Here is a 57,015-nt window from a genome sequence, read left to right on the forward strand (position 1 = left end):
TTCTGCAGCATGAAGATCTCGCAGGACATCCGTCGCGAACACGGCGGCAGCCGGGCCGAGATCGAGGCGGGCATGGTCCAGAAGTCGCAGGAGTTCGCGGCTTCGGGCAACCGGGTCTATCTGCCGATCGCCGACTGAGGTGCGTGCGGTGAACGCACTGCGGGGTGCGGCTGACCGGGGGTGACACGCCGGTTGGCCGCGCGGTCCGCCCCGTTCGGCTTGCGCCCCGCAGCGGGGCGCAAGCCGCGGGCTATTCCGGCTGGTGCTCCGGGCCGCCGAAGTCGGGGCTCGTGTAGTCCGGGCTGGTGAAGCTCGGGCGGCCGGAGGCCGAGCCGTCGTCGGGGCTGCTGAAGCCCGGCCGGTCGTAGCCGAGGCGCGGCATGCGGCTGGTCGGGGCCGGCGGGGTCGTGCCGTGCAGGGCTGCCGTGCCGGGCTGGGCGAGCGCGTCCCGCAGGAACGGCAGGATGCCGCGCTCCAGCAGGGCGTCCCGCCAGGCCTCTCTGGCCCCGGCCACCTTCTTGCTCGCCGCGTCATGGGCTTCGGCGTCCGCCGAGGCGCTGTTGCGCAGCGCGGTGAGCAGCAGCCCGATCGCTGCGACGAGGATCGCGGCCGCAGCCACGGCGCCGAAGACCCAGCCCGCGGTGAGCATCGTCTGGGCAAAGCCCTGGCCCGGGTCCAGCATCTTCAGGATGTAGCCGACGAGCAGGAAGATCGCGGCGGCGGTTCCGGCGAGGACGGGGGCCAGGACCGCGATTACGGCGGCGGCGCCCGCTCCGGCGGTCTCCGCCGTCTCGGTGGCCTCGCCGAGGGTGGTGGCGAGTCCCACCGCGCCCGAAGCCGGTTCCGCGGAACCGGAGTCGTGGACAGCCGAGGGGGCGGACGGCGCCGGGTGACGCAGTTCCTCGCGGACTTTCACGTAGTGCTGGTACTCGGTCGCCGCGGCCGCCGTGATGAGCGCGGTGGCGTTGAGCGCCATGGTGCGCAGTTGTTCGGGGTTGAGCCGCTGTCCGACAGCGGCCAGTTCCGGTCGGTGTGGTGCGGAGCGCAGCGCCTCATCGAGGATCCGCTCGAATTCCTGGCGGTCCTCGCTCAGCAGGTGCTGCGGAACGCTGTTCATGTGCATCCCCCGATGCTCCGTAGGGCTTGGGGCTCGCACACCGGCGAGCCGTCGGGCAGAAACGGAGGGGAGCCTGCTACGGATAAGCCGATGGTAGAGCCGTGACGGCACACGGTGACAGGGGGTTGCCGAAATTGCGTGCCGCCCTGCGCGCATCCCGTCGAAGACGCGCCTGGCCGGCGCATGCCCCGTGAATGCTCAGATATCCAGAGGCAGTTGCTCGACCAGCAGTTTTCCGGCCATGGTCACTCCACCATCCATGGCGATGGCGAGCCCGTCGGCGTAGACATGAGGTCCCTCGACCACGGGGCCGCCGCTCTCTTCGCCTTCCTCGGAGCCGACTTCGCCGAGCAGATAGGGAATGGGGCTGTGGCCGTGAACGACGCGGGTGCCGCCGTACGTATCGAGGAGGGAGCGCACGGCGTCGGCGCCGCCCTCGTCGCGGAAGGAGAAGCGCTTGGTGAACTTGCGGAACAGATCCCAGACCTCGTCCGCGTCGTTGCGGGTCAGCGCCTCGCGGACGGTGTCGTTGACCGCCTCGATCGAGTCGCCGTAGTCGAGGTAGGCGGTGGTGTCGGAGTGGATGAGCAGATACCCGTCGACCGCCTCGATGGCGTCGAGGCGGGCCATCCACTGCAGGTGGTGGTCCTGGAGACGGTCCATGTCGGTCTTCTGCCCGCCGTTGAGCAGCCAGGCCGCCTGGAAGGTGGCGGTACCCGCACCGGAGTGCACGGGGGTGTCGCCGAACCGCTTGGCGCCGAGCAGCAGCAGCTCGTGGTTGCCCATGAGTGCCTTGCAGTATCCGCCGGCCGCAGCCGCTTCGGCGGAGAGCCGCATCACCAGGTCGATGACGCCGATGCCGTCCGGGCCGCGGTCGGTGAAGTCTCCGAGGAACCACAGCCGGGCGGTGCCCGCGCACCACTGGCCCGAGGTGTCGATCAGCCCCTTCTCCTGCAGTGCGGTCACCAGTTCGTCGAGGTAGCCGTGGACGTCGCCGACGACATACAGCGGGCCGGGGCCCGTCGCGGGCTGCGGTGCCGGGGCGGCGGGGGCCGGGTCGACGGAGACCTGGAGGGTATCGCCGCGGTTGATGACGGGCAGGTCGCGCTGGGTGGGCGTGTAGCCCTCGGGATAGGCCTCGGCCCTGGGCGGGGCGGCGTCGGCGGGGTGGGTGTGGACGTACGGACCGGTCTCGTGGACGTACGCGGGTACCCGGAAGTCGCGCAACGTCGCCGTCCGCTCCACCTCGGGTCCCTGACCGGCCCCCTGAGTCATCCGACCCCTCCACCATCGCGCCGCAGCTGCACCGCTTCGGACTGCCTGGTCGCAGCGGCCCGCGGTGTCGTGGGCCCATCATAGGAATGCCCGTCGCGCCGTGTGATGACCCAGGGGTGGTGAATCAGAGCAAGACTCCGGTTCATCGCGGCTTTCGCCCCGTTTGGGCAGGGCTTCGACCGGCTGCCGGTCACCCGCCGGCCGCCCGGCGAGGCGCTCGGCCGGCCACCGCAGCCTGCACCGAGCCGTGCGAACCGGGGCGGCCGACCCGTGGGAACCGGGTGACCGACCCCTGCGCATCGGGCGGCCGCCCCCGTGCGCACAGGGCCGCGAGCGCCCGTGCACCGGGCGGCCGGGCCGGGCTCGGAGGGCGGCCGGACCGGCCCCACCGAGCATCCCGGTCGCGCGTCGCCGCGCCCCTACCCTTCCTCCGGAGCCCGCGGTGGGCTGACGGTCGTCCGCGGGGGACGCCGCTGGGACGAGGTACGCACGATCAGTTCGGTCGGTATCACCTGTTCGACGGGCTGGTCCGACTCGACGCCCTCGATGGCGTCGATGAGGAGCTGGACCACGGCCGTGCCGATCCGGCGCGGTTTCAGGGAGAGCGTGGTGATGGGCGGCTCGGTGTTGGCGTACACCGTGGACTCGCTGCAGCACACGAGCAGCAGGTCGTCCGGGACACGCAGGCCGTAGCGCCGGGCGGCGGCGAGCAGGTCGGTGCCGTTGGGGTCGAAGAGTCCGTAGACGGCGTCCGGCCGGTCGGGCCGGGCGAGCAGTCGGTCGGCGGCGACGGCGCCCGCGCACGGGTCGTGCGCCGGGTAGGCCTCGTAGACGGGGTCCTGGCCCACCCGCTCGCACCAGCGCAGGTAGGCGGTGGTCGACAGGTGGGTGTACGTGTCCGTCGTCGTGCCCGTGAGCAGGCCGATCCGGCGGGCGCCCGCGTCGGCGAGGTGGTCGAGGATGCCCAGTACGGCGGCCTCGTGGTCGTTGTCGACCCACGCGGTGACCGGGAGCGAGCCGGCCGGGCGGCCGTCGGAGACGACCGGTAAACCCTGGCGGACCAGCTCGCTGACGACCGGGTCCTGGTCGGAGGGGTCGATGACGACCGTGCCGTCCAGGGCCACGTTCGACCACACGTCGTGGCGGGAGGTCGCGGGCAGGATGACGAGGGCATAGCCGCGCGCGAGCGCGGCTGAGGTGGCGGCCCGGGCCATCTCGGCGAAGTACGCGAACTCCGTGAAGGTGAAAGGTTCATCCCCGTACGTCGTCACGGTCAGGCCGATCAGTCCCGACTTGCCCGTACGGAGGGTGCGGGCGGCGGCCGAGGGGCGGTACCCCAGCCGGTCGGCGACCTCGCGGACATGGCGCCGGGTGGCATCCGGGAGCCGCCCTTTGCCGTTGAGGGCGTCGGAGACGGTCGTGATGGAGACTCCGGCGGCGGCGGCCACGTCTCTGATGCCCGCCCGGCCCGGCCGACTGCCTCGACGTGAGGTTTCCGCGCGGCTCACCTGGTGCTTCCCTGCTGCTGTCATGGCGAGCCGATAGTAGGGCTCATGCGGTGGGGTAGTGCGGACGCATATGCACGCGTTGACAGGCACGTTTCTGCATGGTCATAAAGGGATAACTGCTTTAGAAAGCAAGGCAGTTGAGCGCTCCCATGCCAAGACGTGACTTGTCGACGCGCATGGGCCTGCCAAGTGTCCGATGTCTCGAAGAGGTCTCAACTCACCTTCACGAGGGATGCGCGCTACGGCGTGAGCCACCGGCGCATAGATATATGTACGGCGCGCCCCCCGATACGTACGCCTTCGTGCATTGATGCCCCTGATGCCTCTGGGAGTGATGAGGTTCGCCTCTTGCTGTCCCGCACCTGTACGCAGGGGCGCCGAATCCTCATAAGGTGAGGAGTATTGGAAGCCGGCGGCGTTGACGGTCCGCCGGTGGTCGCGAGGAGGACTGCGGTGAGCGAGACGAGCCCCAAGCTGCGCGCCGAGCTGGAGGGTATCCCCACCTACAAGCCGGGCAAGCCTGCCGCTGCCGGCGGGCCGGTCGCCTACAAGCTGTCCTCCAACGAGAACCCGTATCCACCGCTGCCCGGCGTGATGGAGAGCGTGACCGCGGCGGCCTCCAACTTCAACCGCTACCCGGACATGGCCTGCGCCGGGCTGATGAACGAGCTGTCGGAGCGCTTCGGCGTCCCGCTCTCCCACCTGGCCACCGGCACCGGCTCCGTGGGCGTCGCCCAGCAGCTGATCCAGGCCACCAGCGGACCCGGCGACGAGGTGATCTACGCCTGGCGGTCCTTCGAGGCCTACCCGATCATCACGCAGATCAGCGGCGCCCGGGCGGTGCAGGTTCCGCTCACGCCGGGCGATGTGCACGACCTGGACGCGATGGCGGACGCGATCACCGACCGGACGCGTCTGATCTTCGTCTGCAACCCCAACAACCCGACCGGCACGGTGGTGCGGCGGGCCGAGCTGGAGCGGTTCCTCGACCGGGTGCCGGGCGATGTGCTGGTGGTGCTGGACGAGGCCTACCGGGAGTTCATCCGTGACCCCGAGGTGCCCGACGGGGTCGAGCTGTACCGGAAGCGGCCCAACGTCTGCGTTCTGCGCACGTTCTCCAAGGCCTATGGCCTGGCCGGGCTGCGCGTCGGTTTCGCGATCGGCCATGAGCCGGTGGCGGCGGCGCTGCGCAAGACGGCGGTGCCCTTCGGTGTCAGCCAGCTCGCACAGGAAGCGGCGATCGCCTCGCTGCGGGCCGAGGACGAGCTGATGGGCCGGGTCGGCTCGTTGGTGTGCGAGCGCAAGCGCGTGGTCGACGCGCTGCGTGCCCTGGGATGGACGGTGCCGGAGACCCAGGCCAACTTCGTGTGGCTGCGGCTGGGGGAGCGCACGGTCGCGTTCGCGGCGGCCTGCGAGGAGCACGGTGTGGTGGTCCGGCCGTTCCCGGGCGAGGGTGTGCGGGTGACGATCGGGGAGACCGAGGCGAACGACATCTTCCTGAAGGTGGCGGAAGGGTTCCGCAAGGAGCTGTAACTCCAGTCGGCGGGCAGGTAGCCCTACTCGTCGATCAGTTCCACGCGTACAGGGTTGCCGTCCCGAACGGTCGCCAGAACAGCGGCGTCCCCGTCCACGCTTCCGAGGACGTTGCACGGGCTCGCGAGGCGGCACTCGTCGCCTCGCGAGATCGGTGTGGGTCCGTAGGGGAGGGCGAGGGCGTCGCCGTCCGTCCAGAAGGCCACTGTGCCGGGCTCCACGACCTGACGGGCGTCCGTTTCACGTGAAACAGACACACCCGTGTCGAAATAGACTTCCTGGCCCCAGGTGTGGGCGGTGGAGACGAGTGGCAGCGCCTTGCCGAGGGCCTGTGTGGTCGGCGTGTTCTCGAGGGTCGCGATGAGGTGGCCGGCAGGCCACGAGATCCGTATCTGCATGGAGCGCAATTCAACAATATGTTGAAGTCGCTGCCAAGGTCTTGACTCGAAGGCGAAGGGGGGACCCCCCTTCTGTTGCCGAAAATCAGTGCGTCATAATGGCTTGTGAATGTGAACGCGTTCACAAGCGCGTCCGGTTGCTCCTGTGATGTGCGTGACAAAAGGGGTAAACCGCTCGCTAGCACGGCGAAGTTAGGAGCTGACGACGTGGATTTGGCTTTGGCGCCGGAGACGCTGGCGCGCTGGCAGTTCGGCATCACCACCGTCTATCACTTCCTGTTCGTTCCGCTGACGATCTCCCTGGCCGCCCTCACGGCCGGGCTGCAGACGGCCTGGGTACGCACGGAGAACGAGAAGTACCTCAGGGCGACGAAGTTCTGGGGCAAGCTTTTCCTGATCAACATTGCGATGGGTGTGGTCACCGGCATCGTGCAGGAGTTCCAGTTCGGCATGAACTGGTCGGACTACTCACGCTTCGTCGGTGACATCTTCGGCGCCCCGCTCGCCTTCGAGGCCCTGATCGCGTTCTTCTTCGAGTCCACCTTCATCGGCCTGTGGATCTTCGGCTGGGACAAGCTGCCCAAGAAGATCCATCTCGCCTGCATATGGATGGTCTCGATCGGCACGATCCTGTCGGCCTACTTCATCCTCGCGGCCAACTCCTGGATGCAGCACCCCGTCGGCTACAAGATCGACAAGGCGAGGGGGCGCGCCGAGCTGACCGACTTCTGGGCCGTGCTGACCCAGAACACCGCGCTCAGCCAGGCCTTCCACACCCTGTCGGCGGCCTTCCTGACCGGCGGCGCCTTCATGGTGGGCATCGCCGCCTACCACCTGGCCCGCAAGAAGCACATCCGCGAGATGAAGACCTCGCTGCGGCTCGGCCTGGTCACCGTGGTCATCGCCGGTCTGCTCACCGCGGTCAGCGGTGACGTGCTCGGCAAGGTCATGTTCAAACAGCAGCCGATGAAGATGGCGGCCGCCGAGGCGCTGTGGGACGGCCAGAAGCCGGCGCCGTTCTCGATCTTCGCCTACGGCGACGTGGACAAGGGCCACAACACCGTCGCGATAGAGATCCCGGGCCTGCTGTCCTTCCTCGCCAACGACGACTTCACCTCGTATGTCCCCGGCATCAACGACGTGAACAAGTCCGAGCAGCAGAAGTTCGGGCCCGGCGACTACCGGCCCAACATCCCGGTGGCCTTCTGGGGCTTCCGTTGGATGATCGGCTTCGGCATGGCCTCCTTCGCCATCGGTCTCGCCGGGCTCTGGCTGACCCGCAAGAAGTTCATGCTGCCCAAGCACCTGAGGGTCGGCGACGACGAGGTGCCGCACCTGGTCCTGTTCAAGTACAAGGCGCTCGGCCCGAAGCTGACCACCTGGTACTGGCGCATCGCGATCTGGACCCTGGCCTTCCCGCTGATCGCCAACTCCTGGGGCTGGATCTTCACCGAGATGGGCCGTCAGCCGTGGGTCGTCTACGGCGTCCTGCAGACCCGGGACGCGGTCTCCCCCGGTGTCTCCCAGGGCGAGATCCTCACCTCGATGATCGTCTTCACCACGCTGTACGCGATCCTCGCCGTGATCGAGGTCAAGCTGCTCGTGAAGTACGTCAAGGCCGGCCCGCCCGAGCTGACAGAGGCCGACCTCAACCCGCCCACGAAGATCGGCGGCGACACTCGTGACGCCGACAAGCCGATGGCCTTCTCGTACTAGGCCGAGGGGACAGTCATGGAACTTCACGACGTCTGGTTCGTCCTGATCGCCGTCCTGTGGACCGGCTACTTCTTCCTGGAGGGTTTCGACTTCGGAGTCGGCATCCTCACCAAGCTGCTGGCCCGGAACCGGCCCGAGCGCCGGGTGCTGATCAACACCATCGGGCCCGTCTGGGACGGCAACGAGGTGTGGCTGCTCACGGCGGGCGGTGCCACCTTCGCCGCTTTCCCCGAGTGGTACGCCACCCTCTTCTCCGGCTTCTACCTGCCCCTGCTGGTCATCCTGGTCTGCCTGATCGTCCGGGGCGTCGCCTTCGAGTACCGGGCGAAGCGGCCCGAGGAGAACTGGCAGCGCAACTGGGAGACGGCCATCTTCTGGACCTCGCTCATCCCGGCGTTCCTGTGGGGCGTGGCCTTCGGGAACATCGTGCGGGGCGTGAAGATCGACCAGCACTTCGAGTACGTCGGCAGCCTCGGGGACCTGTTCAACCCCTACGCCGTGCTCGGCGGTCTGGTGACGCTCACCCTGTTCACCTTCCACGGAGCGGTGTTCACCGCGCTCAAGACGGTGGGTGACATCCGGCTGCGGGCGCGCAGGCTGGCGTTGTGGGTCGGTCTCGTCACTGCTGTTCTGGCCCTCGGCTTCCTGCTCTGGACGCAGGCCCACAGCGGGGACGACAAGAGCCTGGTGGCCCTGATCGTCGCGGTTGTAGCCCTGGTGGCCGCTCTGGTGGCCAATCAGGCGGGGCGCGAGGGCTGGGCATTCGCGCTGTCCGGTCTGACCATCGTGGCGTCCGTGGCGATGTTGTTCCTGTCGCTCTTCCCGAACGTCATGCCGTCCACGCTCAACGGGGACTGGAGCCTCACCGTCACCAACGCCTCGTCGAGCCCGTACACCCTGAAGATCATGACGTGGTGCGCGGCCATCGCCACGCCGCTCGTCCTGCTGTACCAGAGCTGGACCTACTGGGTGTTCCGCAAGCGGATCGGTACGCAGCACATCGCTCCTGACGCTGCCGGCGCCGCACACTGAGTCCGCCGAGGGTGTGTTTCACGTGAAACACACCCTCTGGACCGAAGGGCATGTTTCACGTGAAACCGATCGATCCGCGCCTGCTGCGATACGCCCGCGCCACCCGCTTCTTTCTGGTGGCGGTCGTCGGTCTGGGGGCCCTCGGGGCCGGGCTGGTCATCGCCCAGGCGATGCTCATCGCCGAGGTGGTGGTCGGAGCGTTCCAGCATGGGCAGTCGGTCGCCGAACTGCGCACTCCCCTGTTGCTGTTGGCTGCCGTGGCCGTGGGCCGGTCGGCTGTCGCGTGGCTCACCGAACTCGCGGCACACCGCGCGAGCGCGGCCGTGAAATCGGAGCTGCGCGGGCGGCTGCTGGAGCGCGCCGCTCAGCTGGGCCCCGGGTGGCTGAGCGGTCAGCGGACCGGCTCACTGGTCACCCTGGCCACACGCGGGGTGGACGCACTGGACGACTACTTCTCGCGCTATCTCCCCCAGTTGGGACTCGCCGTGGTCGTCCCGGTCGCCGTGCTGGCGCGGGTCGTCACCGAGGACTGGGTGTCGGCGGCGATGATCGTCGGCACTCTGCCGCTGATCCCCCTCTTCATGGTGCTGATCGGGTGGGCCACGCAGTCCCGGATGGACCGTCAGTGGCGGCTGCTGTCCCGGCTCTCCGGCCACTTCCTGGACGTGGTCGCCGGGCTGCCCACGCTGAAGGTGTTCGGCCGGGCCAAGGCCCAGGCCGACTCCATTCGCCGGATCACCGGCGAGTACCGCCAGGCCACGATGCGCACCCTGCGGATCGCCTTCCTCTCGTCCTTCGCCCTGGAATTGCTGGCCACGCTGTCGGTGGCGCTGGTCGCCGTGACGATCGGCATGCGCCTCGTACACGGCGACATGGACCTGTACATCGGCCTGGTCATCCTGGTGCTGGCGCCCGAGGCGTATCTGCCGCTGCGCCAGGTGGGCGCGCAGTACCACGCGGCGGCGGAGGGGCTCGCCGCGGCCGAGGAGATCTTCGCCGTCCTGGAGACACCGGTCCCGGCGTCGGGGACCGCGGCGGTGCCTGCGGGACCGGTGGCCTTCGACGGGGTGACGGTCCGCTATCCGGGGCGGTCGGCGGATGCCGTGACCGACGTGTCCTTCGCTGTGGAGCCCGGCGAGACCGTGGCGCTCGTGGGGCCGAGCGGTGCGGGCAAGTCGACGTTGTTGAACGTGTTGCTGGGGTTCGTGCGGCCGGCCGAGGGCCGGGTGCGGGTCGGGGGAGCCGATCTCACGGACGTCGACCTGGAGCAGTGGCGGTCGCGGATCGCTTGGGTGCCGCAGCTGCCGCACCTGTACGCCGGGACCATCGCCGAGAACGTACGGCTGTCCCGGCCCGACGCGGATGACACCGCCGTGTACGGGGCCCTGCGGGACGCCGGGGCGCTGGAGTTCGTGGAGGCGCTGCCCGAGGGAATCGGCACGGTGCTCGGGGAGGACGGGGCCGGGCTGTCCGCCGGCCAGCGGCAACGGCTCGCGCTGGCCCGGGCCTTCCTCGCCGACCGGCCCGTGCTGCTGCTGGACGAGCCGACGGCCGCGCTGGACGGGGCGACGGAGGCCGAGGTCGTGGCAGCGGTGCGGCGCCTCGCGGTGGGCCGCACGGTGCTGCTGGTGGTGCACCGGCCGGCGCTGCTGGACGTGGCCGACCGGGTGGTGCGGCTGGACCTCCCCGAGTCGCCCATGGCCGAGTCGGCCGCCGCCGTGGCCGCCGTACACCACGGCTCCGGCACGCGCTCTTTCGAAGCGAGGAGCCCTGCCGAGGAGCCCGCAACCGGCGTCACCGCGCCTCGGCGGCGTGTCCTGGCCCGGGTCAGGGCCCTGGCCGGTCCCCGGCGCGGACGGCTGCTCCTCGCGCTGCTGCTCGGGAGCCTGGCGCTCGGCAGTGCTGTCGGGCTGATGGCCACCTCCGGCTGGCTCATCTCGCGGGGCTCGCAACAGCCGCCGGTGCTCTATCTGATGGTGGCCGTGACGGCGACGCGGGCCTTCGGGATCGGGCGGGCCGTTTTCCGGTACGCCGAGCGGCTGGTGTCGCACGACGCCGTGCTGCGGATGCTGGCCGACACCCGGGTCGCCGTCTATCGGCGCCTGGAGCGGCTGGCGCCCGCAGGGCTGCGGTCTGCCCGCCGCGGCGATCTGCTCACCCGGCTGGTCGCCGATGTGGACGCACTCCAGGACTACTGGCTGCGCTGGCTGTTGCCCGCCGGGGTCGCGGTGGCCGTCTCGACCGCCTCGGTCGCCTTCATGGCCTGGCTGCTGCCGGAGGCCGGGGCCGCGCTCGCTGCGGGCCTCCTGTTGGCCGGCGCCGGTGTCCCCGTGATCACCGCGGCCGCGGCCCGGCGTGCCGAGCGGCGGCTGGCGCCCGCCCGGGGCGTGCTCGCGACCCGCGTGACCGACCTGCTCACCGGCACCGCCGAGCTGACCGTCGCCGGGGCGTTGCCGGACCGTACGGCCGCGGCCGGGCAGGCCGACGGCACACTCACCCGGATCGCCTCGCGCGCCGCCACGGTCACCGCGCTCGGCGACGGCCTCACCGCCTTGATCTCCGGCCTGACCGTCACCGCCACCGCGCTGCTGGGCGCCCAGGCGGTGGCCGCGGGCAGGCTCGGCGGCGTGGCGATGGCCGTGGTGGTCCTCACCCCGCTGGCCGCCTTCGAGGCCGTACTGGGGCTGCCGCTCGCCGTGCGCTTCCGGCAGCGGGTGCGGCACAGCGCGGAGCGCGTGTACGAGGTGCTGGACGCCCCGGAGCCCGTACGGGAGCCGGAGCGGCCCCGGCAGGCGCCCGCCACGCCCTTCCCGGTCGTGGTCAAGGGCCTGGCCGCCCGGCACGCGGGGCAGCACCGGGACGCGCTCGCCGGGCTCGACCTCACGCTGGAACAGGGGCGCCGGATCGCCGTGGTCGGGCCGTCCGGCTCCGGCAAGACGACCCTCGCCCAGGTCCTGCTGCGCTTCCTCGACCCACAATCCGGCTCGTACACGCTCGCCGGTGTGGACGCGTACGCGCTGGCCGGTGACGACGTACGCCGGCTCGTCGGACTGTGCGCCCAGGACGCGCACCTCTTCGACAGCAGCGTGCGCGAGAACCTGCTGCTCGCCCGGAAGGACGCCACCGAGACCGACCTGCGCGACGCGCTGGCCCGGGCCCGGCTGCTGGACTGGGTGGACGGGCTGCCGGACGGCCTGGACACGCTCGTCGGCGAGCACGGGGCGCGGCTGTCCGGTGGGCAGCGGCAGCGCCTCGCGCTGGCCCGCGCACTACTCGCCGACTTCCCGGTTCTCGTCCTGGACGAGCCCGCCGAGCACCTGGACCTGCCGACGGCGGACGCGCTCACCGCGGATCTGCTGGCCGCCACCGAGGGCCGTACGACACTGCTGATCACCCACCGGCTGGCGGGGCTCGACGCGGTGGACGAGGTGGTCGTGCTCGATGCGGGTCGGGTGGTGCAGCGGGGACCGTACGCGGAGCTGGCCGCTGTGGACGGGCCGCTGCGCGCGATGGCGCGCCGGGAGGCGGCGGCGGAGTCGCCGGCGGGGGCGCGGTGACGGCCGCCCCCTCGCCGCCCGCCGCCTGCGGGTGCCGCAGCTGCTGGGGGCGATGCGGTCCGTGGGCAGCGGGCTGGAACTGAACTCCACGACGGACGGGCGCCAGGGGCTGCTCGGCGCGCTCATCCTCGTCGGCCGGCGCCGGGGGCGGGGTCAGACGCGTCCGGTGAGCATCCGCTCGATCACGACCGCCACCCCGTCCTCGTTGTTGGCGACCGTGCGACCCGAGGCCGCGGCGACGACGTCCGGGTGGGCGTTGCCCATCGCGTACGACCGGCCGGCCCAGGTCAGCATCTCGACGTCGTTGGGCATGTCCCCGAAGGCGACGACCTCCGCGGGCGAGATGCCGCGCTCGGCGCAGCACAGGGCCAGCGTGCTGGCCTTGGAGACGTCGGGGCCGCTGAGTTCCAGCAGGGCGCTGGGGCTGGAACGGGTGACGTTGGCGCGGTCGCCGATCGCGAGGCGGGCGAGGGCGAGGAAGGCGTCCGGGTCGAGGTCGGGGTGGTAGGCGAGGATCTTGAGGACGGGCTGGTCGGCGTCCGGGCCGTCGGCGGCGAGGAGAGCCTCGGCGGGCAGCAGGTTGTCCGGTATCTCCATGTGCAGCTTGGGATAGGCGGGTTCCTGGTGGAAGCCGTACGTCTGCTCGACCGCGAAGACCGTGCCGGGTACCGCGTCGCGCAACAGCCGTACGGCGTCCAGCGCGTTCTGCCGGGCCAGCTCGCGCACCTTCACGAACCGGTGGGCACCGGGGCCGCCGTGCAGGTCGACGACGGCGGCGCCGTTGCCGCAGATGGCCAGGCCGTGGCCGTGGACGTGGTCGCTGACGACGTCCATCCAGCGGGCCGGGCGGCCGGTGACGAAGAAGACCTCGACGCCCGCCTCCTCGGCGGCGGCCAGCGCGGCGACCGTCCTCGGGGAGACCGACTTGTCGTCGCGCAGCAGAGTGCCGTCGAGGTCGGTGGCGATCAGCCGCGGCCGTAGGGCGGCGGCCGGGGTCCCGGGCTGTCTGGTCGCTGAGGTCACCCGGCCATTCTCGCGCATATGCCCGCACGGCCGTGCGGGAGTCCGCACAGATGAGTCCATGGACACATCGCTCCCGGTCACGGCAGTTGGGCGAGTGCCTCCAGGGCGATCTGCTCGAAGACCTTCTCGTCCGCGGCGAAGTCGGAGTCGGGGATGGGCCAGTGGATCACGATCTCGGTGAAGCCCAACTCCTGGTGGCGGCCCGCGAAGTCCACGAAGGCGTCCAGGGACTGCAGCGGCCGGCCGCGGTCCGGGGTGAAACCGGTGAGCAGGACCTTGTCCAGCCCGGCCACGTCCCGGCCGGCCGCCGCGCACGCCTCGGACAGCTTCTCCGCCTGGCCGCGCAGCGCCTCGACCGACTGCTCCGGGGTGCCGTTCTCGTACAGCTTCGGGTCGCCGGTGGTCACCCACGCCTGTCCGTACCGAGCGGCGAGCTTCAGTCCGCGCGGGCCGGTGGCCGCCACCGCGAAGGGCAGCCGGGGCCGCTGGACGCAGCCGGGTATGTTGCGCGCCTCGTGCGCCGAGTAGAACCGGCCCTCGGACGACACGGCGTCCTCGGTGAGCAGCCGGTCGAGCAGCGGCACGAACTCGGCGAGCCGGTCGGCGCGTTCGCGCGGCGTCCAGGGCTCCTGGCCGAGGGCCGTGGCGTCGAAGCCCGTGCCGCCCGCGCCGATGCCCAGGGTGATGCGGCCGCCGGAGATGTCGTCCAGGGAGATCAGTTCCTTGGCGAGGGTCACCGGGTGCCGGAAGTTCGGCGAGGTGACCAGCGTGCCCAGGCGGAGCCGGTCGGTGGCGGCCGCGGCGGCGGTCAGCGTCGGTACGGCACCGAACCACGGGCCGTCGCGGAAGCTGCGCCAGGACAGGTGGTCGTAGGTGTACGCGGTGTGGAAACCGAGCTGCTCGGCCCGCACCCAGGCCGAACGGCCGCCCTCGCTCCAGCGGCGGTACGGCAGGATCACGGTGCTCAGACGCAGACTCATGCGCCCGAGACTACGGCGACCCACGGACAATGACCGAAAGCGGTCACCGTACGTGCCTGCTGAGCCACGGGGTGAGCAGGATCTGCGGGATGTACTCCACGTGCGCGCGGTCGCCGGGCAGCGGGACGACGAGGCGGTGACCGGGCGGGAAGCGGCGCCCTCTGACGTGGGCGAGGCCGCCGAAGACGGACCGGAGGAAGGCGGGGACGTCGTCGCGCGGGATGTCGGGGCACTCGACGCCCTCGACGGTGATCAACGCGTCGTCCTCCGGATAGAGCCGCACGCTCACCCGGGGGAGTCCGCCGAACTCGGCGTACGCCTCGTGGGGCAGGGAACCGTCCGGGTCGGTGGTGACGCCGACGCCCGCGGCGCTGCGGCGGGAGGTCTGGTCGGCGCCGATGTCGTGGGTCACCTCGATCTCGCGCGCGTACTCGGCGGCGAGGGCGCGCAGGGCGGTGACGGCGGCTTCGGTGGTGGGCAGCTGCTCGGGCGAGTGGTCCATACCACTGATCATGCCGGGGCGACCGGCCCGGATGTCAGTGCCCCTCGGGAAAGCGCAGGTAGCGGGGTGGTACGGCCTGGGTGAGCCACACCCCGTTCGCGCTGCGGTGGAAGAGGTGGCCGTCGCGGTGCATGGCGCCGGCGTCCACGGCGAGTACGACGGGGCGGCCGCGGCGGGCGCCGACCCGGGTCGCGGTCTCTCGGTCTGCCGAGAGGTGGACGTCGTGCCGGTTCATGGGCCTGAGGCCCTCGGCACGGATCGCGTCCAGGTTGCGGGCGATGGTCCCGTGGTAGAGGTACGGCGGCGGGGTCGCCGGGGGCAGGCCCAGGTCGACGTCGATGCTGTGGCCCTGACTGGCGCGGATCCTCGTGCCCTCGATCGCGAAGCGCTGCTTGTCGTTGGCGGCCACGACGTGGTCGAGCTCCTCGCGAGAGAAGCGGAAGCCGTGTGCGGCGGCCGCGGCGATCAGCGTGTCGATCTCGACCCAGCCGCCCGCGTCGAGTGTCAGGCCGATGCGTTCGGGCTGGTGGCGCAGGTGCTTCGAGAGGTATTTCGACACCTTCACGGTGCGTCTTTCATCCATCTCTCCAGGGTGCGGGAGAGATGCGGATCACGCAGGTTATTTTCGTCCCGAGGTTTGATCCACAACCAAGTCGAGTTATCCACAGGGGAATTGGAGAAGTTGTGGACAACTGATAGGCAGTTCAGGGTCATTCGCCAAGTTCGGTGTGGGGGCGATTCGGTGAGGCAAGATCGTCCAAGGTCCTTGCCCTGACCTCTCGGTCGGCGGCCAGCGCGATGAACGTGGACGTGTGTTCCTGGCCAACAAGGCTCTCCACAGCGCTGATCGTCTCAACGGGGAGGTCGATGGAGCGCGTCTCCCTGTGCGGCTTCGGCGGTCTCTCGGTGCCGAGGCGGGTTCGTAGATGCTGGACCGCGAACACGCGCATGGCACGGGCGAGTTCGGCGTCCACGGTCTGCTGGGCCAGGGGGCGCAGCCGGCGTACCAGCGAAGCCGCTTCCGCCGCATGCGCGTCCGTGCGGTGACCGGGATCGTCGAGATAGCGGGCGAAGACGTATTCGGTGGTGAACTCCAGGAAACGGGCGGCTATGTGCTCGACCTGGCCCCTCAACTCCTTGAGATGGCCCGATATCGCGGAGAGCGGAACACCGGCCGCGTGCAACTCCGCTGCCACGGACAGCTCTTGGGGGCTCGGTACGCGAAAGGTGTCCTGGTCGCCGTGGATCCGTTCCAGCACGCCGAGTTCGACGGCCTCGGCTACGGCGTCGTCGTCGGGGGCGTCGCCGAAGCGGGCGTTCAGCTCGGCGCGGGTGATGCGGGCCGGTTCCTCGTCGGTCCACGGGCCCTCCACCTCGGTGACCAGGCCGAGGACTCCTCCCAGGCCGCGGCCGGTGTCCCAGGCGTCCAGGAGTTCCTTGATGGAGGCCAGGGTGTAGCCGCGGTCGAGGAGGTGGGCGATCTGGTGGAGGCGGGTGAGGTGGATGTCGGAGTAGAGGTTGGCCCGGCCCTGGCGTTCGGGGCGGGGGAGGAGGCCTTTGTCCTGGTAGGCGCGGATGGTTCTTACGGTGGTGTGGCTGTGGTGGGCGAGGTCTTCGATGCGGTAGGTCTTTTGGGCCGGGGGGTCGGTCATGCGGGGGGTTCCTTTGCGGTGACCGGAGTTGGGGCTGGGCGGGGGGCGGCCTCGCTTGCCCGCGCTGGCGGGGTGCCGCTGCGCCCACCCGTGCCGCCCCAGCGGCACGACTGCCCGCAGCTATGTAGTCCTGCTCACAGCTTCGGATTCACGCGCGCGATTCCTCTCAACACCCCCGGCATGAAACGCGACAGGAGATGTGCGCCGCGGGCCTCCGGTGTCACCGGTACCACTGCTCTGTTGTGGGTCACCGCGTCCAGGATCGCCCCGGCTACCTTCTCCGGTGGGTAGTTGCGCAGGCTGTACAGGCGGGCGGAGTGTTTCTGGCGGCGGCGTTCCTCGGTCTCGTCGACGCCGGTGAAGCGGGCCGTGGAGGTGATGTTGGTGTTGACGAGGCCGGGGCAGATCGCCGTGACCCCGATGTCCTGCGAGGCCAGTTCGGCGCGCAGGCACTCGGAGAGCATCAGGACCGCCGCCTTGGAGGTGCTGTAGGCGGGCAGTGCCCGCGAGGGCTGGTACGCGGCCGCCGAGGCGATGTTGACGATGTGGCCGCCCTGGCCGCGCTCGGCCATCCGCGCGCCGAAGAGGCGGCACCCGTGGATCACGCCCCACAGGTTGACGTCCAGGACCTTGCGCCAGTCGTCGGTGGTCGTGGTGAAGAACGAACCCGACAGACCGATCCCCGCGTTGTTGACCAGCACGTCCAGCACGCCGTACGCGCGGTGCACCTTCTCGGCGAGTTTCTCCATGGCCTGCTCGTCGGAGACGTCCGCCGTCTCCGCCCAGGCCTCGGGGGCGCCGATCAGCCGGGACAGCTCGGCGGTGCGGGTCGCGGCCTCGGCGTCGCGGTCGACGGCCACCACGCGCGCGCCGGCCTCCGCGAACGCGAACGCCGTGGCCCGGCCGATGCCGCTGCCCGCGCCGGTGACCAGCACCAGCTGCCCGCCGAACCGCTCGGCATGGCGGCCGGTGGCCGCCGGCTCAGGGCGGCCGCCCTCCACGGCCGTCACGAACTCCTCGATCCATGCGGCCAGTTGATCCGGGCGGGTGCGCGGGATCCAGTGCTTGGCCGGCAGCGTGCGGCGGGTCAGTCGCGGCACCCACTGGTCGAGGTCGTCGTAGAGCCGCTCGGACAGGAACGCGTCCCCCTGGGGCGTGATGAGCTGCACGGGCGCGTGCGCGTACGCGTCGGGGCGCGGCCTGCGCAGCCGGGCGCGGACGTTGTCCCGGTACAGCCAGGCGCCGTGCGCCGCGTCGGAGGGCAGGGACGCGGTCGGGTAGCCGTCGCCGGGGACCTTCTCGACCCGCTGGAGGATCTTCGGCCAGCGCTTGCCGAGCGGGCCGCGCCAGGCCAGTTCCGGCAGGGCGGGCGTATGCAGCAGGTAGACGTACCAGGACTTGGCGCCCTGGCCGAGGAGCTGGCCCACCCGGCGGGGCGTGGGGCGCTTCATCCGCGCGTTGATCCAGTGCCCGAAGTGGTCCAGGGACGGTCCGGACATCGACGTGAAGGAGGCGATACGGCCCTCCGTGCGGCCCACCGTGACGAACTCCCAGGACTGCACCGAGCCCCAGTCGTGACCGACCACGTGCACCGGGTGGTTGGGGCTCACCGTGTCCACGACCGCCAGGAAGTCGTCCGTGAGCTTCGCCAGGGTGAAGCCGCCGCGCAGCGGCTGCGGTGCCGTGGAGCGGCCGTGGCCCCGGACGTCGTACAGGACGACATGAAATCCGCAGCGGTCGGCGAGGCGGGCGGCGACCTCCGACCACACCTCCTTGCTGTCCGGATAGCCGTGCACCAGCACCACCGTCGGCTGCTCCGGATCGCCCAGCTCGGCCACGCACAGCTCGACCCCGCCGGTCCGCACCCAGCGCTCGCGCGCACCCTTCAGCATCGAAGGTGTCGTCACTTCTCCTCCGCCCAGCGCCGCACGTGCGGCAGATCGTCGTCCAGCCAGAACGCGCTCTGCTCGGGGTCCCGGGAGTCGGTGAGCACCAGGATCTCCTCGAACTTCGCGCCCGTGCCCCGGAAGCCGAGGTGCGGTTCGACCGCCCACAGGCCCGGCTGCGGCGGGTGGTCGGAGAAGCGGTACGGCGACCACAGGGGTGACCAGCCCTCGCGGTGGCCGTGCAGAGCGTCGGCGGCCAGACCCTTCAGGGACTGCGTGCCGAACCCGAACAGGTGAGGTGACCAGCGGCGCTGCTTCACCCGGTCCACCTTGTGGGCGATCACGCCGAAGGGATACGCCCGGTGCCGGTTGGCGTAGCCCTGGCGGACCATGAGGCGGTCCACGTCCTCGTAGATCTCGCGCAACGGGCGCCGCTCGCGCACCTCGCGCAGGATCAGCTCGCGATGCGCCTCCAGGTCGGCCATCAGCCGGTCCTGCACCGGGTTGACACCGAGCGAGCCCGAGTAGCCGATGTCGGCCGTGTATCCCTCGTAGACCGGGGCCATGTCCAGGATGAACGGCATCCCGGGTTCCAGGGCGCGGTCGGTCGGGAAGAACTGCAAGGGGATGCGGAAGTCCACGAACGCCGTGCGGTCGCCGAACCAGGCGAAAGGCAGGTGGAACCAGTCCCGCACTCCCCGCTCGCGCAGCCACTCGCGCTGCATCCGTGCCGCCTCGCGCTCGGTCACACCCGGCTCGAGGCGTGCCGCGACCGCCTCCGCGCACTCGTAGGCGAGGCGCTGCACCCGCCTGAACCCCTGCAACTCCGTGGAGAGTTCGCTGCTCACTGCCGTCGTCATGCCGCCCCGTCCCGTCGACTGCGGTACGCGTCCGTAACTTGACACTGGTGAATGTGACAGTTGTTAGAGGCGGCGTCAATAGCCGGGATCAAGGGCTGTGGATAACTCTCAGGCACTGGATCCCTTAGGGCCTCGTAATACTCGAGTCTGACGCGAAGACGGCTCTGAGGTCTGACGACCGGCGTGGTCTGGATCACTACCGTCGAAGACGTGACTGTGATCGCGACCGAAAGCCTGAGCAAGCGGTTCACCCGGGTGACCGCGCTCGACCGGCTGTCCGTGGACATCGGACCCGGTGTGACCGGACTCGTCGGAGCCAACGGCGCCGGCAAGTCCACGCTCATCAAGATCCTGCTGGGTCTGTCCCCCGCCACGGAGGGCCGCGCCGAGGTGCTCGGCCTCGACGTCGCCGCCAAGGGCGCCGCCATCCGTGAGCGCGTGGGCTACATGCCGGAGCACGACTGCCTGCCGCCCGACGTCTCGGCCACCGAGTTCGTCGTCCACATGGCACGCATGTCCGGCCTGCCGCCCACCGCCGCGCGCGAGCGCACCGCGGACACCCTGCGCCATGTCGGCCTGTACGAGGAGCGCTACCGCCCCATCGGCGGCTACTCGACCGGCATGAAGCAGCGCGTGAAGCTCGCCCAGGCCCTGGTGCACGACCCGCAGCTGGTCTTCCTGGACGAGCCGACCAACGGCCTCGACCCGGTCGGCCGCGACGAGATGCTCGGCCTGATCCGCCGCATCCACACCGACTTCGGCATCTCGGTCCTGGTCACCTCCCACCTGCTGGGCGAGCTGGAGCGCACCTGCGACCACGTCGTCGTCATCGACGGCGGCAAGCTGCTGCGCTCCAGCTCCACCACCGACTTCACGCAGACCACGACCACCCTCGCGATCGAGGTCACCGACAGCGACGACCACCCCGACGGCACCCGCGCGGTCCGCGACGCGTTCCACGCGCGCGGGGTGGACACCCACGACGAGGGCGGCGGCCTGCCCGGCGCCGGGCACATCCTGCTGCTGACCGCCCCGGGCGAGGAGACGTACGACCTCGTGCGCGACGTGGTCGCCGACCTGGGCCTCGGCCTGGTGCGCATGGAGCAGCGCCGGCACCACATCTCCGAGGTGTTCACCCACAGCGACGAGCAGCGGAAGGAGGCCGTCGGTCATGGCGGTTGAGCAGCCCATGCACACGGCGGTGACGCCCTCCGGCGACCAGACCCGCATCCACGACATCGGCTACCGCGGCTACGACGGCCCGCGCCTCGGCCGCGCCTACGCCCGCCGCTCGCTGTACTCGCAGTCCCTGCGCGGCGCCTACGGCCTCGGCCGCTCGGCGAAGTCCAAGGTGCTGCCGATGCTGCTGTTCGCAGTGATGTGCGTGCCCGCGGCCATCATGGTGGCCGTCGCGGTGGCCACCAAGGCGCACGAACTGCCGGTGTCCTACACCCGCTACGCGATCGTCATGCAGGCCGTGATCAGCCTGTACGTGGCCTCGCAGGCACCCCAGTCCGTCTCGCGCGACCTGCGCTTCAAGACCGTACCGCTGTACTTCTCGCGGCCCATCGAGACCGCCGACTACGTACAGGCGAAGTTCGCGGCGCTGGCCTCGGCCCTGTTCGTCCTCACCGGCGCCCCGCTGCTCGTGATGTACGCGGGCGCGCTGTTGTCCAAGATGGGCTTCGCCCATCAGACCAAGGAATTCGCCCAGGGACTGGTCTCCGTGGCCCTGCTCTCGCTGCTGTTCGCCGGCCTCGGCCTGGTCATCGCCGCCGTCACCCCGCGCCGCGGCTTCGGCATCGCCGCCGTGATCGCCGTGATGACCATCTCCTACGGTGCTGTCACCACGCTCCAGGCCATCGCCAACGTGCAGAACAGCACCGGTGCCATCCCGTGGATCGGCCTGTTCTCGCCGGTCACGCTCATCGACGGGGTCCAGTCGGCCTTCCTGGGCGCGACCACCCGCGCCCCCGGCGGGATCGATCCGTCGACCGGACAGGGCATGGTCTACGTCCTGGCCGTCCTGGGACTCATCGCCGGCTGCTACGGCCTGCTGATCCGCCGCTACAAGAAGGTGGGCCTGTGACCACGCTCAACATCGACCACGTCTCCCGCTGGTTCGGCAACGTGGTCGCCGTCAACGACATCACGATGACCATCGGCCCCGGCGTCACGGGCCTGCTCGGCCCCAACGGCGCCGGAAAGTCCACCCTCATCAACATGATGGGCGGCTTCCTCGCCCCCTCCACCGGCTCGGTCACCCTGGACGGGCAGCCGGTGTGGCGCAACGAGGCCATCTACCAGCACATCGGCATCGTCCCCGAGCGGGAGGCGATGTACGACTTCCTCACCGGCCGCGAGTTCGTCGTCGCCAACGCCGAGCTGCACGGCCTGGGCGCCAAGGCGGCCCAAAGGGCCCTCGCCACGGTCGAGATGGAGTACGCGCAGGACCGGAAGATCTCCACGTACTCCAAGGGCATGCGGCAGCGCGTGAAGATGGCCTCCGCGCTCGTCCACGACCCGTCCCTGCTGCTGCTCGACGAGCCGTTCAACGGCATGGACCCGCGCCAGCGGATGCAGCTCATGGACCTGCTGCGGCGGATGGGCGACGAGGGCCGCACGGTGCTGTTCTCCTCGCACATCCTGGAGGAGGTCGAGCAGCTCGCCTGGCACATCGAGGTCGTCGTCGCAGGCAGGCACGCGGCCAGCGGCGACTTCCGCAGGATCCGCCGCCTGATGACCGACCGCCCGCACCGCTACCTGGTGCGCTCCAGCGACGACCGCGCGCTCGCGGCCGCGCTGATCGCCGACCCGTCGACGTCCGGCATCGAGGTCGACCACGCCGAGGGCGCGCTGCGCATCCAGGCCGTGGACTTCGGCCGCTTCACCGCCCTGCTGCCCAAGGTCGCACGCGACCACGGCATCCGGCTGCTCACGGTCTCGCCGTCCGACGAGTCCCTCGAGTCCGTGTTCTCGTACCTGGTCGCGGCGTAGGAGGCCGAAGATGTACGACCCCACTGTCGCCCGGCTCACCTACAGGGCCCTGTTGGGCCGCCGCCGGGCCCTCATCCTCGGGGCGCTGCCCCTGCTGCTGATCGTGCTCTCCGTGGCCGTGCGCGGCCTGACCGGAGCGGACGACCAGACGGCCGCCGACGTCCTCGGCGGGTTCGCGCTCGCCACCATGGTGCCGATCATCGGCGTCATCGCGGGCACCGGAGCGATCGGGCCGGAGATCGACGACGGCTCCGTCGTCTACCTGCTGTCCAAGCCGCTGAAGCGGCCGACGATCATCTTCACCAAGCTGATCGTCGCCGTCGCGGTCACCATGGTGTTCTCCGCGGTGCCGACCCTGATCGCGGGCCTGATCCTGAACGGCAACGGGCAGCAGGTCGCCGTCGCCTACACGGTGGCCGCGCTGGTGGCCTCCATCGCGTACTCCGCGCTGTTCCTGCTGCTGGGCACCGTCTCCCGGCACGCCGTGGTCTTCGGGCTGGTCTATGCCCTCGTCTGGGAGGCCCTGTTCGGCTCCCTGGTGCCCGGCGCGCGCACCCTGAGCGTCCAGCAGTGGTCGCTCGCCGTCGCCCACAAGGTCGCCGGCGGGGATCTGGTGACCTCCGACGTGGGGCTGACGACCGCCACGGTGCTGCTGATCGCGGTCACCGTCCTGGCCACCTGGTACGCCGGCCAGAAGCTGCGCGCGCTGACGCTGGCGGGCGAGGAGTAGGCCCCGATCGGTCCCCGGCGGCCTTGACGGGGACTTCACCTCTGTCCCAGCACACTGGGCAAAGCGGATGGACGGCTAGGAGGCCGCAGATGGCGGAGGAGACGCCGCAGTACGACGCCCGTGGGCGGGCCGACGGTGAGGTCTGGGACGAGCTCGTCCTGGACGAGAGCTTCGTACGGGCCGCCGAGACCTCCGAACCGTCCGCCCGGGCCCGGATGCTCGCCGCCCGCTGGCGTGCCGAGGAGCCGGAGCCGCAGCCGTGGCGGTCCGACGAGCCGCCCGCGGGCTGGTTCTTCAGCAAGGCACGGCGCCGCAGGTGGCGCCGTCGGCAGTCGTGAGGGCCAGCGGTTAATTCAGTGGCGCCCAACTCGGTGGTGGGGCACATTGGTTGTGCCCCATCCGCCGGGAGTGTCCCGGCGCCGCGCACTGGGAGAGGAGTCGGGCGATGTCCATGCACGGCAGTACGCCCAGCTCCCGACAGGGCAGTCCGCGGCGGGCTCCGGAGTAGCCATTACCTCTCCGTGGAGCCGCCGACTGCCCGGGGCGGCCGCTTCGAGCACGCGATGTCGCTCTCGCGTGGGCCGCCCACCCGGAGGATTGGCCGAGTGGTAAGGCACCGGCTTGCTAAGCCGTGGTCGGGGGTGACCCCGCGCACGTTCGATCCGTGCATCCTCCGCGAGACGTTCCACTGGGGCTCGGCCGCTCTTTGCAGGGCTTGGGGTCCGCTGAGAAGGCGCCCGGCGCTGTAGGCCGTGCCCACCCTCCCCCACTCTCGGCTTCGCTCGAGCGGGGGGACCCCCATCGCCCTGCGGAACGACTGCCCACGGCGGTGGCCGCCACTGCGGGGCCCGCGGCTAGCCCAGCAACCGCTCCAGTACCACCGCGATGCCGTCCTCCTCGTTCGAGGTCGTCACCTCGTCTGCCATCGCCCTCAGTTCCTCGTGGGCGTTGGCCATGGCCACGCCGCGGGACGCCCAGGCGAACATCGGGATGTCGTTGGGCATGTCGCCGAAGGCGATCGTGTCGGCTGCCTTCAGGCCCACGCGGCGGGCCGCCAGGGACAGGCCCGTGGCCTTGGACAGGCCGAGCGGCAGTAGTTCCACGATGCCCGCGCCCGCCATGGCGACGGTGACGAAGCCTCCGGCCGCCCGGCGGGACGCCTCCGCGAGCTCGTCGTCGCTCAGCGTCGGGTGCTGTATGTAGATCTTGTTCAGCGGGGCGGTCCAGAGGTCGGACGCGTCCGTGAAGGGGGTCGCGGGGAGCGTGCCCGTGGTCGCGTAACCCGGTCCCACCAGCACCTCGCCGTCCAGGCCGTCCCGGCTCGCCGCCAGGTACAGCGGGCCCACCTCGGCCTCGATCTTCGCCAGGGCCACGCCCGCCAGCTGCCGGTCCAGGGTCACGGACGTCAGCAGGCGGTGCCGCCCGGCGTCGTACACCTGTGCGCCCTGGCCGCAGACGGCGAGACCGTCGTAGCCGAGATCGTCGAGGATGTGCCGGGTCCAGGGGACCGCGCGGCCGGTGACGACGATGTGCGCGGCGCCCGCCGCGGTGGCCGCGGCGAGCGCTTCACGGGTGCGCTGCGAGATCGACTCGTCGGAGCGCAGGAGCGTTCCGTCGAGGTCGGTGGCGATGAGGCGGAACGGGAATCCGGCGCTCACTTGGCGACCGGCTCCAGGACCTCCCGGCCGCCCAGGTACGGGCGCAGCACCTTGGGCACGTACACCGAACCATCGGCCTGCTGGTGGTTCTCCAGGATCGCCACGATCGTGCGCGGTACGGCGCACAGGGTGCCGTTGAGCGTGGCCAGCGGGCGGACCTGCTTGCCCTCGCGGACGCGGATCGACAGACGGCGGGACTGGAACTCGGTGCAGTCCGAGGTCGAGGTCAGCTCGCGGTACTTGCCCTGGGTCGGGACCCACGCCTCACAGTCGAACTTGCGGGAGGCCGAGGCGCCGAGGTCGGCGGAGGCGACGTCGATGACGCGGAACGGCAGCTCCAGCGAGGTCAGCCACTGCTTCTCCCACTCCAGCAGGCGCTTGTGCTCCTCCTGCGAGTCCTCGGGAGTGACGTACGAGAACATCTCGACCTTGTCGAACTGGTGCACGCGGAAGATGCCCCGCGTGTCCTTGCCGTGCGAGCCGGCCTCGCGGCGGAAGCACGGGGAGAAGCCCGCGTAGCGCAGCGGCAGCTTGTCGGCGTCGATGATCTCGTCCATGTGGTACGCCGCCAGCGGGACCTCGGACGTGCCGACCAGGTACAGGTCGTCCTTGTCGAGGTGGTAGACGTCCTGGGCCGCCTGGCCGAGGAAGCCGGTGCCGGCCATGGACTGCGGGCGGACCAGCGCCGGGGTGAGCATCGGTGTGAAGCCGGCCGCGGTGGCCTGCGCGATCGCCGCGTTCACCAGGGCCAGCTCCAGGAGGGCGCCGACGCCGGTGAGGAAGTAGAAGCGGGAGCCGGAGACCTTGGCGCCGCGCTCGACGTCGATCGCGCCGAGAAGCTGGCCCAGCTCCAGGTGGTCCTTGGGCTCGAAGCCCTCGGCACCGAAGTCACGGATGGTGCCGTGCGTCTCCAGCGTGACGAAGTCCTCCTCGCCGCCGACGGGCACGTCGGGGTGGACGAGGTTGCCGAGCCGCTGGAGCAGCTCCTGGGTCTCGGTGTCGGCGGCGTCGCGCTCGGCGTCGGCGGTCTTGACGTCGGCCTTCAGCTGCTCCGCGCGCTTGAGCAGCTCGGCCTTCTCGTCGGCGGTGGCCTTGGGGATCAGCTTGCCGAGCTGCTTCTGCTCGGCGCGCAGCTCGTCGAAGCGGACGCCGGAGGACCTGCGCCGCTCGTCGGCAGACAGGAGAGCGTCGACGAGCGCGACGTCCTCTCCACGGGCGCGCTGGGAGGCGCGCACACGGTCGGGGTCCTCACGGAGCAGGCGAAGGTCAATCACGTGGCCAAGGCTACCGGTGCGAGCTCGCAGGCCACGACTCACTATTGCGACTCATGCCTTACGTGCCGTTATGGGTTAATTGCGCAGTGTGTCGGAGTCGGTCAATAAACCCGTCTCATTCCCTGGAACGTAGCAGTCGATGAACGCCTGGTTGACCGGATTTCCTTGTGGAGAGCGGCACTTGGGGATGCCGTTGTCCACAGGAATCCATGCCTCGGGAAGAGTTATCCACAGGCTGTGCGGAAAGTCTGTGGACTTCGGAATTGATCACTCCGGAACTGTCGACCGGACTGAAGAATTCCCGGTTCAAGCAGGGGTGACACCCGCTTTCGGGTGGAAAAAGGTCGCTCCAAAAGATGAACCAAAGGAAACGGGTGGACGAAGGGTGACTTGCGGGACGGCGACCCCAACAGGGACGTCCAGGGCGATTTGTCGACTGGGTCGCCGACCTCTGTCGACTTGTCCCCAGGTCGAGAAGCGGACCTGTGGATAACTTCTGTGGATAACGAAGATATGCAGGTAGGACTGGCCGGAAGCAGTCTACGACCGCGCTAGAAGCGGCCGTCCTGGCAGCGCGCCACCCAGTCGGCCGCCGCCACGAACTCCTCGTCCGAGGTCCCCGGCAGGGTGGGCCGGGCCTCGCCCGGCTTGATGTCGGCGCGCGGATAGGAGCCGAGGAAACGCACCTGGAGACAGATCCGCTTCAGCCCCATCAGGGCCTCGGCCACCCGGCGGTCGGAGATATGGCCCTCGGCGTCGATGCAGAAGCAGTAGTTGCCGATGCCCGCGCCGGTCGGCCGGGACTGCAGCAGCATGAGGTTGATGCCGCGGGTGGCGAACTCGCCGAGCAGGTCGCGCAGGGCGCCGGGATGGTCGTCCCGCTGCCACAGCACCACCGAGGTCTTGTCGGCACCGGTCGGCGCCGCGGGCCGGGCCGGGCGGCCGACCAGGACGAACCGGGTCTGCGCGTTCTCCGCGTCGTGGATACCGGTCTCCAGGGCCGTGAGGCCGTACCGGGCGGCGGCGAACTCGCCCGCGAAGGCGGCGTCGTACTGGCCCTCCTGGACCAGGCGCGCGGCGTCCGCGTTCGAGGCGGCCGACTCCCAGTGGACATCCGGGAGGTTCTTCTTGAGCCAGTTGCGGACCTGAGGCTGGGCGGCCGGATGCGCGGAGACCGTCTTGATGTCGGACAGCTTCGTGCCCGGCCGGACCAGCAGCGCGAAGGTGATCGACAGCAGCACCTCGCGGTAGATCATCAGCGGCTCGCCCGCGACCAGCTCGTCCAGGGTGGTGGTGATCCCGCCCTCGACGGAGTTCTCGATCGGCACGAACGCGGCCTCGGCGTCGCCGGTCCGCACTGCGTCCAGCGCGGACTGCACCGACACGTACGGGATCAGCTCCCGGGTGGCCGCCTCCGGAAGCGTGCGCAGGGCGACTTCGGTGAAGGTGCCTTCGGGACCGAGATACGCATAGCTCGCTGGCATGTCCTCACCCTAATGGCCGCCGTGAAACGCGTCTCCCGTGTCTCACGGACGCCACTCGACCGGGTGGTTTCAAACCCGAAAACCCAGAAAGGCGAAACCTCGCCTCACCCTTCCAGCAGCCGCTGCCCCACGTACTCTCCCCCGGCCGCACCGCCGGGTACCGCGAACAGACCGCTCGACTCGTGCCGGATGAACTTCGACAGCGCGTCCCCGCGGTCGAGTTTGCGCTGCACCGGTACGAAGCCGCGCAGCGGGTCCGCCTGCCAGCAGACGAACAGCAGCCCGGCGTCCGGCGTCCCGGCCGCGTCGATGCCGTCGTGGTAGGAGAACGGGCGCCGCAGCATGGCCGCGCCGCCGTTCCGGTCGGGCCGGGTGATCCGGGCGTGCGCGTTGATCGGGACGACGTACTCGCCCTTGGCGTCGGCCTTCTCCAGGTCCATCGGGGTCGTTTCGCCGCCTCCGGACAACGGCGCCCCGTCGGCCTTGCGGCGCCCGATGACCGCCTCCTGGGCCGTGAGCGACAGCTTCTCCCAGTCGTCCAGGAGCATGCGGATGCGGCGTACGACGGCGTAGGAGCCGTTCGCCATCCACGCGGGCTCCCCCGAGGCGGGCACGAAGATCCGCTTGTCGAAGTCGGCGTCGGCCGGCTTCGGATTGCGGGTGCCGTCGAGCTGGCCCATGAGGTTGCGGGCCGTCATCGGGTGGGCGGTGGCGCCGGGGGTGCGGTTGAAGCCGTTCATCTGCCAGCGGACGCGGGCCGCGCTGCCGGCGTCCTTCTGGATCGCGCGCAGCGCGTGGAAGGCGACCAGGGCGTCGTCGGCGCCGATCTGCACCCACAGGTCGCCGTCGCTGCGCGCCTTGTCGAGCTGGTCGGAGGAGAAGTCGGGCAGGGGGTCGAGGGCGCCCGGCCGCTGCTTCTCCAGACCGGTCCGGCCGAAGAAGCTGTGGCCGAAGCCGAAGGTGACCGTCAGCGAGGACGGGCCCGCGTCCCGGGCCACGTCGGTGTCGTCGTGCGGGGCGGCCTCGCCCGCCATCAGCCGGTCGGCCGTCGCCGACCAGCGGCGCAGCAGTGCTGCCGCCTCCTTGCGGCCCGCGCCCGCCGCCAGGTCGAAGGCAACGAGGTGGCCGCGGGCCTGGAGTCCCTCGGTGATGCCGGGCTGATGTTTCCCGTGAAACATCGCCCGGCCGGAGCCCACCGAGGTCAGTGGAGTGGCCCGGGCGGGCGCGGATGCGTAGCCCACGGCCCCGCCGGCCGCGCCGAGCACGAGCCCGGTGGCGCCGGCGGTGCCGAGCAGCGCGCGCCGGGAGATGCCCTGGCCGCCGTCGGAAACGGGCTCCCGCACCGCGGAGTCGGACGTACGGGCCTGAGGGATGGACTGGTCGGGCATGGTGGGGTTCAGCCGATCTGCGCGTTCTTGGAGACGGTCACCTGGTCGATGTCGGAGGTCCGCACGGTTACGGCGATCTTCCAGTCGCCCGCCATGGGGATCTGCACCCCGCTCGCCGACCAGTGGCCGGTGGCGATGTGGTCGGGGGTCACGGGAAGCGGCCCGATCTTCTTCGCCGTGAGGGTGAAGGCGATCTTCACCTCGGGGATGTCGAAGGCGCGTCCATTGGGCCGCTGCACGTAGACGTGCATCTCGTTGCCGCCCACGCGCGCGGGGTCGAGGTCGATCCGGACGAGGCCCTTGCCGTCGGTGCCGCCGGTGTCGAAGGGCATGTCCAGGGTCAGTGCGCCGGACGAGGACGAGGACGACGATGAGGAGGAGCTGGAGGACGACGAGGTGGCGGCTTTGGCGTCCTGCTCGGTGCGGCCCGGCTCGGTCTGGGTCAGCCAGGTGGTGACGGCGAGCAGCACGAGGGCGACGCCCGCCTCGGCGAACACCGAACGGCGCAGACCGAAGCGGTTCGGGTCGGCGTCCCGCAGCTGCCGTTGCCGGGCGGCGTCCACCGCGGCCCGCTGCCGGGCGAGCTGGGCGGCCCGCTTGCCGTCTCCGGAAGCGGCACCCTTGGCGGCGGCCTTCGATGCGGAGACGTGCTCCTTCTCGCGCTGCTTCGCCTTCTTGGTGACGGCGACCGTGTTCGTGACGTCCGCGAGCCGTCCCGTCCACCGCCGCGAGATCCACGCGATGCCCACCAGCAGCGCCACCAGCGCGATCTTGACCAGCAGCAGCTGCCCGTACCGGGTCTCGGTGAACGCCGACCAGGAGCCGAGCTGGCGCCAGGCCTGGTAGGTGCCGGTGGCGACCAGGGTGAGGACGGAGCCGAACGCGACCCGGGAGAACCGGTGGACGGCGGCGGCCTCGATCGGAGTGTCCGCGGGTGCCCGGTACAGGGCGACGAGCAGGGCGGTGAGGCCGCCCAGCCAGGTGGCGACGGCCAGCAGGTGCAGGACGTCGACGGGCATGGCGATGCCCGGCTGGAGCCCGGTGGAGGCGTGCTCGGCCATGGCCCAGCTCGCCGCGAGCCCGGCGGCCACGACCACCCCGCCGACCGCGAGCCCGAAGGTCAGGTCGCGCTTCTCCTCGCCCTCCTCCCGGCGGTTGTAGGCGCCGAAGAGGACGGCGATGAACAGCGCGGCGGCGGCGAGCAGCAGCAGCCGGGAGACCAGCGCGGCGCCGGTCTTGGTCTGCAGCACCTGGCCGAGCAGGTCCAGATCGAAGACGTCGCCGAACTTCCCGGAGGAGGTGTAGGAGCCGCGCAGGAGCAGCAGCCACAGGGTGGCCGCGGTGAGCGCGAGCCAGCCGCCGACCACGAGCCGCTGCATGGCCCGTACGCCCGAGCCGCTCCGCCAGCAGGCCAGCACGAAGGCGGCGCCGCCCGCCAGCACGATGAACCCGGCGTAGGAGACGTACCGTCCGAACGCGTAGAGCCAGCCGACGACTCCGCCGCCCGCCGCGGTCCCGACACCGGAGACGACGGTCTGGGAGGGCGCCCCGATGGAGAAGGTGTAGGCGCCGGAGACGGGATGGCTGTCCGCCGAGACGACCTGGTAGGCGACCGTGTAGGTGCCCTTGGCGAGGCCGCTCTTGAGCTGCACGGCGTACGTTGTCCCGCTCACGTTGGCCGGCGAGCCCACCTCGACCTTCTTGCCCTTGGGGTCGAGGACCTGGAGCGAGTCGTCGTTCATCGCCACCTTCTCGGAGAAGGTGAGCGACACCTGGGTGGGTGCCTTGTCGACCACCACCCCCTGCGCGGGGTCGCTGCCGGTGAGCGCGGCGTGTGCGGAGGCCGGTCCGGCGCCCGCGAGCAACGCGCCGGTGACAGCGAGGAGCAGCAGCACCAGGGTCCGCAGGCGGGGGGTGATGGTCCGGGTCAAGGTGGTCCCTCCCTCAGTGGCCGGTCGACGGGTTGTACGTGGCGGACTTCACCGGCATCTCGACGGTGAGGGGCCCGGATTTCGCGAAGGTGAGCTTCAGGGTGACCTTCTGGCCCTGCTCCGGCTTGCGCTTCAGCTTCTCGAACATCAGATGGTTGCCACCGCTTTTGAACACGAGTTGACCATGGGCCGGTATGGCGAAGGAGGTTTTCTCCTGCATGGCCCCGCCGACGGTGCTGTGCATGGTGACCTGGCCGGCGATGTCGCTGGTGACCGAGGTCAGCTCGTCCTTCGTGCCGCCCTTGTTGGCGATCGTCAGGAACCCGGCGGCCATGTCGGCGGAGACGGGCTGGGGCATGTAGGACGCGCTCACGGACAGTCCGGCTTTGGAGGAGCCGGAGTCCGAGCCGGATCCGGAGCCGCAGCCCGCGAGGGCCAGGGCGCCGGCGAGCGCGGCCACGGGCAGGACGGCACGCCTCACGGCTTGGCTCCCTTGACGAGCTTCGGCAGGTCCTTCGTGTAGTCGTCGACCGTGGCGTCCTCGCCGTAGAAGACGTAACCCGCATCGGTCTTCGGCGAGAAGGCGATGACCTGGGTGCCGTGCACCGAGACGACCTTGCCGTTCTTGTCCTTCTTCGTCGGCTCGATGGAGATGCCGACCGAGCGGGCACCGGCCTGGATGGTGGCGAAGTCGCCGGTCAGACCGATGAACTGGGGGTCGATGCCCTTGAGCCACTTGCCCAGTTCGGCAGGGGTGTCGCGGGCGGGGTCGGTGGTGACGAACACGACCCTGAGGTTGTTCTGCTCGGCCTTGGGCAGCGCCTTCTTGGCGACGGCGATGTTGCTCATCGTCGTCGGGCAGATGTCGGGGCAGTGCGTGTAGCCGAAGTAGACCAGGGTCGGGTGACCCTTGGTCTCGGCGCGCAGGTCGTACTTCTTGCCGTGCGTGTCGGTGAGGACCAGGTCCGGCTTCTCGAACGGCTGGTCGAGGATGGTCGCAGCCTTGCCCGAGTCGGTCTCCTCGGAGACCACGGCGACGGGCGACTTGCCATCGCCACCGCTGCCGCAGGCGGAGAGGGTCAGGGTGGCGGCGGCGAGCAGCGCGGCCGCGGCGAACGTCTTCTTGCGCATAGAAAAATGTCCCAGATGTGAGAACTCCGGCGCGCACCGGGTCGTACGACAGAGTCGCACGACCCCTGGTGCGCGGGCGGAACGGTGGGTCAGGCGGTCCGGCGGCGGCCGGCGAGGACGCCGTAGGCCACGCCCGCGACGCCGATGACGATGCCGACCACGCCGAGCACGCGCGCGGTGGTGTCGCTGTCGCTCTGCGAGCCCTCGGCGGCGGCCGTCTTCTCGGTCTTGCCGTCGGTCTTCTCGGAGGCGTCCTCGGCCGTGGAGCCTCCGTGGTGGTCGCCGGTGGCGGCCGACAGCTCCAGCACCGGGGCCGGGTTCTCGGGCTCGGCCTTACCGTCCTGCGCCACCTCGATCCAGCGCACGACCTCCTTGTTCGAGTACGTCTGGACCGCCTTGAACACGAGCTGGTCGGTGTCCTCGGGCAGGGCGCCGACGGAGAGCGGGAACTTCTCGAAGTAGCCGGGCTCGATGCCCTTGCCGTCGGCGGTCCAGGTGACCTTGGTGACGGCTTCGTCGATCTTCTCGCCGTGCATCGTCAGCGGCTTGTCCAGCTTGGACTTGGTGACCTTCACGCTCCAGCCGGCGAGGGGCTCGGGCATGACGGAGGCCAGCGGGTGGTCGGCCGGGAAGTTCACCTCGAGCTTGGTGGTCGAGGCGTCGTCGCGCTCGTTGGGGACCTTGAAGTCGACGACCGCGTAGCCGCCCTTGGCCGCAGTTCCCTCGGGCTGCACGCTGATGTGCGCGAAGGCGGGGGCGGACAGGGCGAGGACGGCGGTACCCGCGGCAGCAGCGGCGGCGGCGATACGAGAAGCCTTCATGGCAGGGAGCACTCCACTCCGAGTGAGTTGCGGTGGTGATCGGGAGTACGCGTGCGCGTGGCGGTGCCGTTCGTGGTGCCACGTGTGGATGGGCGCACGCGCGCGTGCCGCGCGACGGCGGCCTCTCCCGTCCGGCTCTCCGTTTCCGGCTCCGGTGGAGTGTGGTCGCCTCGCGTCAGGCGGCGAGGAGGAACGCGGCGGCGGGCGGGCCGCGCCGGATCACCGTGTGCTGGAGTGCGGTGGTGTGCGGGGCGGGCACCTCGTCCCGGGCGGTACGACGGCCACGCGGGCCGGGCTCGGCCGCGGGCAGCAGCCCGGCGCACAGGGCGTGCGCCAGCGCGAGCGCCGCGCGCAGGGATCGTACGAGCGCCCCCTCGGTGACCCCGTGCGCCGACAGCTCGATCAGCCGCAGCACGGCCAGGTCGCCGCGGCGCAGCAGCCAGCCGGCGGCGACGGCCGCGAGGACGTGCCCGAGCAGCATCGGCAGGGAGGGCAGCAGCGACGCCGAGGAGCCGGTGGTGTCGCCCATGTGCTGCATGGCCGGCATGGCGCCCACGGCCCGGCCCGAGGGATCGATGAGATGCGCGTCGACCAGGAGCCGGTAGGCGTGCCCGGGGGTGAGTGCCGACGGGCTGGACCCGCACAAGAGCCGGGCGGCCCGCTCGACGAGCGCGCCGTTGCTCAGTGACGTGTCCGCCGAGCCGGTCGGCATCGCGCCCGCGACCCCGTGCTGGCCCAGCCCGAACAGCGTGTGCAGCACGGTCTGGCCGAGTGCGAGGAGGGCGGCGATGCCCGGCAGCGAGCGTGCCCGCCCGGCGAGCGGTGCCACGAGCAGCAGAGAGCCCAGGAAGCCCGCGCCGAGCGTCCACAGGGGCACGCGCGCGCAGGAGGCCAGTGTGTGCCCGGCCGCGGCCAGCACGACACAGACCGCGGCGAACACCGCGGCCCGCAGGATCCGGAGCCCGGCTCCGGGGCGCGCCGTGCGCGGGTGGGGGGCAGTCATGGCGGGCTCATCATCGCACTGGCCTTACCCGAGCCCTACGGCAGGTCACGGGATTTCGTCACGGCCGGTGATCGCCATTACGGACTGGAAGATCATCTTCCGCCGGATTTCATGCCCTCATACACCGATTCCTCCCGGGGCGCATCGCCTGAATGGGCGGAGTCACGTCAATGATGTGCTTACGGCCGCGTGCGGACGGCAATACGTAACGGTATGTCGAGCCGCAGCCAGGAGGCTGGAGCATGAGCATCTGGTGGTCACTCCATCTGCGGCGCGAGGCCGCGAGCGTCCCGCTCGCCCGCCGGCTGCTGATCGGCACGATGGAGACGGCGGGCGTCGACCCGGACGTCTCCTACGACCTGTCCGTCGCGCTCAGCGAGGCCTGCGCGAACGCCGTCGAGCACGGCGGGGGCGCCGCGCTCGGAGGCCGGTCGGAGGCCTATCGGGTGACCGCGTATCTCGACGGCGAGAAGTGCCGGATCGAAGTGGCCGACGCGGGGCCCGGATTCACCCGCCCCCAGGACATCCGGCCCGCCCGCGCGGACGCGGAGCACGGCCGCGGGCTCTGTCTGATCAGGGAACTCGCCGATCACGTCCACATCGGCGCAAAACCGGGCCGGGGCGGGACGGTGGTGAGCTTCGACAAGATTCTCAAGTGGAAGAAAGATCCTTCCCTGCTTACGGCATGACGGCCCTTTTGATGAGCCCGCGCCGTTAGGGTGCGCGCATGCATACCGACCGCATGGAAATGGAAGCCGAGAAAATAGCGGGCGGCGTGATCCTGCGCCCTCTCGCACCGGACGACGCTTTCACGCTCGCCTCCGCCTATAGGCGGAACCGGAAACATCTGGAACCGTGGGAGCCGGTCAGACCGGATTCCTTCTTCACCGCCGAGGGCCAGGCGGAGCGCATCGACGGGCTGCTGCGGCAGGCCGCCGAGGGTGCCGTGATGCCGTGGGTGTTCGAGGCTCCGGACGGGCGGATCGTGGGGGCGATCACCTTGTCCGGGATTTCCCGCGGGCCTTTCTGCAGCTCGTATCTCGGGTACTGGGTCGCCGCCGACCAACAGAACAGGGGGCTGGCCAGCGCCGCCGTGGAGCAGGTCTGCCGTACCGCCCGGGACGGGATGGGACTGCACCGGATCGAGGCGTCCACGCTGACCGAGAACACCGGTTCGCAGCGGGTGCTTCAGAAATGCGGTTTCGAACCGATCGGGCTCGCCCCGAATTACCTGCACATCAACGGGAAATGGCGGGACTGCCGACTCTTCCAGCGGGTGCTGCACGACCACGCCCCGATGCCGTGAGGATGCCTTTCCGGCCTTCTTCTCGGGGACCTCGTCCTTCACAGTGTTTTGCCGGTAACGCCCATCGGACCGACAAGCGGCGTTCCTCACTTCCTCGGCCATGACGGGAAAACACAGAAACACCTCGATCACCCGGCACCGGGCCCTCGCGGTGACCGGCGGCGCGGTCACGGCCGGCGGCCTGGCGGTCGCCGGCCACCTCGATGACCCTGCGGGCGGCACTCGGCGCGATCGGCCGCTGCACCGAGCACACCCTGACCCCCGTGGGCGGCGGAGGGCTGCCGCCGCCATCGCGCGGGCCGCCACCGGCAGCGGGCGCCGTGGCCCTTGTCGCGTTCGACGCCGGCCTGCACGCGCGTGCGTGGAGTCCCCCGGGGCAGTGCGGGTCTGCTTGCGGGGCGCTGTTTCCGGATGCGTTGCCGGTCAGGGTGCGAGCACTGGCTGTGTGACTGTCCCGGGGGCACGGTCGGCGGTCCGGCAGGCGGCCCGCCACATCGCGCGGGCCGCCACCGGGTATCAGTCCAGCACCTTCGCCAGCACCTCCAGTGCCTCCGGGTACAGCCGTTCCCGGGGGGTGCCGTAGCCGACGACCAGGCCCTGTGGCCGGGCCTCGTCGGGTGTGTGCCAGTGGTCGCCGAGGGCGCCGAGCGCGAGCCCCTCTGCCTCGGCGCGGGCCAGGGCCTCGGCCTCGTCGGGCACGTCGATCAGCGCGTGCAGCCCGGCCGCGATGCCGCGTACGCTCCGCCGCGCCCCGAGCCGGTCCAGCAGCTGGTCCCGGCGGCGCCGGTAACGCAGCCGGCACGCGCGCACATGCCGGTCGTAGGCGTGGCTGTCGATCAGCTCGGCGAGCGCCAGCTGGCCGATGGTCTCGGTGTGGTGGTCGCTGTGCAGCTTGGCGTCGGCGACCGCGTCGACCAGGTGCGGCGGCAGCACCATCCAGCCGAGCCGCAGCGCGGGGCCGAGGGTCTTGGAGGCGGTGCCCAGGTAGACGACCTGGCCCGGGGCCATGCCCTGCAACGCGCCGACGGGCTGGCGGTCGTAGCGGAACTCGCCGTCGTAGTCGTCCTCGACGATGAGCCCGTCACGCGCGCGTGCCCAGTCGGTGAGCGCGCGGCGCCGCTCGGGGTGCAGGGTCACACCGGTCGGGTACTGGTGGGCCGGGGTGACCACCACGGCGGCCGCCTCGCCCAGCTCCCCGGCACGGACCCCGCGCTCGTCCACCCGCACCGGCAGCACGGTCCCGCCGTTGCGCCGCACCACCTCCCGGTGGAAGGGCAGCCCGGGGTCCTCCATGGCGAGACAGGCACCGTCCAGCACGCGCGTGAGGAGCGCGAGTCCCTGGACATAGCCGGAGGTGATCACGATCCGTTCGGGTGGCGCGAGCACGCCGCGCGCCCGCCCCAGGTAGCCCGAGAGCGCGGTGCGCAGTTCGATCCGGCCGCGCGGGTCGCCGTAGTCGTACGCCAGCGAGGGCGCCGTCGCGATGGCGCGGCGCAGCGCGCGCAGCCAGGCCGCCGCGGGGAACGCGCCCACGTCGGGGCTGCCGGGCCGCAGGTCGAAACGCGGCGCACGCGCGCGTGCGTGTGCCTGCGGCGCCTCGGAGTCCACGGAGGGCAGCGAGGCGACCCGGGTGCCCGAACCCTGCCGCGCCATCAGGTATCCCTCGGCGACCAGTTGGTCGTAGGCCGCCTTGGCCGTTCCTCGCGAGATGCCGAGTTCGGTGGCGAGCCGCCGGGTGGCCGGAAGCTGTGTCCCGGGCGTCAGCCGTCCGTCCCGTACGGCGTCCCGGAGCGCCTTCTCCAGTCCCGCTCTTCGCCCCGCTGCCGCCTCGGGCTCCACATGCAGGTCGACACCGATTCCGGACCAGAAGTCGTCCACGATCCCCCCAACGTGAGCGCGACCGGCCACGAACCACCGGCACACGAAATGGCCGGGTACCCACCGGTACCCGGCCATTCAGTCTGACGTCAGCTCTTCAGAGACGCCATCCATTCCTCAACCTCGGCCGACCGCCGGGGCAGCGCAGCGGAAAGGTTCCGGTTGCCGTCCTCCGTGACGAGGATGTCGTCCTCGATGCGGACGCCGATGCCCCGGTACTCCTCGGGAACCGTCAGGTCGTCGGCCTGGAAGTACAGGCCCGGCTCGACGGTGAGCACCATGCCGGGCTCCAGCGTGCCGTCCACGTACGTCTCGGTCCGCGCGGCCGCGCAGTCGTGGACGTCCATGCCGAGCATGTGGCCGGTGCCGTGCAGGGTCCAGCGGCGCTGCAGGCCCAGCTCCAGGACCCGCTCGACCGGGCCTTCGACCAGGCCCCACTCGACGAGCTTCTCGGCGAGCACGCGCTGGGCGGCGTCGTGGAAGTCGCGGTACTTGGCGCCCGGCTTGACGGCCGCGATACCGGCTTCCTGGGCCTCGTACACCGCGTCGTAGATCTTCTTCTGGATCTCGCTGTACGTGCCGTTGACCGGCAGCGTGCGCGTGACGTCCGCGGTGTACAGCGTGTGCGTCTCCACGCCCGCGTCGAGCAGGAGCAGGTCGCCGGAGCGGACCGGGCCGTCGTTGCGCACCCAGTGCAGCGTGCAGGCGTGCGGGCCGGACGCGCAGATGGAGCCGTAGCCGACGTCGTTGCCCTCCACGCGCGCGCGGAGGAAGAACGTTCCCTCGATGTAGCGCTCGCTCGTCGCCTCGGCCTTGTCGAGGACCTTCACGACGTCCTCGAAGCCGCGCGCCGTCGAGTCGCAGGCCTTCTGCAGCTCGCCGATCTCGAACTCGTCCTTGACCAGCCGCATCTCGGAGAGGAAGACGCGCAGTTCCTCGTCGCGCTCGGCGGTGACCTTGTCGGTCAGCGCCGCCTGGATGCCGGCGTCGTAGCCGCGCACCACGCGGACCGGGCCGGTGGCCTCCTTCAGCTTCTCCGGCAGCTCGCGCACGTCGGAGGCCGGGATGCCGTACAGCTGCTCGGCCTCGGTGAGGGAGTGGCGGCGGCCGACCCACAGCTCGCCCTGGCCGGAGAGCCAGAACTCGCCGTTCTCGCGGTCGGAGCGCGGCAGGAGGTAGATCGTCTCCTTGTGGCCGTCCGCGGTGGGCTCCAGGACGAGGACGCCGTCCTCGGTCTGGTTGCCGGTGAGGTACGTGTACTCGACCGACGACCGGAAGGAGTACTCGGTGTCGTTCGAGCGGGTCTTCAGGTTGCCCGCGGGGACGACGAGGCGCTCGCCCGGAAAGCGTGCGGAGAGTGCGGCGCGGCGGCGGGCGGTCTCGGCGGCCTGCGCGATCGGCTGCAGGTCATGCAGTTCCGTGTCGGCCCAGCCGGACTTCATGTTCTCGGCCAGCTCGTCGGAGACGCCCGGGTACAGGCCGTTCTTCCGCTGCTTGACGGGCTCCTCGGACTCAGTCTCCGGGGTCTCCGGGTTGAGTTCGTCGGACACGTGATCCTCCTCCGTACGGCATGTGATCTCCCCCGGGCCCACGGCGCTCGTGACTGTGCCCGAGCAGGGGACCCCCATCATCGTACGGTCGTACCGGGGTACGCCCCGGGTCGGATGACCTGTTATGCCCGCTCATGCCAGAGGGCTGCGCGAAGGCTCTCAGTCGAAGCGGGCCGCCAGCAGCACCACGTCCTCCTTGCTGTCCGCCGTGTCCAGGCCCTCCGGCAGCACGGTGCGCAGCACGTGGTCGGCGACGGCCCCGGGGTCGCGGCGCAGGGTGCGCGGGATGCTCGCGGCGGCCGCGTGCAGCCGGGCGAAGGCGCGGTCCATCGGGTCGCCGGTACGGTGCAGCAGCCCGTCGGTGTAGAGCAGGACGGTCTCTCCGGCCTCCGCCTGGATCTCCACGCTGGGCGCCTCCCAGCAGGCGAGCATGCCGAGCGGCGCGGAGACGGAGGTCTCGGCGAACTCGGTGCGCCGCTCGCCGATCAGCAGCGGCGGGCTGTGCCCGGCGCCGGCCAGGGTGACCTTGCGCAGGGCGGGTTCGCAGTAGGCGAACAGGGCGGTGGCCGAGCGGGCGGGCTCGGTCAGCCGCAGCAGCAGTTCCAGGTCGGACAGGACGGCGACCGGGTCCTCGCCCTCCATCACGGCGTAGGCCCGCAGGGAGGCGCGCAGCCGGCCCATGGCGGCCACCGCGCTGGGGCCGGAGCCGGTGACCGAGCCGACCGAGAGTCCGAGAGCGGCATCGGGCAGCGGCAGCGCGTCGTACCAGTCGCCGCCGCCGCGCGGGCCGGTGCGGTGCCGGGCGGCGAGCTGGATACCGGCCACCCGCGGCAGCCGGGAGGGGAGCAGTTCCTCGGCGATGGTCGCCACGCACGCGCGCGTGCGCTCGACTTCCAGCAGCCGTGCGAGGTGTTCGGCGGCGTGGCGGACGTACAGGCCGACGAGGTGGCGGCGGCGCTCGTCCGGTTCGGCGGGCTCGTCGTACAGCCACACGGCGGCGCCGAGTCGGCCGGCGGACTCGGTGGACAGGGGGAGGGCGTAACTGGCGGCGTAGCCGAGGCGGGCGGCGACCTCGCGGTGGCGGGGGTCGAGGCCGTCCTCGGCGAGCAGGTCGGCGTGCACGATCTCGGTGCCTGCGCCGGCGTCGAGGAGGGCGCCGTAGGGAAGGGAGCCGCGCGGCACGGTCTCGATGTGGCCGAGGTCGGCGCGGCCGAGGCCGAGGCCGATGGTGGTGCCGTGGCCGAGTCCGTCGCCGGGTTCCAGGACGACGAGGCCGCGGCGGGCGCCGACGAGGGCGGATCCGGCGCGCAGCAGCTCCTGGAGGGCGGGCTCGAGCGCGTCCGTGCGGGACAGGCGTTCGGTGAGCTCGTGGAGGGTCGTGAGGTCCGAGACCCAGCCGGCCAGCCGGTCCTGGAGCAGGGTCCCGGGGGCGGGGCCGGTGGGGGCGGGGAGGGCGGGAGCGGCGTCCGGGGCGGGGGGTGCGGACGCGACAGTGTGTGCGGGCGTGGGGACCGTTGGATCGATTCCAGCCACTTTCGGAGGGTGCGGGGCGTTCATGGCGTCCGGCCTTCAGACCGGTGCGTATTGCTCAGAAGCATCGCAAACCCCCATGTCATTCTGCGCCGCTAGCGGTGTCTCCACATGTACACGCACTCGTGAGGGGATGTCCAGCATTGTCCTGCCGGGATTCCTGGTGTCCATGGGTCTGATGTGGGTTTCTTTCGAAACCCTTGCCTTACTGCCAAGTTGGCTTAAAACTGCCTCGGGGATCGGTTGATTGCGGTCGACTGGCCTTGCTCCACGGAGCGTCACAGCGGTCGTGATGGGTACGTACTCGGAGAAGGCCAGGGGTGGTTGGGGGCCACCCGGAACCTGGCGACGGACCCGGGCGTCATAGCCACCGACGGCCGAGCCCCATCCTCCCGTGGCGGAGGCGAAGAGAAATACGCGCGACGGCAAAACGCCATACTTCGCCACCCCCGCGCCGCAGCCCGTGCTTTTGATGGACGCACTATGGACGCGGACGCGGCCAATGCTCGACCCCCTGGGGTTCCCCCTGCCGTACGCAGGGGTGTGATGCGCCAACAGGTACGCACAGTGAAGTGATCGACACATGGTGTGATGTGGTCCACGGTGTTGCCAGCGGTGCAACGGAAAGGAACGAGCGCTCATGCGCGAGATCCTCAAAAGGCGACGCAGGCTCCTGTCCAGGCGGAACGCCGGGCGGCCTGAGCTGATCAGCGCGGCCCTGGCCTTCGCGACGCAATGGCAGTGGCCCGTACTCCCGGGCGTGGCCCCGGACCCGCAGGGCCGGGCCCGCTGCGGCTGCCCCGACCCGGAGTGCACGGTGCCCGGTGCACACCCGTTCGACCCCGGTCTGCTCGCGGCCACCACCGATGCGCGCATGGTGCGCTGGTGGTGGACCAACCGGCCGGCCGCGCCGATCATCCTCGCCACCGGCGGCAGTGCGCCCTGCGCGGTCAGCCTGCCGGCGCCCGCCGCGGCCCACGCCCTCGACCTGCTCGACCGGCGGGGCATGCGCCTCGGCCCGGTCATCGCCTCGCCGACCCGCTGGGCGGTGCTCGTCAGGCCGTACTCCATGGAACAGCTGGGCGAACTGCTGTACGCCAAGGACTTCGTACCCGGCTCGCTGCGCTTCCACGGTGAGGGCGGCTATGTCGCCCTGCCCCCGTCCGAGACCGGCCAGGGTGCCGTCCGCTGGGAGCGCGCACCGCTGCCCGGCTCGGCCTCACCCTGGGTGCCCGACGTGGAGGCGGTGGTGGACGCCGTGGTGGACGCCCTCACTCGTACGGGTGTGAGCGCGCCCGAGTTGTAGGGGTGTCCGGCGCGGGGGAGCCTTTTTGCCCGCCTGCGGTCGTTATCTTCCGCTACATGCTGCGTAATTCTGGGGGTCACGGCGCTCGGTCGTCGCACCGCGGCGGGCCGGACCCCCGCAGGCTTCGTCTGCTTGCCCTCGTGGGCGTCGTGGCGGCCGCGGTGGCGCTGCCGCTGGCCGTGGCGTCCGCGGGGCAGGTGGGCGATGTGCCGGCGCCACCGGGAGGAGGCGGCCGGAGCGCCGTCACCGCGTCCCCCGACGACGCCAAACTGCCCTCCGTCGCCCCTTCCCGCTCCCCCCTGCTGCTCGGGCTGGGCCTGGCCACCGCCGCCCGCTGCGGGCCCGATCTCTCCTCCCCGGACGGGATCGAGGCGCAGACCTGTGTGCTGACCCAGGGCGAGGACACCTGGGCGCGCACCTACTACCGCAACGCCACCGGCGCGGCCGTGGACACCGTGCTGAGCCTGATGGGGCCGGGCGGCCGGACCGTGGAGACGCGCTGTGCCACGGGCGCCGACGACGAGCCCGCCACCTGCGAGACGCCCCGCGAGCGCACCCGGGGCTCGCTGGACGCCTACACGGCCGTCACCGAGTTCGCCGCGCGCGGGGCCGAGGGGCGGCTGCTGCTGCGCTCGGCGAGCAACTCCGGGAAACCGAACGGGAGTTGACGCTCCGCGGGGCGGTGTACACCGTAGGCGGGCATGGAAAGACCCGGTTGCTGGCGACGGGGGATGCACCAGCAACCGGGCTACTGGAACGGTAACAAGAGATCGGCGGTTCGCAAATTCGATCTCGGCTATTCGGACACCGATTTCCCTGTAGAGGCGGGGAGTTGTGACGGGAGTCACGCGTTCCGGTGCCCTCGCCACGGCTGACCGGTCGGTCAGCCGTGACGAGGGCGCGAGAGTGCCTCAGTTGAGCGTGACCTGCCGGTTGGTCAGTCCGCCGCGCGCCCGGCGCTCGTCGGCCGTGAGCGGCTCCTCGGCGGCGAGGGCGGTGGCGAGCCGCTCGGCGAACTCGGCGGCCGGCTTCTCCACGTCCTCGGCCGTGACGCCGCTCGGCAGGTCCCAGACCGGCACCATGAGGCCGTGAGCACGGAAGGAGCCCACCAGCCGGGTGCCCTCGCCGAGCCCGGCGCGGCCCGCCGCGTGCAGCCGGGCGAGAGCGTCCAGAAGCCGCTCCTCGGGGTACGGCATGACCCAGCGCAGGTGGTTCTTCTCCGGGGTCTCGCACCAGTACGCGGCGTCCACGCCGGACAGCTTCACGGTCGGGATGGCGGCGGCGTTGGCCCGCTCCAGGGACGCGGCCACCTCAGGGGTGGCGTTCTCCGGGTCCGGCACCCAGAACTCGAAGCCGCTGTGCACAACTGGCTCGAACGCGCCTTCCGGGTCGAGCAGGTCTTGCAGGCGCGGACCGTCGGCGGGGGCGCGGCGGCCCACCACCGGAGTGCCGGGCTCGACCGCCAGCGCGCGCTGGAGGGTGTCGGCGAGGTCGCGGCTGATGTCGCCGGAGGGCGTGTCGTTCTGCAGGCCGAGCAGCACCGAGCCGTCGTCGCGGCGCAGTGCGGGCCAGGCCATCGGCAGCACCGTGGCGAGCGTGACCGACGGGACGCCCTCGGGCAGGCCGCCCTTGAGGGGCAGCTCGACCGTCGCGGCCGGCACCAGCTCGCGCAGCGCCACCCAGTCGCCCTCGCCCGGCAGCCCCTCGAACGGGCGCTGCACCAGCTCGGTCACGGCATGTGCGGCGGCCCGGCCGTGGCACGCCTTGTAGCGCCGGCCGCTGCCGCAGGGGCAGGGCTCGCGGGCGCCGACAACCGGGATCTCTCCGTCCGTGATCTGTGGCTTGGCCTTCGTCTGGGGTCGCTTCTTGGCCATCGTGGGGTCTCCCGGTTACGGCTTGTCTCGTACGGGCGGGAGCCTAGCCGTTCGCGCCACGACGGACGGGAACCTGTGGACAACGGACACGCGGGCGGCGCCGACGGGGTGAACGTGTGGACAACTCCCGTGCCCCCGCCCGGCTCAGGCCGGCCGAGGCCTCGTGTCCCCGCCGCGCTCAGTCCAGGTCGTCGAACGCGTCCGCGAAGTCCAGCTCGGCCATGGCCGGAACCGTCGAGGAGGTGACGCGCGTAGCGAAATCGGCGCGGCGGCACCCGGCATCCGGATCGTGCACGTCCTCGTGGACCACGACCCAGACCGTGACCTCGCCCCGGGTCTCGTCCCGGACACCCCAGTCGTCGGCGAGGGCCGTGATGATGTTCAGCCCGCGGCCGCCGTGCGCGGTGACCGACGGGGTCGCCGGAGCCGGGCGGGTCGGGCCGCCGCCGTCCGTCACCTCCACGATGAGCCGCCCGCGCGCGTCCACCCGCCAGGCCGCCCGCACATCGCCGTCCCCGGCCGGAGCGTCGCCCAGGGGCCGCCCGTGTTTGCAGGCATTGCTCAAGAGTTCGGAAAGGATCAGCACGGCATCGTCGATGACCGGTTCTGATACGCCGCCACTGCGCAGCTGCGACCGCATCCGGTGCCTAGCCTTGCCCACGCCCGCAGGGCCATGGGGTACGGCCATGCTCGACGACGTGGGCACCTCCTGTGCCACCACCAACGCCACCCCCGAGACCTCCTTTGCCCCACGCCACGGTGTGGATGCCCCATTGGCCTGTACCGGAAACCGGCCAATCCTCTTCCGGGGACGCATTCGCCATGACCGAACACGGACCGAACGCGCCGGAGCACTCCCTGTGACGGGCCTGTCGTCGTGTGGCTGGATTTCAATGGTGTGGCCGAGAGTGGAGGATGCTCGAGCCCGGCGGCCGGGTCAAGAGGTGAGGACCGGTCCTTACCCGGCTCTTGGGCTCCGCTCTCCCGTGCTCAGCGGCCCAGCTGTCGCAGCACCGCGCGCGGACGGTTGGTGATGAGGGCGTCGACGCCCAGCTCGACACAGAGGTCCACGTCCTCGGGCTCGTTCACGGTCCAGACGTGGACCTGGTGACCGGCGCGTTTCAGCCGCTCCACGTACGCGGGGTGGTTGCGCACGATGCGGATCGAGGGGCCCGCGATCCGTACCCCCGCGGGCAGCCGTCCGTCGCGCAGCCGGGGCGAGACGAACTGCATCAGATAGACCGTCGGCATCGTCGGCGCGGCGGCACACACGCGGTGCAGCGAGCGCGCCGAGAAGCTCATGATCCGTACCGGCGAGGCGGCGGCGGAGGCCGGGGAGTCCAGCCCGAACCGCTTCAGCAGGAGCAGCAGCCGCTCCTCCACCTGCCCCGCCCAGCGCGTGGGGTGCTTGGTCTCGATGGCCAGTTCCACCCGCCGTCCGGCGTCCGCGACCAGCTCCAGCAGTCGCTCCAGGGTGAGGACGGAGGTCTCCTCGCGGTCCTCGGGCCGGTGCTCCCAGTCGGGCTCCTCGTCGCGTCCGCGCCAGGCCTCGCGCGTCTTCCAGGAGCCGAAGTCCAGGGTGGCGAGCTCGGCCAGTTCCAGGGCGGAGACGGCCCCGCGGCCGTTGGAGGTGCGGTTGACCCGCCGGTCGTGGACGCAGACCAGATGGCCGTCGGCGGTCAGTCGTACGTCGCACTCCAGGGCGTCCGCTCCGTCTTCGATGGCCTTCTTGTAAGCGGCCAGGGTGTGTTCGGGTGCGTCCTCGGAGGCCCCCCGGTGGGCGACGACCTGGAGGGGGTGCTGTGGTGCGTGGGTCACCGCGTCATGGTGCCACCGACGCGGGGTACACGGGGCGGCGCAGGCGCATCCGGGCAGCGAACGGGGGCGTGCACCCTGCTGGTTTATATAACTTTTGCCGGAAAAATCCCATATAAAGAATCGCCCTGGACCCACAGCCACCGCTTATGGTGCTCTGACGGCCCGTGGGAAAAACTGACTGCATACAAGCACGACACTGGACCATGCACAGCTGCTTCGCGCCGGACCGACGACAGCGTGAACGAGCGTGACCGAGTGCGACCCAGGACAACAGCCGTGGATCGAGGAGAAGAGCTGTGAGCACCGAGAACGAGGGCAACGCGGTACCCCCGGCGCCGTCCGTACCTCCCGTGCCGGTGGCATCTCCCGCTGCTGACCCGCAGGGCTCCGCGCCCGACGGGAACGCACCGACGGCTCCGCTCCCGCCCGTGCCCCCTGGCACCCCGGATGCGCCCGAGCAGGGCACCGCGCAGGCCCAGCAGGGCCCGTCCGACGGATACCGGCCCCCGGCCGGTCACCCCGGCCCCGCCCCGGACGGCTCCTGGCCGCCCCCGCCCCCGGCCACGCCCTCCTACGGCGACGGCGGCCCCGGCGGCCCGGGCGCCGGCTGGGGCGCGTCGTACCAGCAGCCCGCCCCCAAGCCCCGCAGCGGTCGCGGCGGGCTGGTCGCGGCGGTCCTGGTGGCCGCGCTGGTAGCGGGCGGCCTGGGTGGCGGCCTCGGCTACACCCTGGCCAAGGACAACGACAACCACAGCTCCACCACCGTCTCCGCCTCCGACAGCAGCGCCGCGCAGGTCAAGCGCGCCCCCGGCACGATCGCGGGTGTGGCCGCCAATGCGCTGCCGAGCACGGTCACCATCGAGGCGGAGAGCAGCAACGGCGAGGGCGGCACGGGCACCGGATTCGTCTTCGACAAGCAGGGCCACATCGTCACCAACAACCACGTGGTGGCGGACGCGGTGGACGGCGGCAAGCTCACGGCCACCTTCCCGAACGGGAAGAAGTACAACGCGGAGATCGTCGGCCACGCCCAGGGCTACGACGTCGCCGTCATCAAGCTCAAGGATGCGCCCTCCGACCTCAAGCCGCTCGCCCTCGGCGACTCCGACAAGGTGGCCGTCGGCGACGAGACCATCGCCATCGGCGCCCCCTTCGGCCTGTCCAACACGGTCACCACGGGCATCATCAGCGCCAAGAACCGACCGGTGGCCTCCAGCGACGGCAGCTCCGGCAGCAAGGCGTCCTACATGAGCGCCCTGCAGACCGACGCGTCGATCAACCCCGGCAACTCCGGCGGCCCGCTGCTGGACGCCTCGGGCGCGGTCATCGGCATCAACTCGGCGATCCAGTCCAGCGGAAGCGGCGGATTCGGCTCGGGCCAGTCCGGTTCGGTCGGCCTCGGCTTCGCGATCCCGATCAACCAGGCCAAGTACGTCGCCCAGCAGCTGATCAAGACCGGCAAGCCGGTGTACGCCAAGATCGGCGCGTCCGTCTCCCTGGAGGACTCCACCGGCGGCGCGAAGATCACCGACCAGGGCACGGGCGGCGCCGCCGCGGTCGAGTCGGGCGGCCCGGCCGACAAGGCCGGCCTCAAGCCCGGGGACGTCATCATCAAGCTCGACAACAACGTGATCGACAGCGGACCGACCCTGATCGGCGAGATCTGGACCCACAAGCCCGGCGACAAGGTTGCGATCACCTACCAGCGGGGCGGCCAGGAGCACACGGTGGACCTCACGCTGGCGGCGCGGTCCGGCGACAACTGACGCACCGGCGACACGGAAAAGGGGCGCCTCTCGGGGAGAGGCGCCCCTTCCTTGTGGAGCCTCGTTCCCTGGGGGACCTCGCGGCCGGTCTCCGGCGACACAGACGCCCATGGCGGACAGCACGATCTGCCACTGCGCCACCGGACGGTACGGCGGTCCCGGGGCTCCCGTAGACCGGCCACCGGCCCCGGCGGGCCCAGGAGTTGAACCGTTGTGCCCCCTCCGCATCGACCGGGGCGGGCCCCGTCGGTGGGACCAGTGACGGCCACGCCCCCACGATCCGGCGGCGGGCCGGTAATCTGTACCCGCGCCGCCGGTCTCCGGCGGGATGCGGGGAGGCGTGCCCGAGCGGCCGAAGGGAACGGTCTTGAAAACCGTCGTGGCAGCGATGTCACCGTGGGTTCAAATCCCACCGCCTCCGCACAGGTCGTAAGCCTTGCAGGTCAGAAGGGGTGTCTCTCATGAGAGGCGCCCCTTTTCCCTGCGCGGGGTCATCTGCGGCGAAAACGCGGTTCGCCCGCTCGGCCCCTGACTCTCCCCCTCCGGTGGTGGGGTGATCCGCCCACCTGGCTGACCGCGTGTGTGCCGAACGGGCGCACGTGGCGCGCCGTGCGTGAACGCGGCGTGGTGGCTGTCGAAGCTGGGGCCGCTCCAAGCCCCCCGACGACCCGTCACCAGGAGGTGCGCACCACGATGCGCCGATTCCTCAAGGCCGCAGTCACTGCCCTGGCCGCGGCGGCCTGCCTGACCGCCACCGTCCCCGCCGCCTCCGCGGCCCCCGCGCCGCGGCATGCTGCGGCCGGGACCTCGCCCGCGCCGCCCGCCGCCCCGCTCGGCAGTCTGGGGCTGGTCGACGGAGCCCCGGCCGTGCTCGCCTCGGCCTTGGACCCCGACCGTTCCCCTGCCGGGGCCAACGACTTCACCTGCAAGCCCTCGGCCGCCCACCCCTACCCGGTGGTGCTGATCCACGGCACCTTCGCCAACGCCTTCGCCAACTGGAGCGGGCTCGCCCCGGTGCTGAAGAACGCGGGTTACTGCGTCTTCGCCCTCAACTACGGCGAGGCCAAACCCCACGCCCCGATCAAGGCGGTCGGCCCGATCCCGGCCTCGGCCAAGGAACTGGCCGCCTACGTCGACAAGGTGCTGGCCGCCACGGGCGCCTCGAAGGTCGACCTGGTGGGCCACTCCCAGGGCGGCGGGCTGATGCCCCAGTGGTACCTGCGCTTCGACGGCGGCGCCGCGAAGGTGCACCAGCTGGTGGGCATCAGTCCCAGCAGCCACGGCACCACCGCAAGCGGCCTGATCCATCTCGGCGATGGGCTGCTGGACGTGGCGGGGCACGCAGGCAAGCCGTTCGGCCTGGACAGCCCCGCGGCCAAGGACCAGACGATCGGCTCCCCGGTGATCCAGCAGCTCTACGCCAAGGGCGACACCGAACCCGGTGTCACCTACACCAACATCGTCACCAAAACGGACGTCGTCGTCACCCCGTACACCAACCAGTTCCTCACCGCCGGACCCGGCGCGACCGTGCACAACATCCTGTTGCAGGACGTCTGCCCGCTGGACCTCACCGGTCACGCGGGCGGGGCGTACGACCCGAACGACTACCGGCTGGTGCTGAACGCCCTCGACCCCGCACACACCGAACCGGTGCGCTGCGTACCCATGCCGCTTCCAGTGTGACCCCGCGGCCCGCACCTCACGGCCGGTGTCCCGTCATCCGTGCCGCCGACGCGATCGTCGCCCGGGCCTCGTGTTCGGTCAGGCCGGTGTCGAGGGCCGCCTCGATCAGCGGGGTGAGCAGGGCGGGGCCGAGGCCGTTCTCGTAGGCGCGGCAGGCCGCCCAGAAGAGGCGGGTGTTGCGCTGGCCCTCGTGGGCGGTCAGGACGAACTGGACCAGCCCGCGCCCGTGGTCGCCGGTGGGCGGCGGCCCCGGGCGCGCGGGGCGGGGCGGGGGCAGGAGCAGACGCAGCAGGGCCGGTGGGCAGGCGGCGGGAGCCAGGTGTGCGGTGCCGGGCGCGGCGGCGTACACGCCGTGTTCGGTGCGGGAGCCGGGGCCCACGAGGTAGCCGCCGGCGCCCCGGATGTCGATGCCGGGGGCGAGCCGACCGGCCGAGTTGGGGACGACGACGTCCGGTGGGCCGGTCAGCCACAGGTGGCGGCCGCCGCTCGGGGTGAGGACGACGACCGTCTCGGGGATCGTGAACAGATGCCGCAGGGCCAGTTCGCGCAGGGCGGCCGAGGAGTCCGTGCCGCACTTGGTGTCCAGGTCGACGCCGATCAGGTGGTGCGGGGGCAGCCCGCAGGCGATGCCGTAGCCGGTGGCCCAGGGCGCGGCGGCGAACAGCTCGCGGATGCGCACCGGGTCGGTGGAGGCGTCGTACACGCCGTGGCCGAAGCGGCCGCAGGCGCCGTGACAGGGCGGCCCCTCCGGTTCCGGGTCGTCGCGGTGCGGGGAGCGCAGGGCCGGGAGTTTCGTCCGGGACAGGGGGATGACGGCCAGTCCGCGTTCGGCGGCTGACAGGGCGTGTGCGAGGGCCAGCGTCGTGGCCTGCCGGTCGGTGGTGGCCATGCCTCCATGTTCGTACGTATGTTCGAAAAAGGGAAGAGGGGCCGATGGCGCCGCGCAGGCGGTCTCCGGTGTACGGGTACCGCATCGGCGACCTTGACACCCACCGCTATCTGACGGACAGTCAGAAACCGTCCTGTCAGGTACGCAAGGCCGGGAGGGCCCGCCGTGCACCTCGCCCCCACCGAGCGGCAGCAGCGCCTGCGCGCCGAACTCCGCACCTATTTCGGGGCTTTGATGCCCGAGGGCGGCGAAGTCGCCGACGCCCGCGCCCTGCTGCGCCGCATCGGCGCGGACGGCTGGCTGGGCCTCGGCTGGCCGGTCGAGTACGGCGGTCAGGGTCGGGGCGCGGACGAGCAGTTCGTCTTCTTCGACGAGGCGCACCGGGCCGGCGCCCCCGTCTCCATGGTCACGCTCAACACGGTCGGCCCCACGCTGATGAGGTACGGCAGCGAGCGCCAGAAGGCCCGCTTCCTGCCCCGGATCCTCGCCGGTGACCTGGTCTTCGCGATCGGCTACACCGAGCCCTGCGCCGGCACCGACCTCGCCTCGCTGCGGACCCGGGCCGTACGGGAGGGGGAGGGCTGGCGGATCGACGGGCAGAAGATCTTCACCTCGGGTGCCCAGCACGCCGACTGGATCTGGCTCGCCTGCCGCACCGCCCCTGAGGCGCCCAAGCACCGGGGCATCTCCCTCCTCCTCGTCCCCACCGACGCCCCCGGCTTCTCCTGGACGCCGATCGAGACCGTGGGCGGGCAGACCACCACGGCCACGTACTACGACGGCGTCCGCGTCCCCGCCGAGAACCTGGTCAGTACCGAGAACGACGGCTGGTCGCTGATCACCAGCCAGCTCAACCACGAACGGGTCGCCCTCGCCGCGAGCGGGATGCGGGCCGAGGACTTCCTGGCGGCGGCGCTCACCGCCGCCCGTGCACCCGATCCGGTGAATGGAAGACGCCGGATTGACGAGTCGTGGGTGCGTTTTCGGGCGGCCGAGGCGCACGCCCGGCTGGCGGCAAACCGCCTGCTCAGCTGGCGTTTGGTGGCAGACGTGGGGGCGGGCCAGGTGGCCCCCGGCGAGGCGAGCGGGGTGAAGTTCGCGGGAACGGAATCGGCTGTCGCGACGTATCGCATGTGTCAGGAGATCGCCGGAGAGGCGGGACTGGTCCGCACCGGATCCCCGGGGGTCTTCGGAGACGGCGAGCTGGAGCGGCTGAACAGGGCAGCGCAGATCAACACGTTCGGGGGCGGGGTGAGCGAGGTGCAGCGGGAGATCGTCGCGACGATGCGGCTCGGGATGACCAGGGGGCGGAGGTGAGCGAGCAGGTGGACGAGGTGGGCGCGCGGCTTACGGAGTACGACGGACTGGGAGTGCGGCTGAAGGCGTACGAGGGGCGGCCCGCCGCAGTCACCGGAGCGGGCAAGGACCCGGTGAACGCGCCGATGATCCGGCACTGGTGCGAGGCGATGGGCGACACCAGTCCGGCATACCGCGGGCCCGATGCCATCGCCCCGCCCACCATGCTCCAGGCGTGGACCATGGGCGGCCTCTTGGGCCACGAGGGCCGCACCGGTGCCTACGACGAACTCCTCGGCCTGCTGGACGAGTCGGGATGTACGTCCGTGGTGGCCACCGACTGCGAGCAGGAGTATCTTCGGCCCCTGCGCCCCGGCGACGAGGTCACCTTCGACGCGGTGATCGAGTCGGTCTCCGACCGTAAGACGACCAAGCTGGGCACGGGGTACTTCGTCACGACCCGCATGGACGTACGGGTCGACGGCGAGCCGGCGGGCACCCACCGCTTCCGGATCCTCAAGTACGCCCCGGCGCGCCGGAAACCCCCGAAGCGGCGCCCCCGCCCGGTGGTCAACCGGGACAACGCCGGCTTCTGGGAGGGCGTGGCCGGACACCGGCTCCTCATCCAGCGCTGCACGGGCTGTGGCACCCTGCGCCACCCCTGGCTGCCGGGCTGCAACGCCTGCGGCTGCCTGGACTGGGACACGGTCGAGGCGAGCGGCGCCGGCACGGTCTACTCGCACGTGGTGATGCACCACCCGCCCTTCCCGGCCTTCGAGCCCCCCTACGCGGTCGGCCTGATCGAACTCGCCGAGGGCGTGCGCATGGTGAGCAATGTGGTCGGGGTGCCGTACGACAAGGTGCGCATCGGCCTGCCGGTCCGAGTGGAGTTCCGGACCTACGAGGACGAGGAGGGCGCACTGGTCCTGACGGTCTTCCGGGTCGTCGAAGGGGAGGGATGACATGGACTTCACGCCGACCGAGGCCCAGGCCGAGGCCCGCGACCTGGCCGCGCGGATCTTCGGTGACCTCACCACCCACGAGCGGCTGAAGGCCGCCGGCACCGGCAGCGACCCCGAGCTGTTCAAGGCCCTGTGCGCGGCCGGCCTGGTCGGCGCCGTGGCGGAGCTGGGCCTGCTCGGGCTGGTCCTGCTCCTGGAGGAACAGGGGCGGACGACGGCCCAGGTGCCCTATGCGGCGACGTGCGTGTACGGCCTCCTGGCGGTCACCGCCCACGGCACCCCTGAGCAGCGGGAGCGGCTGCTGCCGGGCATCGAGGACGGCTCGGTGGTGGTGGCCGGGGCGTTCCCGGCGCAAGGCGGCGTACGGGCCTGCGTGCGTGGTGAGCTGACCGGCACCGTCCCCCTCGTCCCCTGGCTCCGGGATGCCACCCACGTCCTGGTCGCCGACACCGACCGCCGGCTGTGGCTGGCCCCGCTCGGCGAGGGCACCGGGATCACCCCGGTGGAGCTGACGGCCCCCTGGTCGGCGGCCCGCCTCACCCTCGACGGGGCACCGGCGGATCACCTGGGCGGTCCGGACGCCTACGCCGATGTCCTCGCCACGGCCCGCACCGCCTTCGCCGGGCTCCAGGCCGGGGTGTGCGCCGGGGCGCTGGCGCGGGCGGTGGCGCACACGAACACCAGGGAGCAGTTCGGGCGGCCGCTCGCCACCCGGCAGGCCGTCCAGCTCCGGGCCGCCGACGCCCACATGGACACCGAGGCGATACGGGTGACGGCGTACGAGGCCGCCTGGTGGCGGGACGCGGGGCTGCCGTACGCCACGCATGCGCTGACCGCCGCCTGGTGGGCCTCCGAGGCGGGGCAGCGGGTCGTCCACACCGGCCAGCATCTGCATGGCGGGGCGGGAGCCGACCTCGACCATCCGGTGCACCGGCACTTCCTGTGGGGGCGGCAGCTGGACGCCTATCTGGGATGCGGGGCCGAAGTGCTCCAGGAACTGGGGGAGTTGATCGCGCATGGCGAGTGAGGAGCGGGCCGAGAGGCCGGCGGTGGGCACCGAGCTGCCGCCGCTGGAGATCCCGGTCACCCGCACGCTGATCGTGGCCGGGGCGATCGCCTCCCGGGACTACCAGGACGTCCACCACGACGCGGAGCTGGCCCGGCAGAAGGGCTCCCCCGATGTCTTCATGAACATCCTGACGACGAACGGCCTGGTCGGCAGGTACATCACGGACCACTTCGGCCCGACGGCGATCCTCCGCAAGGTCGCCATCAGGCTGGGGGCGCCCAACCATCCGGGGGACACGATGGTGCTGACGGGCAGGATCGAGGAGGTCGAGGGCGACACGGCGACGGTGCGGGTGGTCGGGGCCAACGGCATCGGCCGGCATGTGACGGGCACGGTGACCGTCACCCTTCCCGCTCGGGAGGCCGCGTCATGAGCCTGCGCGCGGCCGACACCCTCGGCGGCCGGGCCGCCGTCGTCGGCATCGGAGCCACCGAGTTCTCCAAGGACTCCGGACGCAGTGAGCTGCGGCTGGCGGTGGAGGCGGTGGGGGCCGCGCTGGCGGACGCGGGGCTGACCCCCGGGGATGTGGACGGTCTTGTGACGTTCACGATGGACACCAGCCCGGAGATCACGGTGGCCCAGGCCTGCGGGATGGGCGAGCTGTCCTTCTTCTCCCGCATCCACTACGGCGGCGGGGCGGCCTGTGCGACCGTGCAGCAGGCGGCGCTCGCGGTGGCGACGGGCGTGGCGGAGGTGGTGGTCTGCTACCGGGCCTTCAACGAGCGGTCGGGCCGCAGATTCGGCGCGGGCGTGCAGCACCGGGAGCCCTCGGCGGAGGGCGTGGCGCTCGGCTGGGCGCTGCCGTTCGGGCTGCTCACCCCCGCCTCCTGGGTGGCGATGGCGGCCCAGCGGTACCTGCACACCTACGGGCTGACTCCCGAGGCGTTCGGGCACGTGGCCGTGGTGGACCGCAAGTACGCGGCGACGAACCCGGCGGCCTACTTCCACGGCCGTCCCCTCACCCTCGCCGAACACGCGGCTTCCCGCTGGATCGTGGAGCCGCTCCGGCTGCTGGACTGCTGCCAGGAGACCGACGGCGGCCAGGCCCTGGTGGTGACGTCGGTCGAGCGGGCGCGGGACCTGCCGCAGCCGCCCGCCGTGATCGCGGCGGCCGCCCAGGGCGCCGGCCGGGCGCAGGAGCAGATGACCAGCTTCTACCGGGACGACCTGACCGGCCTGCCGGAGATGGGCGTGGTGGCCCGCCAGCTGTGGCGGACCTCGGGGCTGGGTCCGGCCGACATCGACGTGGGGATCCTGTACGACCACTTCACGCCGTTCGTGCTGATGCAGCTGGAGGAGTTCGGGTTCTGCGCAAAGGGGGAGGCGGCCGGCTTCGTGGCCGGGGAGCGGCTGCCGCTGAACACCCACGGGGGCCAGCTCGGGGAGGCGTATCTGCACGGGATGAACGGGGTGGCGGAAGCGGTACGCCAGATACGGGGCACGGCGGTGAACCAGATACCGGGGGCGGCCCGGACCCTGGTGACGGCCGGCACCGGGGTGCCGACGTCGGGGCTGGTCCTGACGGCCGACGGCTGAGCTCTCAGGGGCGAACCCGTAGAAGCGGTGACCTCGTACTCCACCTTCAGGAGGTGTAGAGCACCCCACCCCTACAACCTGAGGGGGACCCGGCTTCGGGACCTGGGGCCGATCCGCCGGAGCACCCTGCGCTCCTAGCGTGGAGCCATGACCACACCCGTCTGCACCAGCGCCTCGGCCGCCGCCGCACCAGCGCGGCAGACCTACTCGTACCCCTCGTTCGCGTCGTACGTGCGGGCCCGCCAGCCGGTCCTGCTGCGCACCGCGCGCTCGTTGACCGCGAACCCGAGCGATGCCGAGGACCTGCTGCAGACCGCACTCACCAAGACCTACGTGGCCTGGGAGCGGATCGAGGACCACCGGGCGCTGGACGGCTATGTGCGCCGGGCGCTGCTGAACACCCGGACCTCGCAGTGGCGCAAGCGCAGAGTGGACGAGTTCGTCTGCGACGAGCTGCCCGAGCCGGAGCCCGTACCCGGCGAGGGCGACCCGGCCGAGCGGCAGGCGCTGCACGACGCCATGTGGCGGGCGATCGCCAGGCTGCCCGCACGGCAGCGGGCGATGGTCGTCCTCCGGTACTACGAGGACCTCAGCGAGGCCCAGACGGCCGAGGTGCTCGGGGTCTCGGTGGGCACGGTGAAGTCGGCGGTCTCGCGGGCCTTGGGCAAGCTGCGCGAGGATCCCGAGCTGGGGCTTGTGCGCTGAGGCCGGTCCGGCGATCAGGGTCGGAGGAAACGCACGGTGCCTGATCGGCGCCGGGTGAGCGGGGTCATGGGGGTGCCCCCGCGCTTGGGGTCCCCCGCTCGAGCGAAGCCGAGCGTGGGGGAGCGTGCAGCTGCCAGGCGGAGGAGAGTGACGGCAAAGCCGCTGGGGGTGCCCCCGCGCCCTTGAGGCAGTGGGGTCTGACGGCCCCAGTTTTCCTCCCCCTAGTGACATACCGCGCGGTATGTGAGCAGAATCGGCGCTACCTCTACTCCCGCGTAGGCAATGTCGCCCTGGAGGACGCCGTGCTGAGCACCATGCAGGACGTACCGCTGACCGTCACCCGTATCCTCGTGCACGGGGTGCTGGTCCACGGCCGGTCCCAGATCATCACCTGGACCGGGGAGGGCGATCCCCAGCGGCGCAGCTTCGCCGAGGCCGGAGCGCGCGCGGTACAGCTGGCCAACGCCCTCAAGGACGAACTCGGCGTCCGCGGCGACGACCGGGTCGCCACACTGATGTGGAACAACGCCGAGCACGTCGAGGCGTACTTCGCGATCCCGTCCATGGGCGCGGTGCTGCACACGCTCAACCTGCGCCTGCCCGCCGAGCAGCTGGTGTGGATCGTCAACCACGCCGCCGACCGCGTGATCATCGTCAACGGTTCGCTGATCCCGCTGCTCGCCCCGCTGCTGCCCAGGCTGCCGACGGTGGAGCACATCGTCGTCTCCGGCCCCGGCGACCGTTCCCCGCTCGCGGGCGCCACCGCGCGGGTGCACGAGTACGAGGAGCTGATCGCCGGCCGGCCCACCACCTACGACTGGCCCGAGATCGACGAACGCCAGGCCGCCGCGATGTGCTACACGTCCGGCACGACCGGGGACCCCAAGGGCGTGGTGTACAGCCACCGTTCCATCTACCTGCACTCCATGCAGGTGAACATGACCCAGTCGATGGGACTGACGGACCAGGACACCTCGCTGGTCGTGGTCCCCCAGTTCCACGTCAACGCCTGGGGCCTGCCGCACGCCACCTTCATGACCGGCGTCAACCTGCTGATGCCCGACCGCTTCCTGCAGCCCGCCCCGCTCGCCGAGATGATCGAGCGGGAGAAGCCGACGCACGCGGCCGCCGTCCCCACCATCTGGCAGGGCCTGCTCGCCGAACTCACCGCCCGCCCCCGGGACGTCTCCTCCCTCACCCAGGTCACCATCGGCGGCTCGGCCTGCCCGCCCTCCCTGATGGAGGCCTTCGACAAGCTCGGCATGCGGGTCTGCCACGCCTGGGGCATGACGGAGACCTCCCCGCTCGGCACGGTGTCCCGCCCGCCGGCGCACGCGGTCGGCACCGAGGAGGAGTTCGCCTACCGCCTCACCCAGGGCCGCTTCCCGGCCGGCGTCGAGGCCCGTCTCACCGGCCCCGGCGGCGAACGCCTCCCCTGGGACGGCGAGTCGGCGGGCGAGCTGGAGGTGCGCGGCAACTGGATCGCGGGCGCCTACTACAACGGCCCCGGCGCCGAACCGCTGCGCCCCGCCGACAAGTTCAGCGAGGACGGCTGGCTGAAGACCGGCGACGTCGGCACCATCTCCCCCGACGGCTTCCTCACCCTCACCGACCGCGCCAAGGACGTGATCAAGTCCGGCGGCGAGTGGATCTCCTCGGTCGAGCTGGAGAACGCGCTGATGTCCCACCCGGATGTCGCCGAGGCCGCCGTGGTCGCCGTACCCGACGAGAAGTGGGGTGAGCGCCCGCTGGCCACGGTCGTCCTCAGGGACGGCGCGCGTACCGACTTCGAGACTCTGCGCACCTTCCTGGCCGAGGAGGGCCACATCGCCAGGTGGCAGCTCCCCGAGCGCTGGACGGTCGTCGAGTCGGTGCCGAAGACGAGCGTGGGCAAGTTCGACAAGAAGGTGCTGCGCAGGCAGTACGCGGAAGGGGAGCTGGACGTCACCAGCCTCTGACCCCGGCCTCTGACACCAGCCTTTGACCGCCGGGGGGCGGGTGCCGGGGCGGGCACGGCGGCTCTATCGCCGTACCGCCGTGGTCACCCACCCCAGCACCAGCCACACCCCCGCCACCGCGGCGACCCCGCTCCAGCCCCAGTGACTGAAGGCCAGGCCCGCCAGGGTCGAGGCGAGGGCGCCGCCGGTGAAGCCGGCCACGACATAGGCGGTGTTGGCGGTGGCCGGGGCGGAGGTGGTGGTCAGGGCCAGCGTCTGGTTGGCGACGTGGGAGGCGACCAGGGCGGCGTGGATGGCGACGGCGGCCGCGAACAGTGCGATCAGCACCTGCCCGCCGAGCCAGAACAGCGGCACGGACACGGCGGCGAGCAGATACGCGGACCGTACGACCTTCGCCGCGCCGAAGCGGTCGACCAGCCCGCCCGCGAGC

51 protein-coding genes and 2 tRNA genes (2 of these 53 running past the window's edge) are annotated in these 57,015 nt (G+C 71.2%); 25 read left to right on the forward strand and 28 right to left on the reverse strand.

Features of this window, described 5'->3' with window-relative positions:
- A protein-coding gene (gene thiC, locus AQI88_RS19185; protein WP_067000518.1) for a phosphomethylpyrimidine synthase ThiC crosses the window boundary here: on the forward strand, positions 1-138 show its 3' end. It extends 1,647 nt beyond the left edge of the window; only the last 138 of its 1,785 coding nucleotides appear in the window; its start codon lies off the left edge, out of view; it ends in the stop codon at positions 136-138.
- Between the two features lie 112 nt (positions 139-250).
- Here thiC and AQI88_RS19190 read toward each other — a convergent pair whose 3' ends face one another.
- The 3 genes from AQI88_RS19190 to AQI88_RS19200 form a co-directional block, all read right to left on the reverse strand.
- Positions 251-1,123: a hypothetical protein gene (locus tag AQI88_RS19190; RefSeq protein ID WP_067000521.1), complete on the reverse strand. Its 873-nt coding sequence runs from the start codon at positions 1,121-1,123 to the stop codon at positions 251-253.
- Positions 1,124-1,315: 192 nt separating this feature from the next.
- Positions 1,316-2,392, reverse strand: coding sequence for a metallophosphoesterase (locus AQI88_RS19195; RefSeq protein ID WP_067000524.1), 1,077 nt, complete (start codon positions 2,390-2,392; stop codon positions 1,316-1,318).
- A gap of 419 nt (positions 2,393-2,811) precedes the next feature.
- Positions 2,812-3,924, reverse strand: coding sequence for a LacI family DNA-binding transcriptional regulator (locus AQI88_RS19200; RefSeq protein WP_079057660.1), 1,113 nt, complete (start codon positions 3,922-3,924; stop codon positions 2,812-2,814).
- Positions 3,925-4,353: 429 nt separating this feature from the next.
- Between AQI88_RS19200 and hisC the strand changes: the two genes are divergently transcribed.
- Positions 4,354-5,433 (forward strand): histidinol-phosphate transaminase, encoded by a 1,080-nt coding sequence (gene hisC / locus AQI88_RS19205; RefSeq protein WP_067000530.1) that lies wholly within the window; start codon positions 4,354-4,356, stop codon positions 5,431-5,433.
- Between the two features lie 23 nt (positions 5,434-5,456).
- On the opposite strand, the gene AQI88_RS19210 is transcribed toward hisC, so the two are convergent.
- Positions 5,457-5,831 (reverse strand): cyclophilin-like fold protein, encoded by a 375-nt coding sequence (locus tag AQI88_RS19210; RefSeq protein ID WP_067000533.1) that lies wholly within the window; start codon positions 5,829-5,831, stop codon positions 5,457-5,459.
- Positions 5,832-6,038: 207 nt separating this feature from the next.
- Between AQI88_RS19210 and AQI88_RS19215 the strand changes: the two genes are divergently transcribed.
- Genes AQI88_RS19215 through cydD form a run of 3 tightly spaced genes read left to right on the forward strand, consistent with a single transcriptional unit; the run spans position 6,039 to position 12,136 of the window.
- On the forward strand, positions 6,039-7,547 hold the full coding sequence (locus tag AQI88_RS19215; RefSeq protein ID WP_067000536.1) for a cytochrome ubiquinol oxidase subunit I: 1,509 nt from the start codon (positions 6,039-6,041) through the stop codon (positions 7,545-7,547).
- A 15-nt stretch (positions 7,548-7,562) separates the two neighbouring features.
- Complete coding sequence (gene cydB / locus AQI88_RS19220) at positions 7,563-8,579, forward strand: cytochrome d ubiquinol oxidase subunit II (RefSeq protein WP_067000538.1); 1,017 nt, start codon at positions 7,563-7,565, stop codon at positions 8,577-8,579.
- Between the two features lie 59 nt (positions 8,580-8,638).
- Entirely contained in the window at positions 8,639-12,136 is a 3,498-nt protein-coding gene (gene cydD / locus AQI88_RS19225; RefSeq protein WP_067000907.1) for a thiol reductant ABC exporter subunit CydD, read from the forward strand.
- Between the two features lie 153 nt (positions 12,137-12,289).
- On the opposite strand, the gene AQI88_RS19230 is transcribed toward cydD, so the two are convergent.
- The 7 genes from AQI88_RS19230 to AQI88_RS19260 form a co-directional block, all read right to left on the reverse strand.
- Positions 12,290-13,177, reverse strand: a complete 888-nt coding sequence (locus AQI88_RS19230) for an HAD hydrolase family protein (RefSeq protein WP_208615831.1) — start codon at positions 13,175-13,177, stop codon at positions 12,290-12,292.
- A 59-nt stretch (positions 13,178-13,236) separates the two neighbouring features.
- Positions 13,237-14,139: an LLM class flavin-dependent oxidoreductase gene (locus AQI88_RS19235; protein WP_067000545.1), complete on the reverse strand. Its 903-nt coding sequence runs from the start codon at positions 14,137-14,139 to the stop codon at positions 13,237-13,239.
- Positions 14,140-14,182: 43 nt separating this feature from the next.
- Positions 14,183-14,653, reverse strand: coding sequence for a hypothetical protein (locus tag AQI88_RS19240; RefSeq protein ID WP_067000547.1), 471 nt, complete (start codon positions 14,651-14,653; stop codon positions 14,183-14,185).
- A gap of 22 nt (positions 14,654-14,675) precedes the next feature.
- Positions 14,676-15,224, reverse strand: a complete 549-nt coding sequence (locus AQI88_RS19245) for an RNA 2'-phosphotransferase (RefSeq protein ID WP_067000551.1) — start codon at positions 15,222-15,224, stop codon at positions 14,676-14,678.
- A gap of 127 nt (positions 15,225-15,351) precedes the next feature.
- Positions 15,352-16,293, reverse strand: coding sequence for a MerR family transcriptional regulator (locus AQI88_RS19250; protein WP_067000554.1), 942 nt, complete (start codon positions 16,291-16,293; stop codon positions 15,352-15,354).
- A 134-nt stretch (positions 16,294-16,427) separates the two neighbouring features.
- The gene (locus tag AQI88_RS19255; RefSeq protein ID WP_107118603.1) at positions 16,428-18,185 is read right to left on the reverse strand and encodes an SDR family oxidoreductase; all 1,758 of its coding nucleotides are present in this window, start codon (positions 18,183-18,185) and stop codon (positions 16,428-16,430) included.
- Between the two features lie 11 nt (positions 18,186-18,196).
- Positions 18,197-19,039 (reverse strand): M24 family metallopeptidase, encoded by an 843-nt coding sequence (locus tag AQI88_RS19260; protein WP_067000557.1) that lies wholly within the window; start codon positions 19,037-19,039, stop codon positions 18,197-18,199.
- A gap of 216 nt (positions 19,040-19,255) precedes the next feature.
- Here AQI88_RS19260 and AQI88_RS19265 point away from each other — a divergent pair, with 216 nt between their 5' ends.
- The 6 genes from AQI88_RS19265 (at position 19,256) to AQI88_RS19290 (ending at position 23,442) form a co-directional block, all read left to right on the forward strand.
- Positions 19,256-20,221 (forward strand): ABC transporter ATP-binding protein, encoded by a 966-nt coding sequence (locus tag AQI88_RS19265; RefSeq protein WP_067000916.1) that lies wholly within the window; start codon positions 19,256-19,258, stop codon positions 20,219-20,221.
- Complete coding sequence (locus AQI88_RS19270) at positions 20,211-21,128, forward strand: hypothetical protein (RefSeq protein ID WP_067000560.1); 918 nt, start codon at positions 20,211-20,213, stop codon at positions 21,126-21,128. Before AQI88_RS19265 ends, AQI88_RS19270 begins: the two co-directional genes overlap by 11 nt.
- Entirely contained in the window at positions 21,125-22,036 is a 912-nt protein-coding gene (locus tag AQI88_RS19275; protein WP_067000563.1) for an ABC transporter ATP-binding protein, read from the forward strand. The genes AQI88_RS19270 and AQI88_RS19275 overlap by 4 nt, the downstream gene beginning before the upstream one ends.
- A gap of 10 nt (positions 22,037-22,046) precedes the next feature.
- Entirely contained in the window at positions 22,047-22,766 is a 720-nt protein-coding gene (locus AQI88_RS19280) for an ABC transporter permease (RefSeq protein ID WP_067000566.1), read from the forward strand.
- Between the two features lie 89 nt (positions 22,767-22,855).
- The gene (locus AQI88_RS19285) at positions 22,856-23,104 is read left to right on the forward strand and encodes an SGM_3592 family protein (RefSeq protein WP_067000569.1); all 249 of its coding nucleotides are present in this window, start codon (positions 22,856-22,858) and stop codon (positions 23,102-23,104) included.
- A gap of 253 nt (positions 23,105-23,357) precedes the next feature.
- Positions 23,358-23,442: transfer RNA gene (locus AQI88_RS19290), tRNA-Ser, on the forward strand.
- Between the two features lie 178 nt (positions 23,443-23,620).
- Here AQI88_RS19290 and AQI88_RS19295 read toward each other — a convergent pair.
- The 9 genes from AQI88_RS19295 to AQI88_RS19335 all read right to left on the reverse strand — a co-directional run bounded on the left by AQI88_RS19295 (position 23,621) and on the right by AQI88_RS19335 (position 33,456).
- A complete protein-coding gene (locus AQI88_RS19295) occupies positions 23,621-24,424 on the reverse strand; it encodes an HAD family hydrolase (RefSeq protein WP_067000572.1) in 804 nt (267 codons plus the stop codon).
- Positions 24,421-25,698: a serine--tRNA ligase gene (gene serS / locus AQI88_RS19300; protein WP_067000575.1), complete on the reverse strand. Its 1,278-nt coding sequence runs from the start codon at positions 25,696-25,698 to the stop codon at positions 24,421-24,423. Before serS ends, AQI88_RS19295 begins: the two co-directional genes overlap by 4 nt.
- Before the next feature lie 551 nt (positions 25,699-26,249).
- Positions 26,250-27,182, reverse strand: a complete 933-nt coding sequence (gene pheA, locus AQI88_RS19305) for a prephenate dehydratase (RefSeq protein ID WP_067000577.1) — start codon at positions 27,180-27,182, stop codon at positions 26,250-26,252.
- Between the two features lie 104 nt (positions 27,183-27,286).
- On the reverse strand, positions 27,287-28,570 hold the full coding sequence (gene efeB, locus AQI88_RS19310) for an iron uptake transporter deferrochelatase/peroxidase subunit (protein WP_067000580.1): 1,284 nt from the start codon (positions 28,568-28,570) through the stop codon (positions 27,287-27,289).
- A gap of 8 nt (positions 28,571-28,578) precedes the next feature.
- Entirely contained in the window at positions 28,579-30,501 is a 1,923-nt protein-coding gene (locus AQI88_RS19315; protein WP_067000583.1) for a copper resistance CopC/CopD family protein, read from the reverse strand.
- A 13-nt stretch (positions 30,502-30,514) separates the two neighbouring features.
- A complete protein-coding gene (locus tag AQI88_RS19320) occupies positions 30,515-30,982 on the reverse strand; it encodes a copper chaperone PCu(A)C (protein ID WP_067000586.1) in 468 nt (155 codons plus the stop codon).
- Complete coding sequence (locus AQI88_RS19325) at positions 30,979-31,632, reverse strand: SCO family protein (protein ID WP_067000589.1); 654 nt, start codon at positions 31,630-31,632, stop codon at positions 30,979-30,981. The genes AQI88_RS19320 and AQI88_RS19325 overlap by 4 nt, the downstream gene beginning before the upstream one ends.
- 89 nt (positions 31,633-31,721) lie before the next feature.
- Positions 31,722-32,453, reverse strand: a complete 732-nt coding sequence (locus tag AQI88_RS19330) for a YcnI family copper-binding membrane protein (protein WP_067000592.1) — start codon at positions 32,451-32,453, stop codon at positions 31,722-31,724.
- A 175-nt stretch (positions 32,454-32,628) separates the two neighbouring features.
- Positions 32,629-33,456 carry a hypothetical protein gene (locus tag AQI88_RS19335; RefSeq protein ID WP_067000594.1) on the reverse strand — a complete coding sequence of 276 codons (828 nt, stop codon included), beginning with the start codon at positions 33,454-33,456 and terminating at the stop codon, positions 32,629-32,631.
- A 242-nt stretch (positions 33,457-33,698) separates the two neighbouring features.
- Here AQI88_RS19335 and AQI88_RS19340 point away from each other — a divergent pair, with 242 nt between their 5' ends.
- A complete protein-coding gene (locus tag AQI88_RS19340) occupies positions 33,699-34,145 on the forward strand; it encodes an ATP-binding protein (RefSeq protein ID WP_067000597.1) in 447 nt (148 codons plus the stop codon).
- Positions 34,146-34,183: 38 nt separating this feature from the next.
- Complete coding sequence (locus tag AQI88_RS19345) at positions 34,184-34,762, forward strand: GNAT family N-acetyltransferase (protein WP_398698366.1); 579 nt, start codon at positions 34,184-34,186, stop codon at positions 34,760-34,762.
- Between the two features lie 516 nt (positions 34,763-35,278).
- Here AQI88_RS19345 and pdxR read toward each other — a convergent pair.
- The 3 genes from pdxR to AQI88_RS19360 all read right to left on the reverse strand — a co-directional run bounded on the left by pdxR (position 35,279) and on the right by AQI88_RS19360 (position 39,747).
- Entirely contained in the window at positions 35,279-36,640 is a 1,362-nt protein-coding gene (gene pdxR / locus AQI88_RS19350; RefSeq protein ID WP_067000600.1) for a MocR-like pyridoxine biosynthesis transcription factor PdxR, read from the reverse strand.
- An 89-nt stretch (positions 36,641-36,729) separates the two neighbouring features.
- Entirely contained in the window at positions 36,730-38,190 is a 1,461-nt protein-coding gene (locus AQI88_RS19355; protein ID WP_067000603.1) for an aminopeptidase P family protein, read from the reverse strand.
- Between the two features lie 159 nt (positions 38,191-38,349).
- Positions 38,350-39,747, reverse strand: a complete 1,398-nt coding sequence (locus AQI88_RS19360) for a PP2C family protein-serine/threonine phosphatase (RefSeq protein WP_067000606.1) — start codon at positions 39,745-39,747, stop codon at positions 38,350-38,352.
- A 613-nt stretch (positions 39,748-40,360) separates the two neighbouring features.
- On the opposite strand from AQI88_RS19360, the gene AQI88_RS19365 reads away from it, so the two are divergent.
- On the forward strand, positions 40,361-41,026 hold the full coding sequence (locus AQI88_RS19365) for a bifunctional DNA primase/polymerase (protein WP_067000609.1): 666 nt from the start codon (positions 40,361-40,363) through the stop codon (positions 41,024-41,026).
- A 56-nt stretch (positions 41,027-41,082) separates the two neighbouring features.
- A complete protein-coding gene (locus tag AQI88_RS19370; protein WP_398698370.1) occupies positions 41,083-41,694 on the forward strand; it encodes a hypothetical protein in 612 nt (203 codons plus the stop codon).
- 243 nt (positions 41,695-41,937) lie between these two features.
- On the opposite strand, the gene AQI88_RS19375 is transcribed toward AQI88_RS19370, so the two are convergent.
- The 3 genes from AQI88_RS19375 to AQI88_RS19385 form a co-directional block, all read right to left on the reverse strand.
- Positions 41,938-42,900, reverse strand: coding sequence for a DUF5926 family protein (locus AQI88_RS19375; protein ID WP_067000611.1), 963 nt, complete (start codon positions 42,898-42,900; stop codon positions 41,938-41,940).
- A 178-nt stretch (positions 42,901-43,078) separates the two neighbouring features.
- A complete protein-coding gene (locus AQI88_RS19380; RefSeq protein WP_079057663.1) occupies positions 43,079-43,717 on the reverse strand; it encodes an ATP-binding protein in 639 nt (212 codons plus the stop codon).
- 173 nt (positions 43,718-43,890) lie between these two features.
- Positions 43,891-44,718: a glycerophosphodiester phosphodiesterase gene (locus tag AQI88_RS19385; RefSeq protein WP_067000617.1), complete on the reverse strand. Its 828-nt coding sequence runs from the start codon at positions 44,716-44,718 to the stop codon at positions 43,891-43,893.
- Between the two features lie 296 nt (positions 44,719-45,014).
- On the opposite strand from AQI88_RS19385, the gene AQI88_RS19390 reads away from it, so the two are divergent.
- The 3 genes from AQI88_RS19390 to AQI88_RS19400 all read left to right on the forward strand — a co-directional run bounded on the left by AQI88_RS19390 (position 45,015) and on the right by AQI88_RS19400 (position 48,170).
- Positions 45,015-46,484 carry a S1C family serine protease gene (locus AQI88_RS19390; RefSeq protein WP_067000620.1) on the forward strand — a complete coding sequence of 490 codons (1,470 nt, stop codon included), beginning with the start codon at positions 45,015-45,017 and terminating at the stop codon, positions 46,482-46,484.
- Positions 46,485-46,818: 334 nt separating this feature from the next.
- A tRNA-Ser gene (locus AQI88_RS19395) sits at positions 46,819-46,905 on the forward strand.
- A gap of 272 nt (positions 46,906-47,177) precedes the next feature.
- On the forward strand, positions 47,178-48,170 hold the full coding sequence (locus AQI88_RS19400; protein ID WP_079057674.1) for an esterase/lipase family protein: 993 nt from the start codon (positions 47,178-47,180) through the stop codon (positions 48,168-48,170).
- A 16-nt stretch (positions 48,171-48,186) separates the two neighbouring features.
- On the opposite strand, the gene AQI88_RS19405 is transcribed toward AQI88_RS19400, so the two are convergent.
- Positions 48,187-49,059: a bifunctional DNA primase/polymerase gene (locus AQI88_RS19405; protein ID WP_067000623.1), complete on the reverse strand. Its 873-nt coding sequence runs from the start codon at positions 49,057-49,059 to the stop codon at positions 48,187-48,189.
- A 165-nt stretch (positions 49,060-49,224) separates the two neighbouring features.
- On the opposite strand from AQI88_RS19405, the gene AQI88_RS19410 reads away from it, so the two are divergent.
- The 7 genes from AQI88_RS19410 (at position 49,225) to AQI88_RS19440 (ending at position 56,585) form a co-directional block, all read left to right on the forward strand.
- Entirely contained in the window at positions 49,225-50,376 is a 1,152-nt protein-coding gene (locus AQI88_RS19410; protein ID WP_067000627.1) for an acyl-CoA dehydrogenase family protein, read from the forward strand.
- Positions 50,373-51,317, forward strand: coding sequence for a bifunctional MaoC family dehydratase N-terminal/OB-fold nucleic acid binding domain-containing protein (locus AQI88_RS19415; protein WP_079057664.1), 945 nt, complete (start codon positions 50,373-50,375; stop codon positions 51,315-51,317). Before AQI88_RS19410 ends, AQI88_RS19415 begins: the two co-directional genes overlap by 4 nt.
- Position 51,318: 1 nt before the next feature.
- Positions 51,319-52,344, forward strand: a complete 1,026-nt coding sequence (locus AQI88_RS19420; protein ID WP_067000630.1) for an acyl-CoA dehydrogenase family protein — start codon at positions 51,319-51,321, stop codon at positions 52,342-52,344.
- The gene (locus AQI88_RS19425; protein ID WP_067000633.1) at positions 52,334-52,759 is read left to right on the forward strand and encodes a MaoC family dehydratase; all 426 of its coding nucleotides are present in this window, start codon (positions 52,334-52,336) and stop codon (positions 52,757-52,759) included. Before AQI88_RS19420 ends, AQI88_RS19425 begins: the two co-directional genes overlap by 11 nt.
- The gene (locus tag AQI88_RS19430; protein ID WP_067000636.1) at positions 52,756-53,922 is read left to right on the forward strand and encodes a lipid-transfer protein; all 1,167 of its coding nucleotides are present in this window, start codon (positions 52,756-52,758) and stop codon (positions 53,920-53,922) included. The genes AQI88_RS19425 and AQI88_RS19430 overlap by 4 nt, the downstream gene beginning before the upstream one ends.
- 147 nt (positions 53,923-54,069) lie before the next feature.
- Positions 54,070-54,627 (forward strand): SigE family RNA polymerase sigma factor, encoded by a 558-nt coding sequence (locus AQI88_RS19435; RefSeq protein WP_067000639.1) that lies wholly within the window; start codon positions 54,070-54,072, stop codon positions 54,625-54,627.
- 302 nt (positions 54,628-54,929) lie between these two features.
- Positions 54,930-56,585: a long-chain fatty acid--CoA ligase gene (locus tag AQI88_RS19440; protein ID WP_067000641.1), complete on the forward strand. Its 1,656-nt coding sequence runs from the start codon at positions 54,930-54,932 to the stop codon at positions 56,583-56,585.
- A gap of 63 nt (positions 56,586-56,648) precedes the next feature.
- Here the strand turns inward: AQI88_RS19440 and AQI88_RS19445 are convergent, their stop codons facing one another.
- On the reverse strand, positions 56,649-57,015 hold the end of the coding sequence (locus AQI88_RS19445; protein ID WP_067000644.1) for an MFS transporter. The gene runs 842 nt beyond the window's last position; only the last 367 of its 1,209 coding nucleotides appear in the window; its start codon lies off the right edge, out of view — the gene reads right to left on this strand; it ends in the stop codon at positions 56,649-56,651.

Origin of the sequence: Streptomyces cellostaticus (assembly GCF_001513965.1) — a bacterium.
Classification (GTDB): domain Bacteria; phylum Actinomycetota; class Actinomycetes; order Streptomycetales; family Streptomycetaceae; genus Streptomyces; species Streptomyces cellostaticus.

Coding starts and splice junctions, on each gene's coding strand:
- AQI88_RS19190 (WP_067000521.1), bottom strand. CDS start 1,123: ATGCACATGAACAGCGTTCCGCAGCACCTGCTGAGCGAGGACCGCCAG.
- AQI88_RS19195 (WP_067000524.1), bottom strand. CDS start 2,392: ATGACTCAGGGGGCCGGTCAGGGACCCGAGGTGGAGCGGACGGCGACG.
- AQI88_RS19200 (WP_079057660.1), bottom strand. CDS start 3,924: ATGACAGCAGCAGGGAAGCACCAGGTGAGCCGCGCGGAAACCTCACGT.
- AQI88_RS19210 (WP_067000533.1), bottom strand. CDS start 5,831: ATGCAGATACGGATCTCGTGGCCTGCCGGCCACCTCATCGCGACCCTC.
- cydB (WP_067000538.1), top strand. CDS start 7,563: ATGGAACTTCACGACGTCTGGTTCGTCCTGATCGCCGTCCTGTGGACC.
- AQI88_RS19230 (WP_208615831.1), bottom strand. CDS start 13,177: ATGCGCGAGAATGGCCGGGTGACCTCAGCGACCAGACAGCCCGGGACC.
- AQI88_RS19235 (WP_067000545.1), bottom strand. CDS start 14,139: ATGAGTCTGCGTCTGAGCACCGTGATCCTGCCGTACCGCCGCTGGAGC.
- AQI88_RS19240 (WP_067000547.1), bottom strand. CDS start 14,653: ATGATCAGTGGTATGGACCACTCGCCCGAGCAGCTGCCCACCACCGAA.
- AQI88_RS19245 (WP_067000551.1), bottom strand. CDS start 15,224: ATGGATGAAAGACGCACCGTGAAGGTGTCGAAATACCTCTCGAAGCAC.
- AQI88_RS19250 (WP_067000554.1), bottom strand. CDS start 16,293: ATGACCGACCCCCCGGCCCAAAAGACCTACCGCATCGAAGACCTCGCC.
- AQI88_RS19255 (WP_107118603.1), bottom strand. CDS start 18,185: ATGCTGAAGGGTGCGCGCGAGCGCTGGGTGCGGACCGGCGGGGTCGAG.
- AQI88_RS19260 (WP_067000557.1), bottom strand. CDS start 19,039: ATGACGACGGCAGTGAGCAGCGAACTCTCCACGGAGTTGCAGGGGTTC.
- AQI88_RS19270 (WP_067000560.1), top strand. CDS start 20,211: ATGGCGGTTGAGCAGCCCATGCACACGGCGGTGACGCCCTCCGGCGAC.
- AQI88_RS19280 (WP_067000566.1), top strand. CDS start 22,047: ATGTACGACCCCACTGTCGCCCGGCTCACCTACAGGGCCCTGTTGGGC.
- AQI88_RS19285 (WP_067000569.1), top strand. CDS start 22,856: ATGGCGGAGGAGACGCCGCAGTACGACGCCCGTGGGCGGGCCGACGGT.
- pheA (WP_067000577.1), bottom strand. CDS start 27,182: ATGCCAGCGAGCTATGCGTATCTCGGTCCCGAAGGCACCTTCACCGAA.
- efeB (WP_067000580.1), bottom strand. CDS start 28,570: ATGCCCGACCAGTCCATCCCTCAGGCCCGTACGTCCGACTCCGCGGTG.
- AQI88_RS19325 (WP_067000589.1), bottom strand. CDS start 31,632: ATGCGCAAGAAGACGTTCGCCGCGGCCGCGCTGCTCGCCGCCGCCACC.
- AQI88_RS19330 (WP_067000592.1), bottom strand. CDS start 32,453: ATGAAGGCTTCTCGTATCGCCGCCGCCGCTGCTGCCGCGGGTACCGCC.
- AQI88_RS19335 (WP_067000594.1), bottom strand. CDS start 33,456: ATGACTGCCCCCCACCCGCGCACGGCGCGCCCCGGAGCCGGGCTCCGG.
- AQI88_RS19340 (WP_067000597.1), top strand. CDS start 33,699: ATGAGCATCTGGTGGTCACTCCATCTGCGGCGCGAGGCCGCGAGCGTC.
- AQI88_RS19345 (WP_398698366.1), top strand. CDS start 34,184: ATGCATACCGACCGCATGGAAATGGAAGCCGAGAAAATAGCGGGCGGC.
- AQI88_RS19360 (WP_067000606.1), bottom strand. CDS start 39,747: ATGAACGCCCCGCACCCTCCGAAAGTGGCTGGAATCGATCCAACGGTC.
- AQI88_RS19365 (WP_067000609.1), top strand. CDS start 40,361: ATGCGCGAGATCCTCAAAAGGCGACGCAGGCTCCTGTCCAGGCGGAAC.
- AQI88_RS19370 (WP_398698370.1), top strand. CDS start 41,083: ATGCTGCGTAATTCTGGGGGTCACGGCGCTCGGTCGTCGCACCGCGGC.
- AQI88_RS19375 (WP_067000611.1), bottom strand. CDS start 42,900: ATGGCCAAGAAGCGACCCCAGACGAAGGCCAAGCCACAGATCACGGAC.
- AQI88_RS19380 (WP_079057663.1), bottom strand. CDS start 43,717: ATGCGTCCCCGGAAGAGGATTGGCCGGTTTCCGGTACAGGCCAATGGG.
- AQI88_RS19400 (WP_079057674.1), top strand. CDS start 47,178: ATGCGCCGATTCCTCAAGGCCGCAGTCACTGCCCTGGCCGCGGCGGCC.
- AQI88_RS19405 (WP_067000623.1), bottom strand. CDS start 49,059: ATGGCCACCACCGACCGGCAGGCCACGACGCTGGCCCTCGCACACGCC.
- AQI88_RS19420 (WP_067000630.1), top strand. CDS start 51,319: ATGGACTTCACGCCGACCGAGGCCCAGGCCGAGGCCCGCGACCTGGCC.
- AQI88_RS19425 (WP_067000633.1), top strand. CDS start 52,334: ATGGCGAGTGAGGAGCGGGCCGAGAGGCCGGCGGTGGGCACCGAGCTG.
- AQI88_RS19430 (WP_067000636.1), top strand. CDS start 52,756: ATGAGCCTGCGCGCGGCCGACACCCTCGGCGGCCGGGCCGCCGTCGTC.
- AQI88_RS19435 (WP_067000639.1), top strand. CDS start 54,070: ATGACCACACCCGTCTGCACCAGCGCCTCGGCCGCCGCCGCACCAGCG.